Raw genomic sequence first — 46,534 nt, 5'->3', positions numbered from 1 at the left:
CCGCTTGCCGCCCGCTTCGCTACCTGCTGTACGAGCAATTAGCAGGATAATCACGTTTCAGATTATAAAGTCAGCCAGGCTTTTCCTGGCACACCAGAGACGCACATGCGCACTGTCTTCCACCAATGCCCTTCTATGCCCGTCGGAACGATATGACAGCGAAATCTACCGCGCTTGCCCTTAACTGTTTTAATCTTGGGTAGTTTGTTAAAGCTTCCTTGTTTTTCTGAACCCACTTGTTTCCCTCCTTCGTTCTCATACTGCTGGTTCCTTGCGACCGCCGAGAATGCGCGAAAGCTCCTGCTCGATATCGTAAAGCCCGAAGAAGCCCACATTCGCTTCGGACTCGAATCCCACCAACACGTCCACCTCGCTATGCGAGCTGAAATCCTCGCGCAGTACCGAGCCGAAGAATGAGGTTTTCTGATTCGATTGCCGCGGCAGAACTCGGCAAGCGCTTCTTGCGGGACCTTTAATTGGACCTCAAGTTGCCCCCATTGTTTTTCAACACCCCCCGAGTGGCAAGTCTGGGGTCAGACGATTGCGGATTGAAAAGAGGAAGGATTGATCCACGAAAGCACTATGGGACGCGGGATCCGGCGGTCATCGGGCACCCGTGTCCATTTCAGACTCGTGTATTCGAATCCTGCCGACTTCAACTATCCAAAGTCTTTTCTCTATTGCCAAGCGAGAAAGAGAATCGAGAAACTGGAAAATCAATTGTTCCAGCAGCGCGAGACTTGGATTTCGAGGAACTCGAATGACAACCACACCCGCGGTACCAGTTGGAGGGAAATGCGTCACATCAGAGAAATCCAGGTCCAGCGTGACGAGGCATCGCTCTTCGCGACAGCAAACCTCGTATAGACGTTGGTCTGCACAGCCTTGCAGCCCTTGGCTCCTGACCGTCTGTACATCATGTCCCGAAGCCATGAAGAGTTCCTGCGTTCGCGAACCGAAGTTCTCGTCGAGCTTAAATTTCATCATTTCGTCCCGGACGGGATTTCAATGTAACGTTCTCGTGACATCTCGGCTCCGTACGCAATGGCGGCGCGAATGTCTTCCTCTGTCAATTGCGGATATTCCTTGAGTATCTCTTCAACTTTCATTCCGTCTGCCAGGAAATCCAAAATAAGAGACACCCATATTCGTGTCCCGCGAATGCAAGGTTTGCCGAAGCAAACGTTCGAATCAATAGAAATGCGCTTCAAAAGGGGGTTCATAAAGATTCCCTTCTTTCATAGGACTATTCTATCCAGGCTCCTATCTTCTCAAGGGATAGCCTGAGGCCTTCCGTCTTCTGAGGACATTATAACGCCGTGATTGAATCATTTCAAACCTTACCGGCGCCCCCTCCTATTTCCCGATGCAGAACTCTCCGAAAATCCTGTCAAGCAATTCGTCGGTGACCACGGCGCCCACGATCTCGCCGAGCGAATCGAGCGCTTCGCGCACATCGAGCGCGACAAATTCAACAGAGAGCCTGTCCTTCTGCGCGCGCAATGCATTTTCAAGCCCTGCCCGCGCTGTTTCCAGAGCCGCCCGATGTCTCAGCCGCGTCACCAGTATCTCTTCGGGCGCGATGGCTGCTCCTTCCGTTACCTCGTCGAAGATCGCCTGCTCGAGTTCCTCGATGCCGTCCCCGGCGGTTGCCGACGTCCGAATTATGCGCCTGCCCGGCAGATGGGCGCCGAGCGGATCGAGATCGGCGTCGGGTTTCAGATCGGCCTTGTTGGCGACAACGATCACATGAGGCTTCTCCCGCAGCTTCGCGATAATCCGCTGGTCCTCGGCGGTTGGCGCGTTCGCCGAATCGATGACGAACAGCACCAGGTCGGCTTCATCGATCGCCTGCTCGCTGCGTTCAACCCCGAGCCGCTCGATTGTGCAGCCCGGCTCCCGGATGCCTGCTGTATCGCACAAGCGCAAAGCGATTCCCCGCAAGTTTACCGATTCAACGATGACATCGCGCGTGGTTCCGGGTTCCTCGGTCACGATCGCACGCGGCTCGGAAAGGATCGCGTTCAAAATGCTCGATTTCCCGACGTTCGGCTTGCCGACAATTACAGTCGATACTCCGTCGCGATACAGTACGCCACCACGCGCATTCTGCAAAAGCTCCTCTATCTCGAGTTTGATCTGCTGCAGGCGCGCCGAAAGGCTTCCTCCCTCGAGTTGAGGAACCTCGTCCTCCGGAAAATCGATTGTCGCCTCCAGATGCGCCAGGCAGTCGGCCAGCCTGTTGCGAAGTCCCAGAATCCGCTCGCTCAGTTTTCCGCGAAGCTGACTTGCGGCGGCCCGGAGTCCGGCTTCGGTCTTTGCGGAAATGAGATCGGCCACGGCTTCGGCCTGCGCCAGATCAATCCTTCCGCCTAAAAAGGCGCGCCGCGTAAATTCACCCGGTTCGGCAAGCCGTGCGCCGTTTTGCAGCGCCAGTTCCAGCGTGCGGCGAACGGCTATTATTCCGCCGTGACAATTTATTTCGACCACGTCTTCGGTCGTGTAGCTGTGCGGCGCGCGCATCACGCTCACGAGCACCTCATCCACCAGGGAGACGCCGTCGAGCACGCGCCCGACCACAAGCCGGCGATCAGGTTGATGGGCGAGCGGTCGCCCATCGCTCGTTGTGATCAGTCGGTCTGCGATCGCAACGGCCTGGGGACCGCTGAGCCTGACGATCCCGATGCCGCTGTGGCCCAGTGGCGTCGAGACGGCGCAAATTGTCTGATTGTCAATCATGTCTTTTCCAAAAAATGAGCCCCGGAACCGCTGTAATCGATCCCGGGGTATCGCATCAATAGATTTCCTGTAAGAAGCCGGTTTTCGGCGGCTCCGAGGAGAGCGTTATCGCTTCGGCTTGATCACGACATTTTTGAGCGGGCCTTCCCCGCGGCTCTGGGTATGTACCTCGTGGTCATCCTTCAGCGCCATGTGGACGAGGCGCCGCTCGCCCGCGGAAAGCGGTTCGGTCTCCATCTCGCGCCGTGAGCTTTTTGCCTTCGACGCGAGCCGGCGCGCCATGGACTCGATCATCTCTTTTCGGCGCTGCCGGTAGCCTTCGACATCGATGAGAACCGGTTTGGAGTTGTCTTCCCGCTTCGCGCAAATTCGGCTGACTATGTATTGCAGGCCCTCGAGATTCTTGCCGCGGCGTCCAATCAGAATGTTACTGTCCTCGCCTGCTTCAATCGAGAGAACGATCTTATCCTCGCTCGCCTTTTCCGTGATGCGGGCTGAAAAGCCCATATGATGGAGAAGCTCCTCGAGCACCTGTTTCGCCGAGCCCGGCGGAGCGGAAACGACCGATCGCTGTTCGACAATCGGGCGGGGAGGCAGAGTAGCGGTGACGGTCGCCCTTGGCGAGAAGTCAGGTGTTGCGGGCTGGGCGGGCGCAACGTCATCCGAGTCCACAAGGGTCGCCCTTACTTTCGCCTGCTTGCTGCCGATCATCCCGAATAGGCCTTTGCTGCCTTCGTCGATAACTTCCACCTGCACCTTATCACGTGTGGTATCAAGCACTTCAAGTGCTTTCCTGATCGCTTCTTCCGGGGTCTTTCCTTCAACTTCAATTGATATCATACGTGCTTCCTTTCTTTCAGGGCGCTGCTAAGCCGCCTTTTGAACGAAATACTGCTGCACCAGCCCGAGTACTGTCGAGACGAGAAAGTAGACGGTGAGTCCCGACGGCATGCTGTAGAACAGGAACCCGAAGATGACCGGCATGTACTGCATCATTTTTTGCTGCGCCTCGCTTTGGCCGCCTCCGGCCATTGGGGTCATCTTCTGCTGTATCACCATGGCCCCGATCACCAGCAGAGGGAGAAGGTTGAGCGAAAAATTGAATGGCTGCGTGATGGTGAACAGCCTGTCCGGCTCGGAGAGATCCACCATCCACAGGAACCGGGCGCCGCGAAGTTCGACCGCGTACCTGAGCGCCTGGAACAGCGCTATGAATATCGGCATCTGGAATGCGATCGGCAGGCAGCCCCCCATCGGATTGACTTTGTTCGTCCGATACAGTTCCATCATCTTCTTGTTCATTTCCTGCGGGTTCTTCTTGTACTTCTCCCTGATCTCATTCACCTTCGGCTGAAGCGACTGCATCGCTCGCATTGAGCGGTAGCTCTTCTGGTTAAGCGGGAACAACGCCAATCGAACCACGATTGTCAGCAGGATGATCGCGAGCCCGTAGCTTTGTACGGCTTTATTAAACCACAGCAATGCCGCCAGCAGCATCTTGGCAAAGATGTCGAAGAACCCGAAATTCAGTATCTGGCCGTATCCGGACCCGCAACTGTCGAGCACTTCCTTGAGCATCGGCCCTGCGCAGATGCGGACACTGTGGCCCGCCAGACCGTCTGGCTCAACCTGCAGCGGCTGCATATTCAAGCTGATCCCTACCAGTTCCTCCTTTTCCCCGAGCGGCTCGATCCGTGCGCTCACCACCGTGTCGGCAGGCTCAAGCGACGCAAAGAAGTACTTTCTTTTCAGCCCGATCCACTTCAGCTCCTCTGAAAACTCTTCCTCCTTTTTCAGTTTCCTTACCGTCTCCTGATCGAAATTCTTTCCCACCAAGTGCACCCCGACAAGCTCGTCGGATTTCGGCGTTTTCTCCGGACTTTCCAGGCCCGGCGCCCAGATCACCGAGTAGCTCGAACGCCCATTCCCAATCGAAAGCGCAGCCTGTCCGGTATTCTGGAAGACGGTATGCATGACGAACGAGTAATGCTGCGGTCCAAAAACGAATCCCTTGATCAGCCTCAGCTCCGGCGACAGCTGATGCGAGAAAACCAGGACGCTGCTTTCCTGCAGGCTTCGCGCCCGCTGCGCGAGCGCTTCGCCCGAACCCTGCGCCGGCAACTCATTGCTGAGCGCCGCTATGACCAACGACCGCAAATCGGGGTCATTCTGGCCCTTCGGCAGAGTTTCCTCGAGCAGTCGCCGCACCTCGGTCTCGCCGGAAGCGGAGCCAACACCTGCAGCGGCCTCAAGCGCCTGCTGCGCTACCTGCTGGAGCGCGGAATCGGTCGGCTCGTACAGGGCATGATTATAGAGGAACTTTTCCGAATCGACACCGAATTCAGGGGCATGGAACTCGAGAGCCAGCGGTTTCTGCAGACTCGTTGTTTGCGGGACCAGCTCAACTTTGCCGCCCCGTTTCGATTCGAATTCCGGGAGTTTCAACGAAACAAGATGGCCTCCCAGCGTGCTGAAGGTGGCCTCCAGGTTCGGCGTTTTCACTACGACGTCGCTCGCCTGACCAAGGAGGTCTGAGGACACTTCTTCCGTAACGGACTGATACTCGATTTGAGGATTTTGGGGCTCGGCGGGCTGGTCATAGACTCGCTCGATCGCCTGCTGGGGCGGGACCTCCCGCGCCGGAGGCTTCGGCGCAAAAAACCGGCTCCACACGATCATGACAATCAGCGACAGCACGATCGCGATGAGCATATTTCGCTGTGTTTCTCTATCCAAAAATACTACTCCTTCTCCACAAGGTCCGGCCGCGGCAAGCGCTTAAGGCACGGGATCGATTCCACCTTCGCATAGGGGGTGACATCTGAGAAGCCTCCGAACAGTCAGATAAGAACCTTTCAGCGCGCCATACTTCCTGACAGCCTCGAGCGCATATTCGGAGCAGGACGGGTAAAAGCGGCAAGCAGGCGGGAGAAGCGGAGACACAAATGTCTGGTAGAGCTTTATAAGAAGAATGAGTAATAAACGCATCAAAAAGCTCCGCTCTTCCGGAGCAACTGAAAAAGCTGTTCGGCCAGCTCGTGGTGCGGAAGGTCAAGCGCGGGCGGTTTGATGATGATTATCAGGTCGTTTTTTTCCAGTATTCGGTGTTGGTTGAGCCTGACTATCTCTTTTAGTGCCCGTCGGATTTTATTACGCTTAACCGCCTTCCCCAACCGCTTGCCGGCTACGATGCCCAACTTTCCCCTGCGGCCCTCTGCCGGACAGGCATAAATTGTCAAATACCTGCTTGCTTCCCTGTGCCCGGCGCGGTATATCTTCTGGAATTCGTGTTGCTTGTGTAACCGTCGAGCTCTCGGAAAGCCATATTCGATCATTTCGGGCCGCGGCGTCAGCCGCTGACGGTCAATCTCGCACGGCCTTTGCGCCTTCTGCTGCTGAGAACTCTTCGCCCTCCTTTGGTTTCCATTCGGGCGCGAAATCCATGCGTTCGTTTTCTCTTAAGGCCTGATGGCTGGTATGTCCGCTTCACAAGTCAATCCTATTCTCTATGTTCGTGGTTTCATGATCAGACGCCGCCGTTCGTAAAACAAAGTGCTATTTCAACATATTATACTGTAGGAAAGAGAAACATGTCAAGCTGTCGAGCCCGCGCGGTTTTCGGAAAATGCGATCTCTTGCTTTTTCATGGACCGCTTCGAGTGGCTGCCGGAAAGCGCCCGCCGAGCTTGCGATGTATTCAATTTCGCTCCAGAAGACCTGCTCCCAACAAGTATTCGGCTATCGCTTCGGCCAAAACTCTGTTCCCCTCGGGATTCAAATGGAAATCGAGCGGCGCCAGATGCAAAACCGAATTCTGCCCGCGCTGCTTGAAAGCCTGCGTCAGGTCAAAAAACGGCACCGACAGCTTGTCGCATTCTTCTCTGAAAAGGTCCGCAACATACGAATCCTCTCTCGATCCATATATCTGTTCATAAGAAGGGAAAGAGATGAAAACGAGCCGGGCGCCTTGCTGATTGCATAGGTCGGCCATTATCCTGAGAATCGACACGTAATTCGAAATCGCACGCTTCACCTGGGCCGATTCCGGCTCGGCTAGGACAAGATTATCGACCGGCCCCCACCGCTCAACAAAGATATCGACGTTCTTTTGGAAATCGTCTCCTCCCGGAATCTCATAGCGGTCGCTCTTGTCGATGCTTTCCTGCTCTCTTTCATGTGTCCGGTAAAACCTGCTCATGCTCCGCAGATATGCGTCATAACCCCATTCGCCCGCAGCTGTTTTCGTTATGCACCAATCGGCTATCCTCTTGCGCAGCGGCTGCTCGGGCGAATAAGAAAGCAACTGATCCAGAGACAGTTCCTTGATATCGGAGATATCATTCGGCACAAATAACAGCAACACCAGGTCCGGCTTGAGCGGCAGGACGACCTCGCGAAGGATGAAGTATTCCTTGTCGATGGAACTTCCTCCATGCGCTGCATTTATGACTTCCACATTTCCCTGTCTCTCTCGAAAGATTTGCTGGAGAAGATACGGATACGTAGCGTCGTTATCCACAAAAAAACCATCCGTCATCGAATCGCCCACGGCCGCAATTCGGACGGCGCCCTCAGGTTTTGCGAACGAAATCTCGTCACCGCGAAATCCGAGGGAATTGCTCTTTACGGTATAGGGAATGACGCCCCATGTCATCTCCATCGTCTGATTTGGCGGATATAAGGCCTGACTGCTCGTAGTAATGAAGTCGAATCGCCCGCGAGGAAGCCGCAGAAAAAGCCGCAGCACGCCTTCAAACGACAAAATGAGCAGCGTCGTGATCAGAAGCACTTGAAGCGAGGAGAAAAGAAGGGCTTTATCAAATCGAACGTTGAGGAAAGAAAGCTTCATTCATCACTCTTTGCGGTACCAATTATTAATATAGGGATATCGGTTTAAAAGAAAGCCGATGCGCCCGAAAGCAAAAGCAATCGATAACCGTCTCACTTGCGAATATATAGGAGTATCGGGATTCTTGTCAAGGAATGGCTGCCGTTCTTCATCCGTCAGCCGAAGTTTTCTCTTCTTGTGCAATAGAGTAGAACCCTTGAGACTGCTTGATATTTTTGACGTGTTGGTATATCTTATTTCCAAGTTCTTGAATCAGAGGCGGCCCTCCGGGAGAAAACATAATGCGCACTTTTTTTTGGTTCGTAACCATTCTGTTATTCTTCGTTTCCCCTTTATCCTGCGGCGGTTCCACATCGCAGAAGGTGGTCAAGATCGGGGCGATTGTTCCGTTGACCGGTCCGGCGGCGGCGCCAGGAAACGAAATGAATAATGCCGTCATTCTGGCCGCCGAAGAATGGAATTCCGCGGATAAAATGGGCGGATACAAAATCGTTGTGGACAGTAAAGATGACGCCTCAGACCCGAAACAGGCCGTCTCAGCGGCACATGCCCTGATGTCGGACCCGCTGGTGTTCGGCGTGGTCGCTCATTTGAACAGCGGCTGCTTCTTGCCCGCTTCGAAAATCTACCACAGCACGGGGGTCGTTGCCATAAGCGGGGCGACAACGAACCCGCAGATCACACTCCAGGGATTTCCGGAAATATTCCGCATATGCAGCACCGATCTCGTACAGGGAGAGATAACCGGCCGCTGCATCAGGGACCTGGGGTACAGCCGGGTCGCCGTTATCCATGACAAGACGCAATACGGCATGGGATTGGCCGAGGTCGTCCGGGATACCGCTGCCAAACTGGGGTTGCAGGTTGTAAGCTTCGACGGCATCGACGTCGGCGAGAAGGATTTCCGGGCGCTGCTGACCAAGATAAAAGATCAGAGGCCGGACGTTGTTTATTTCGGCGGCATGTACGATGAGGCGGGCCTGATCGTTGCCCAGATGCGCGCCCTGCAAATGGACCAGCAGTTCATCAGCGACGACGGCGTGTTCGGACAGGACTTCATCGATGCGGGCGGCGCCGAGACCGAAGGCGCAATCATCAGCATGGTCGGCGCTCCTCTGACGGAACTGTCGCAAGCCGATGATTTTATGCGGAAATACGAGCAGCGCTTCGGCACGAAAATCCAGAATTACGGCCCGTATGCGTATGATGTTGCAAACATCCTGTTGAGCGCTCTCGCGCGCGTCATCGAGCGCAACGGCCGTCCCGACAAGGCCCTCCTTCTCGAAGAGGTGCGCAAAACCGAGCACGACGGCGTTATCGGTCGCACATCCTTTGACGAGAAGGGCGACACTCGTAATCAGCTCATTACCCTCTATCGTGTTACCGAAGGCAAATTCGTCCCTTTCAAGACTATGAGCCTCAACGAGTAGCATGAGCCCAACCGCTTTTTTTCAGCAACTCGTGAACGGGCTGACCCTCGGCGGCATGTATGCCCTTGTCGCCCTCGGCTATACGATGGTGTACGGGGTCATCCAGCTTATCAACTTTGCGCACGGCGAAGTCTTCATGCTGGGCGCATTCCTGGGTTTGACAATCCTGCATCTGGCGGCGCGGATCGGGGTCGGCAGCTCCGCCATCGCGCTCGGGTTGGCGTTTGTCGGCTCGATGGCAATCACCGGTTTCGCCGGCATCGCAATCGAGAGAATCGCGTACCGGCCGCTGCGCCACTCGCCGCGGATCACCCTGCTCCTGTCCGCGGTGGGAATGTCGATCTTCCTGCAGAACATGGTCATGCTCTTGTATAGCCGCGACATGCAGCCGTTCCCTCGCAGCGTGCACGGCGGCTTCGATATCGCGGGAGTCATCATCGATAACATACAGGTGCTCATTTTGGCGGCAAGCCTAGCGTTGATGGTGGGCCTCGATCTGCTGGTGCAAAGGACGCGGCTTGGCCAGGCCATGCGCGCGATTGCGCAAGACCTCGAGGGATCCCTGATGATGGGTATCGACGCCAACCAGGTGATCCGCCTGACGTTCCTGATCGGATCGGCGCTCGCGGCCGCGGGCGGAATCATGAATGGCCTGTATTACGGCGGCATCAAGTTCGACATGGGCTTCATTATCGGGATCAAGGCCTTCGCCGCCGCGGTCCTAGGCGGAATCGGCAGCCTGCGCGGAGCGATGCTCGGCGGATTGATCCTCGGACTGAGCGAGACATTGCTTGTGGCGGCCCTTTCCTCTCTGGGAGTGCCCGAAGCCTTCGATTATAAAGACGTTATTGCGTTTGCGCTGCTGATCGCGGTGCTCATCTTCAAGCCGTCGGGCCTGCTGGGCGAGCGGGTTGCTGAAAAAGTGTAGATCATGTTCAAAAGACTTGGGGCCATAGCGCCGGTTGCCGGCGCATTCCTATTGATAGTAGTCGGACTCTCGATCCGGCCCCCGCTGATTTTCGCCGTTTTCCTCATCGCCACTGTCGCCGCCGTTTATTTTGTCTCGCGCCGCGGATTGACTTCCCGCCTCAGGGAGATTATCACCGAAAACGCGCGCACGTATCATTTGACCATCCTGACGTGCTGCGTCGCTTATCCCATCGTCTTCACGCTTCTGGGAAATGTGTATTGGATTCATGTCGCCGTGCTGGTCGGCATCTACGTCTGCCTGGCGCTCGGACTCAATATCACGGTCGGGTCGGCCGGGCTCCTTGACCTCGGATACGTCGCATTCTACGCGATCGGAGCTTACGTGTCGGCCATCTTTTTCCGCAATTATCCCGATGCCCGCTGGATGTTCTGGGTCATCCTGCCGTCTGCGGGTCTTCTTGCCGGATTGTTCGGACTGCTGCTCGGAAGCCCCACGCTCAGGCTGCGCGGCGATTATCTCGCCATTGTGACTCTCGGCTTCGGGCAGATCGTGCGGATCATCCTGAACAACTGGGAGTCGGTCACAAACGGGCCGAAGGGGATCTCCGATATCCCGTCTCCCGCGTTCGGGCCGTATTCATTCGATATGGGAATCGCGCTGGGGCCCCTCTATTTGCCGCGGGTCGCAACGTTCTATTACCTCATCCTGCTTCTCGCGATCGGAATCGCCGTCGCCGCCCATCGACTTAACCATTCGCGCATCGGGCGCGCATGGATCGCCATTCGCGAGGACGAACTCGCCGCCGCAAGCTCGGGCATCAACGTGACCGCCCTCAAACTGCTCGGATTCGGCATCGGCGCCAGTTTCGCGGGGATGGCGGGCGTCATCTACTCCAGCCTCATGACCTTCGTCGATCCGATGAGTTTCACTTTCATGGAGTCGGCCATGATCGTCTGCATGGTGGTGCTCGGCGGGATGGGCAGCATTCCCGGCGTGATCGTCGGCGCGGCCGTTCTCGTCGTTCTGCCGGAAAAGCTGCGCGAATTTCAGCAGATACGCATGCTGCTGTTCGGCGCGGCATTGATCGCAATGATGATCTTCCGCCCCGAGGGACTCATCCCGAGCAGGCGGCGCAAACAGGAGCTACTGGAAACCGAAAATGAACCGGAACGTGCCGCTGCTGCAAGTCTGTCGCTTAAGTAAATGGTTCGGCGGGCTGAAGGCGCTCGATCAGATCGACTTGCACGTCGAGCCGAACGAGATTCTCAGCATCATCGGGCCGAACGGATCGGGCAAGACAACGCTGTTCAACCTCGTCTCCGGCATCTATCAGCCCGACGAAGGCGATATCCTGTTCAATCCGTCCGGCCGGGCGCCTGCAAATATCAAGAAGATGAAACCGCACCGGGTGACAGCTGTCGGCATCGCCCGCACGTTTCAGAATATCCGCCTCTTCGCAAACATGTCCGTGATCGAGAACGTCATGGTCGGAATGCACTGCCGCACGCGCTCCGGTCCGCTCGATGCCGTATTGCAAACGAAACGGGCGCGCGCGGAAGAACAAAACGTTGTCGAGGAGGCGAAGCGGTTGCTGGCGGTCTTCCGGTCGCAGCTCGCGCCGGTGATGAACGAGCCGGCAAAAGCGATCCCTTATGCATATCAAAAACGCCTCGAGGTGGTGCGGGCGCTCGCCAGCCGGCCCAAACTGGTGCTGCTCGATGAGCCTTCAGCGGGAATGAATCCGCACGAGCGCAGGGAGTTCATCGACGACTTGAAGCGCCTGCGCGATATGGGATACACGCTGATGGTGATCGAGCACGACATGATGATGGTAAAGGGACTGTCCGACCGGGTGATCGCGTTCGACTACGGCCGCAAAATCGCCGAAGGCTCATTCGAAGAGGTTCGCGCCAACGAACTGGTAATCGAGGCGTACCTCGGGAAAAAACATGTCTCTGCTTGAATTGAAACAAGTGACTGCGTCATACGGGCTCACCCGAATCCTGCACGATGTGTCCCTGCGCGTCGAAGCCGGCGAGATCGTCTGCCTTCTCGGCAGTAACGGCGCCGGCAAAAGCACCACCATGAAGACGATCCTCGGGCTGGTGCCGCCGCAGACCGGCTCCATCACGTTTCAGCAGGAGCGGATTGACGGATTGCCTTCATCGCAGGTGGTCGCGCGGGGGATATCCACGGTTCCCGAAGGCCGGCGCATTTTCCCGAAGCTCTCGGTCGAGGAGAACCTGCAGATCGGGGGTTTCAGCCGAAAGCAGGCCCTCGCCAAACTGCGCCCCGAGCTCGAACGAGTCTATGAGATTTTCCCGCGACTGAAGGAGCGGCGGCGGCAGTCGGGCGGAACGCTGAGCGGCGGCGAACAACAGATGCTGGCGATCGGGCGCGCGCTGATGACCCGGCCGAAGCTGTTGCTGATGGACGAGCCGTCGATGGGGCTTTCGCCCGTCCTGGTGGACCAGATATTCGAGATCATCCAGTCGATCAATCGAAGCGGCGCCTCGATCCTGCTCGTCGAGCAGAACGCGCAGATGGCGCTCTCGATAGCCGCGCGCGGCTACGTCATGCAGACCGGCCAGATCGTTTCCTCCGGCACCGGCTCGGACCTCCTCAACAGCGAAGAAATCCGTTCCGCCTATTTGGGCGGGTAGATAGAAGGAAGCTCCGACCACGAACCCGAACGAATCAATCAGGAACCGCCTCTCCTTGCCTGTCACGCGCACTCGCGTGGTCAGGCGCCTCGCCTGATGCATGCCGACGAAGAGAGATAGACGCCGTCCCGGACTTGATCCGGGATCGCGCAAACTTTTGCCGCAAAAGACACATCCACAGGAGCAAACAGAGGAAACGGAGGTTTTTCATTTTTCCAAACGCGCCCAAATGTAACCGCGTCGAAGGAGAATAAGAAGAATGACCGGGTAAATCAGGAGAATGGCCATAAGAAATGCTGCAATTAAAATTCCAAGCAGAGGCTGAGCCACGTCTGGCTCCTGCAATGCGCCCAGTGAGGATTGCACGAGGGAAAATATGCTTGTGATGATTGTACCAATAGCAGCAAAACCCGATAGAATGCGCCCCCATCGCATAAAAGAAAGAAGTCCTAATCCGCCGATAATGAACATTATCGAAAAGGCAGACCTCCACGTGAAGGGCGACAAATGAAAATCGAGCGGCTGTCGCGGCGGAAATAATTTTATGATCATGAACGGCAACATTTGCAGAGAGATCAGTCCGAGACCGTAGAGGATGTTCAGCATCCCGAGAACGGCCGTCGTGCGTGCCTTGCCTTCTCGCGACGGTTTTGGTTCTCCGGGTAATGTCAAACTAAGTCCTCCTTGATCTCAGAAGGAAAAAGAGGTTGGGGGACAGATTTCCTCATAATCAAGATGAAGCATTTTCCGCAGAATCTATTCTTTCCTTTTCCACTCAGAGTGAAGAAGTTGCCTGCGCAAGTGAAGCGATTGTCGCACGTTCCACAGTTCCTCCCTTTCAGCCCCCTGGTGCAGGAGGCTGAGGCAAGAACGGCGAGCGAAAGATGGAAAGATACGAATGTTCAGAGAGTAGATGACGGCGGTAAGGGAGATGCTATCCACCGTCCGAAATATCCCCCCGCAGCAACGCAGGCAAATAAGAATAGAGCTTTGATGTATGGTAGAGATTTGACGGGTGCCATGAGATTCCAGCTTATTCCTTCAATAGTGAAAGGAACCCAGAAGAAGAGAAATCCAAGGAGGAGCCACAGTAATGTGAGTCTGGTCTTCTTGAAACCAATCCAGCATCCTCCAAAAAAAGATGATACGGCCAGGCCCATTATGAAGACTTGCCTTCCTATTTCCCGATTTGTGCCAAGTTCTATGGTGGCGGCGGCAGTGAAGAAGGGCAGGAGAAACAGGACTTGAATCGGCAGATAACCCATTACAGTAACTACAGACTGGCGAATTGAAGAATGTTTTTCTTTCCGCAGCGTCTTCCAGAGCGGCCAGCCCGCTAAAAGTGCCAACACGTCCAGGATGTTGCGGACGAGAAGCTGAAATGGGTCGACATTCCCGCCGGCCGGATGCCACCTGAATTCCTCAAGAATCCTTGGGAGGAGCAGCAGCCCAAACAACAGCCAGGAGAGCCAGAAGATGGCTGTTGGGTCGCTGTGTGCAAACTCAAAAGCTTTTTGTAGACGTCTGCGCCACCAAAGAAAATGATCAGGTTTCAGATTCCGCTTTCAAACCAGGAAGAAGGAATTATCCGTCTCCTTTGTTTGCTCCCATAATATTCTTTTTATTCTTTTTCAGTCTGTATAAAACAAGTTTCTCTAATTTGCACCTTTACGGCCGGCGAGCTGACGCGATGCATCAATCTTCGGGGAGTTTCGGCAAGTCGGAAAGGGGCTTCGTGAATTTTGCCAGGTCAAAAGGCCGCTGGTCTTTCATAACGTAATAAATCTCAGTTGCGACGGCGACTCCAATGAGCTGCTTCGCTTCCTCTTCGGAAAGGCCCTCACCCAAAAGCCTGTCATACGTTTGCCGAGTTTCGGGCGGGTCCAGGTCTCTCAGTTGGTTTTCAACGACCTCCATAATGGCCGCATTCAAGTATTTGTTGCCGCGCATGATTGGTTTCTCCTTGAAAAGCTTTTGCAGGCGGCCGCATTTGGATGAGCAGTCTATGCTATCCCGTGACGGGGCCGGAGGTCAAGCAGAAAGAATCGGAAATCTTCCGTCTCCTCCGTTTGCTCCTGTGAATGTCCTTTCTTCTTTTTCGGTTTGTAAATAACCAGGGTAATCCGCCAATGACTCCTTTTTTCATTCGTGCGCTTCGGCTTTGGTTTGGTCATTCGTGATAAACAATGTTCTGGCCGCAAAGAACTCCTTGCCGCGGTGCTTGAAGAATTCTTTCCGCGACTGCTATAGTAGCGGTCAAAGATTAACGTGATTCCATGCGGTGAATAGAATGGTCAACAGAATTCTATCCGCGATAGTTGCGCTAATCTATCTCATTGCGGCCTATCGGCTCGGAGGCGCTGGCGGTGTCATCCGCTGCATTGCCTTTCTTGTGCTCCCGCTTGCCTGCATATGGTTCAGCAAAGAAATGGAATCATACACCGGAATCATGCGACTGCAGAGCGTTGACACTGAATCGCCGGGATGCCTTGTTATCGCTTGCGGCTGGCTGCTCATGCTTCTGCCGCTGATCGTCGGCCTGATTTGGCATTTCCAGGGAAACTGACGATAAGAAAGAGCCCTTAAATGAGAAGAAAAATCGTCTTCATAGTCGCAGCAACATTCCTGGTTGTCGTCGCGGTTGGCGGGACATGGGCCGCGCGTCTGATCCGTAGAAGCCTGCCGCAGACCAGTGGCGAGATTGTACTCCCCGGCCTCGAGCACGGCGTCGAAGTCAGCCGCGACAGCTACGGCATACCTCATATACAGGCCCAATCGGAGAATGATCTCTATTACGCGCTCGGGTTCGTGAACGCGCAGGACAGGCTCTGGCAACTGGATATCTTCCGGCGCCTCTCGCAGGGACGCCTCGCCGAGATATTCGGGCCCGAGCTGATCCCGGTCGACCACAGGCACCGGGTGCTCGGCTTTCAGCGGCTGGCGGAAAAAATTTGGGCAAACGCGGGCGAAGAGTCGAAGACGATCTGCCGCGCCTATGTCAACGGCATAAATGACTATATAGAAAGATACCCTGACCGCCTGCCGTTTGAGTTTCTGCTGTTGAGATACAAGCCTGAATTGTGGTCGCCCGAGAACGTGTACGGCGTGCTCATGTGGCAGCAGTGGATGGTCACATTCAATTGGGAGTCCGAGCTCGCGATGGCCGGCCTCGTGCATGACATGGGGGCCGATGCGGCGCTCGAGCTGATCGAGACCCACAGGGAGCGCGGCCCCAGCATCATCCCGGAAACTGAGAAACAGTACGACATCGTGCCTGCTCGCATAGACAAGACAATCATTCCGCCGGAGTTTGATTATAGTCTTATCAAGTTCGAGGACAAGGAAGCGACGCCGATACAAACGGCGGCGCACATGGGATTATTCACGGACAGAAGCCAGGTATTCGCGAGCAACGCATGGGCAGTGAGCGGACAAAGGAGCCGCTCCGGCAAACCGATGCTGGCCAATGACCCTCACATCCCGCATACCTTGCCGTCGATATGGTATATGGCGCGCCTGTCGGCTCCCGGCATCGAGGCGGCAGGCATCATGACAAGTGGCGTTCCAATGATTGTGATGGGTCACAACCGCCGCATCGCCTGGGGCGACACGACCACCGGCGCCGACACGCAGGACCTCTTCATCGAGAAGCTGAATCCTGAAAACCCGAACGAATACTACAACGACGGCTCGTATCAGCCGTTCGACATCATCAAGGAGACCATCCACTATCGGGAAAATGGCGAACAGAAAGCAGTGGAAAAGCAGATTCGGCTCAGCATCCGCGGCCCGATCATCAATGAGATCTCGGACCCGCCGGTTCAAGCCGGCATGCCGCTCTCGCTTCATTGGGCGGGGTACGAAGTTTCCGACTCGCTCATCACTTCGCGCCTGATGCTCAAGGCGGCGAATTGGGATGATTTCCACGAGGCCCTGCGATACACGGCCACACCGGTGTGGAATTGGGTGTACGCGGATGCGAACGGCAATATCGGGTATCAGCTTGCCGGCATGATTCCGATCAGAAGAAAGGGCCGCGGGATGCTGCCGGCGCCGGGCTGGCTGAACGAATACGAGTGGGCAGGCTACATCCCCTACGACGAGATGCCGCGCCTCCTCAACCCATCGAGCGGATATATCGTCACCGCGAACAACCGGGTGACTCCGGACGATTACCCGTATCTCATCTCGACGCGTTACGCCAATCCATACCGGGCAGAGCGAATAGAGGAGCTCATCCTCGCGCAGGAGAAACTCTCTGGGGAAGATATGCAGCGCATCCAGATGGACGTCTACTCGAAACAGGCGGCGCACGTGCGGGACATCTTCGTGGAGGCGTGCGAGAGGTATCCAACGGACGATCCGGACTTCAAGCAGGCGGTGGATCTTTTGAAGAAATGGGACCTGATGGCCGACCGTGACAGCGCCGGCGCCGCGGTTTTCTTTGAGAGTTATGCGACGCTTGCGAGAGAGATCATCGATGGCAGAATGAAGCCCGGCCAGTGGAGGCGGATTTATCGGTCAGTAGCGGACCTCGACGACATGTTGGGGAATATCGCGCTCGCGATATGGTTTGATGATCCCTCGACAGAAAGTGTGGAGTCGCAGGACCAGGTGATTGCCGAATGCGCGGGCGAAGCAGTAAAATCATTGAGGCGCTTCTATCGCCGCCCCCCCGACGGGTGGAAATGGGGACAACTTCACACGCTCACCTTCTCGCATCCGCTGGGGCGCTCCGGAATTGCGGCGAAGCTGCTGAACCTCGGCCCGTATCAGTTGGGCGGCGAAAATTATTCTGTCAACCCGGGCAACTATTACTTCGATCTGGACCAAAAGCCCTATCCGGTAATCGCCGGCCCGTCAATGAGAACAGTCATGGACTTCGGAGACGTGGACGCGGCGCGAATGGTCATCACGCTCGGCCAGTCCGAAAATCGGTTCAGCCGCCACTATGCGGATCAATTGCCGCTCTGGCTCAAGGGAGAATCGCTTCCTCTGTGGAAAAACGCAGAGGAGACGGGAGAGTGTGAAGACAAACTGGTGCTGATACCATTAGTACCGACGGCTGCCCCGTAAGGGCGGGTTTGAAACCCGCCCCTACAAAGCCACAGACAACAGTGGATTGCAATTATGAATCTATTCAGCAGCCGACTTGGGGCCAAGCGAAGGGGACTGGCTCCATTTAGGGAATTATCTCAAGTGCCTCGTTGAGCGCAGCGAAATCCCGCGCCTCGCGGGATAGAATGGTGCCTGTCCCCGAAGCACAACCCCCCAGCATAGAGGAACAGACATGGACATAACGATTTTCGGAGCGGGCGCGCTCGGAAGCATATGCGGCGCGTATCTGACGCGGGCCGGCCGAAACGTCACCCTCGTTGAGCCGTTCAAGGAGCACCGCGAGCGCATCAGGAAAGGCGCCCTCATCGACGGCGTGCGCGGCGAGATGATCGTCCCGCTCAATGCGGTCGAGGCAAAGGACCTGTCGGGCCCTCTCGATCTCGTGCTGCTGACAGTCAAGACTCCCTACACGATGAATGCGCTGAACGACATCAAGCCGTATGTCGGGCCGGACACGCTGATTGTGACGCTGCTGAACGGAATCAGCGAGGATACCATCGCGTCGGTTTTCGGTCCCGAGCGAGTTTTGGGATGCGTCGTCGGCTGGGGAGCGACCAACGCCGGTCCCGGCCATCTGACGCAGACCTCGGAAGGCAAGTTCACGCTCGGCGAGCTTGACGGCAGGATTACCGAGCGGCTGAAGAGCGTGAAAGGTGTGCTCGACGATATCGTCGAGACGCTGCTGACCGATAATCTGTACGGCCACCGCTGGTCGAAGCTCAGCATTAACTGCCTGATAGCCGGCTGCGGCACGCTCGGGCAGACCGTCGGTGAGGCGCTCGCGCCCGAGCGCAACAAGAAAGTTTTCGCCCGTCTCGTCGCCGAAGTCATTAGAACCGCCGAAGCCTGCGGAGTGAACGTCGAGAAATTCGAGGGCGTGGTCGATCCCACCATCTTTACCGCAACCGATGAGGAAAGCATCGAGCGCTCGATGCAGATACTCGACATGATGGCCGCCGTCGCCGGCAATATCTATCCCGGCCCGCTGCAGGACATCGAAAAAGGCCTCAAGACCGAGGTCGATTATATCACCGGCTATTGCGTCGACCGCGCGCTCGAAAAACGCGTTTCCGTCCCAATCAACGCGAAGGTCCGCGAGATCATCAAGCAAATGGAGACGGGCGAGGTCATCCCTTCTCCGGACAATATCGCCATCCTCGAATCAGCCGCTGGCTAAAGGCGCTTATCGCCCCGTGGAATTCGAGAGCTTCTTCGTCGCTTTGCTCCTCAGAATGACAATTCTGAGAGAGGTTTGATGCGCGAGTGTTGAGGAAGAGGCCCTTTGATAACGGCCCCGCTTGCCCCTCCAACTGCTTTCTGCTTGATGACGGCAAGATATTGAATCCGTCTGACGCGTGTGGTATTCTTTAAGAAAGAACACTCTATCGGGAAGGAACAGGAGTTAAATTTGACGCTAAAGGCCGGCATGTATGACGGACGAACTTCCAAGGTTGAATAAAAAGAAGGTGACGGTCACAGCCCTGAATGATATTGAGGAAGAAAAGAAGTACTGGCTGTCAAGAGGACCGCTGGAACGCCTTCGCGCTGTCGAGATAAGCCGAAGAATGGTCTATGGGAAAGATCGAGTTACATCCAGACTTCAAAGACTTTTTGAGACTGCTGAACTCCAACGCCGTTGAGTATCTGATCGTCGGCGGCTATGCGGTTGGATACCATGGCTACCCCCAGCCACGGGCTATCTCGATATGACCGGCCGTCGCCGGAACTTTCGTCCTTCCCGACGCACCCGTCTAAAGATTGAAGATATTGTTGCTTTCTGATAATATTGCGCCAGCAATAGGAGCAGCATCTTGTCCTTTGATGCAAGCGGTTCTTTACTTACGAAGTAATTGCTCTTGGCCGTCTTCAGGCGCATCCTTGTAGGAATTGCTGCTGAAGAGTTCGAACAGGAGGGTACGGCATGGATTTGGTGCGAATCATCATCGCTATTTTGCTTCCGCCCCTTGGAGTGTTCCTGCAGGTTGGATTCGGCATGCACTTCTGGATCAACATCCTCCTCACCCTGATGGGGTACATTCCCGGCATTGTCCATGCCATATGGGTAATAGCAAAAAAATGACGCGGGCTGACTGAAACGATTTCGGCGCAGGCCGCGGCGCCCCGGCGGCACAGGAGACCCGATAAAGCCGAGATGTCTCATACCGAATCGAACGCCGGCCGAGGGCGTTGCGATACGAGCAGCACGCTGCCTTGCGACTCTGGCGGCGGGTCCCACCTGACAGAAGGGAGATTCCTTCATGAATACGCTCGCCTCCTTTGTGAAATCTTCGCGAACTGCAAAATCCATTATCGTGATACTCTCGCTCGTCTCCCTGTATGCGCTCTTCGGATTTTTCATTGCACCGTTAATTGTGAAGTCGGTCCTCACTTCAAACATCAAGAAGACCCTAGGGAGAGACGCGTATCTCGAGCGGCTCCGGCTGAATCCGTTTGCCTTGTCGCTGACCGCGAACGGCTTCAAGCTTTACGACCTCGATGGAGAGCAGTTCACCGGCTTCGGCGAGCTCTATGTCAATTTCCAGACATCTTCTCTTTTCCGAAGGGCGTTTACGTTTGCTGAAATCCGTCTGATTGCACCCGATACGCGCGTAAGGGTTTTTCCTGACGGAACCCTCAACTTTTCAGATCTCCTCAAGCCTTCCGACCAGCCGGAGCCCCCATCGGACGAACAGGGCGAGCTGCCGCAGGTGCTGATCTTCCGGCTCTCGGTCGATGAGGGCCGTATCGCCTTTCTGGACCTCTCGCGCCCGACGCCATTCGAGAGAACCTTTTTCCCGATCCAGATTTCACTCGAGAACTTCAGTACGCAGAAAGACAGTGACAGCCCGTATGCATTCACCGCAAGCACTCATGAGCGCGAAGCCTTCAGATGGGAGGGCAACTTGTCCGTCAATCCCGTGCGGTCCCAGGGCAATTTCTATCTGAACGCGATCCAGGCGCCGAAACTCTGGGAATACTTCCAGGACCGGGTGAATTTCGATATAACCGACGGCGAGATCAGCGTCGCCGGCCAATACGACGCGCAACTCGGCGGAGGCGAATCCCGGATCAAGTTGCTCAATGGCCGGGCTACGCTCAAGAACTTCAAGCTTGCGGAAAGAGGCGCCGCCGATCCGCTCACTTCGATATCCGCGTTCGCTGCGACGGGCATCGAGATCGATGTCTTGGAAAAACAGGTGACCGTCTCTTCCGTCAAATCCACGGACGGCCGCTTCGTGACGTGGCTCACGCCCGAGGGAACGTTCAACTATCTCGACCTGATCATGAAGGAGTCGGCTTCCGCAAAGGCAGATAAAGCCGCGCCGAAGGCCGAACAAGCCGCCGCGGACGATTGGGTGGTAACCATCAACGAGACCACGCTGTACAAGTACGCCGTTTCATTTGAGGACCGCACACACAAAAAACCCGTGCGCATAAACCTGGATTCCATCGAGGCGTTGCTGAAGAACATCAGCACCCGCAAGGGAACGCGCATAGATATGGCGCTCGACCTCAAGATAAACGAGACGGGAACGATGGCAGGGGAGGGACAGGCCGGCATTGATCCCCTGTTCGCCGATCTTGCGCTCAAATTTTCAAAGATATCTCTGAATCCATTCAACTCTTATGTCGCATCCGCGGCCAATCTCAGCATCCTGGACGGCGCATTGAATCTGGAAGGCGCAGCCAAATATCGCGCGCTCGGCGATAACGGGCCGATGATCCGCTATGTTGGTGGTATCTCTCTGGACAACTTCAAGGCAGTGAGCCAGGTGTACGCGGACGACTTTCTAAACTGGCAATCGCTTGCATTCAAAGATTTCTCCCTCGATCTCAAACCCGACAGCCTGAAGATTTCGGAGGTCGTCGCCACAAAACCCAACACTAGAGTGATAATTTGGCCGGACGGCTCATTGAACCTCACGAGCATGTTTTCCCGCAAGACTGAAGGGAAACCCGCCGGCGATCAGCCGGGCCCAGACCGGCAACCGATGCCGATCGCGATCAAGAAGATCAGCATCAATGGCGGGGCCGCCGGGTTTTCGGACCTCTCGCTCACGCCGAATTTTTCAATCGGCATTCGTGACCTGAAGGGGACAGTCAGCGGGCTCTCGTCAAAGGCTCTTGCGCGCGCCGACGTTTCGCTCGAGGGCAAGGTCGACGCTTACGCGCCCGTCAGCATCCAGGGCCAGATCAATCCGTTGAGCGAAGACGTATACACCGACCTGATGCTGCTGTTCAAGAATATCGAGCTCACCAGCTTCACGCCCTATTCAGGCAAGTTCGCGGGCTACGCCATCGAGAAGGGCAAATTATCACTGGACCTGAAATACAAAGTCTCGCAGAACGTCCTTATCGGCGAGAACAAGATCGTTCTGGACCAGCTCACTCTGGGCGAACGGGTGGAGAGCCCGAGTGCGATAAAGCTGCCGATCGGTCTGGCCATCGCATTGCTCAAGGACTCCAATGGCGTTATCGATCTGGACATTTCCATTCGTGGAGACCTCAACGACCCGCAGTTCAGCTATGGGCATATCATTTTTCAGGCCGTGATGAATATCCTTGCGAAGGCGGTTACCTCTCCGTTTGCAATGATTGGAGCGCTCGTCGGGGGGAGCGGCGAAGAACTGAGTTTCATCGAGTTTCAATTCGGAAGCCCGGAGCTTGGCCCCGTCCAGATCGAAAAGCTCGATACCCTCGCGGCGGCGCTCTCAAAGCGCCCCATGCTTCGGCTTGAGATCAAAGGAAAGGCGGATACGGAACACGACCGCATGGTGCTGGCTGATCAAAAATTATCGAACCAACTGAAAAATACCAAGCTGCAAGAGGACGGAGAGCGAAAACATCCTGACGGCGTCGAGGGAATTGTGCTTTCCAACGAAGATTACAGCCGCCTTGTCCTTCAGACCTATATCGAAACGTTCGGCGAGAACCCCAGAACTCTGCTCGAGGCGCCGCAGGAATCAGCCGCCGACGCTGGAGGCCTTTCCCCACAGACACCGGAGCAAACGCGCGGAGCCGGAGAAAGGATTCTGAATGCCGGGCAGGGGCTGGTCGACAACGTGCAAGGCTTGCTCGGCCTGAGATCGAAAACATCCATCGAGAGCAGGGCAGTGGTCCGGGAAATGGGAAAATCATCGGGATCGCTCGACACATTGGTTGAAAGAGCGCGCCATCGACTGATCGAGAACACGCCGGTCGAGGAAATCGAGCTTCGCCTTCTCGCGCAAGAGCGGGCGAATCGAATCAAGGGATACCTGATCGACCGGCACGGCGTCTCCAACGACAGGCTTTACCTGCTCGATCCGGAGCTGGGGCCGGTATCCGACGGCGCCGCGTTGCGCGCCGATCTCACGCTTGGCGGATGAACATCGAAGCTACACTAAAGAAGATCAATCCGCTGCTCTTTGGTTCATTTGCGATTGGCTGCACGGGCGTCTTAGGTGCGAATTCATGTAAATCCACTGCTTCTGGTAGATCGGCCACAATCTTGAAACCTATCCTGCCTTTTTTCCTCCCGAATTTGCCCACGGCCTCAACCACATCCCCGGCCATCGCGCTTCAGGCTGAGCGTCTCGAAGTCGCGTTTGCCAACCTCGAGTTTTGACCGATCCGCATAATCCCTTCTTGCGTTAAGTCTGCGGTGCAGACCGTTCCTCTCTATGAAGTTGTATCGAATGGGTATTGCCGGTCGGTCGATCTGGACAGGGAATTTTCCCGACACTCACTCCGCCGAAATTCGCTGTCCAGTGCGATGCCCGGCCACACCGATCATGATTTTTGGCATCTCGGAATGGCGCAACACCTTGAATAGTGAACTTTTCCCGCCGCCGATTTTTTACAAAGTCCCCACCAGAAACCCTGCTCCCAATACCGGAAAGGCCTAAAAGGCCTTTACAGATATCAAATTGAATGCCAAAATTGTTCGAAGGGAAAGGTAGAGCTTCATATCTCCAGACGCTCGCGTCCCTCGTTAACCGGAACATGCTCGAATGAAATGGGAGGAACCAATGACCACTACTGCGGTTAAAGGACTCGAAGGCGTCGTCGTTGCCGATTCTCAGATCTGTTACATAGATGGAAACAGGGGGATACTCGCCTATCGGGGCTATCCCATAAATGAGCTGGCCGACGGCGCCAGCTTCGAAGAAATCGTTTACCTTCTATGGTACGGTAAGCTGCCGAACCGGGACGAGCTGGAGGCCTTCCAAAAGCAGCTTGCGGCCGAGCGGGACCTGCCTCAGCCGATTATCGATTTTATCACCGCGGCGCCGGTCGACGCACATCCGATGGACATCCTGCGCACGGCCGTGAGCGCACTGGCGCTGCACGATCCCGAGACCGAAGACGCCTCGCGCGAGGCGAACCTGCGGAAGGCGGCGCGCCTCGTGGCCAAGACGCCGACCATCATTGCCGCCTTCAATCGCGTTCGGAACGGCCTGCCGATCGTCTCCCCGCTCAAAGACAAGAGCCTTGCTGAAAATTTCCTCTATATGCTGGCAGGGCAAGAGATGATGCAGGTGCTCAACCGCGTGCTCGACGTGTGCCTGGTGCTGCATGCCGATCATGACCTGAATGCATCCACCTTCGCCGCGCGCGTGACCGTCAGCACGCTCGCCGATATCTACAGCGGGGCCACCTCCGCGATTGGAACCTTGAAAGGGCCGCTCCATGGCGGCGCTAACATGCGCGTCATGCAGATGCTGCTCGAAATCGGCAGCCTCGAAAAAGTCGACGAGTACATCCAGACTCTCCTCGAAAAAAAGGGCAGAGTCATGGGCATCGGCCACAGGGTCTACAAGACGATGGACCCGCGTGCGAAAATCCTGAAGGCCTACTCCAAATGGATGAGCGAACACGGGTGCGGCCCGCTCTGGTACAGCATGCTCACCAGGATCGAAGATATCATGCGCCACGAGAAAGGAATGGACCCTAACGTCGATTTCTATTCGGCATCTGTCTATTACTGTATGGGCATCCCGCTCGATCTATACACCGCCATCTTCGCGATGAGCCGCATGGCAGGCTGGACCGCTCACATCCTCGAACAGCAGGCAGATAACCGGCTGATTCGGCCCATCTCCAATTACAAGGGGCGCATGAACGAGAAACTCATCCCGCTCCAGAATCGATAGCGGCGGCGGAAGCGCGACCAATTGGCGGCCGCAGTAATCCATACCTCCGTAGTGGCGGGTTTCAAACCCGCCCCTACAACACAATCATCAGGAACAGATTCGTTTTTTTCTCGCCATATCTTTCCGCCTCTGCGCCTTTGCGGTTAGACAGAGAAGACCCTTCAGGCTTTTTCCCGTCCCTTGCGTGAATAGAAGCGGGACTCGCCTTCATACCTGCAACATCCAGATTGTAAAGGGGTTACATGAGCGCCAGGCGCCGAATCTTTGCTTGCCCGTCGTCTTTGCCATGGGGTATAATGAGGACAGAGAAAGATATTCGCGAGTTTTTATCATGAAAATATCAGCCCAAATAGACGAAAAAATCAGGAATTTCCCCGACCAGCCCGGCGTATACCTGATGAAAAACGAGCGGGGCAAAGTGATCTACGTCGGCAAGGCGAAGAGCCTGCGTAAGCGCGTTCGCTCGTACTTCCAGAAGGGCGACGATGGGCGCGTGTGGTCGCCGTTCCTGGCGGCGCACGTGGCCGATGTCGACGTCATCGTCACCGACACCGAGAAGGAAGCCATCATCCTGGAAGACAGCGCGATCAAGGAACACAGGCCGAAGTACAACCTCCGGCTGAAGGACGACAAGAGTTTTCTCCGGCTCAAGCTTACGCTGCAGGATGAGTATCCGCGCCTCCTGATAACGCGCACGGTCAAGCGCGACGGCGCAATGTACTTCGGCCCCTATTCATCGGCCTACGCCGCCCGCGAGACGTACCGGGTCATCAATAACTACTTCGGGCTGCGCAAATGCTCTAACGAGACGTTCGGGCGGCGCCAGCGCCCGTGCATCTATCACGGCATGAACAAATGCATGGGACCGTGCTGCGGCAAGGTCGACAAGAAAACCTACGCCCAGCTTGTGCAGAATGTGATCGCGTTCCTGCAGGGAAAGAACCAGGAGCTGCTCGAGACGCTTCAGACTCGTATGCAGGAGGCGTCGGATGCCCTGCAGTTCGAGGTGGCCGCCCGCTACCGAGATCAGATCCAGGCGGTCGAGAAAACGATCGAGCGCCAGAAGGTTGCCGCATCCGACCGGATCGACCGTGACTTCTTCGGCGTCCACCGCGAGACCGGAAGCCTCACTGAGACCGGCAGTCTCACTGAGACCGGCAGTCTCGGCGTCGTTGTGCTGGCGGTGCGAGGCGGGAAGATCGTCGGCAGCATGCCATATCATTTTTCGGAAATCAAGGCGCCGTTCGAGGAGGCGCTCGGCTCGATGCTCACCCAATTCTATTCGGGCGGGCACACCGTGCCCAAGGAAGTCGTGCTCCCGGTCGAGCCCGAGAACAGCGAAGCCATCGAGCAGTGGCTCTCCGAAAAGAAGGGCGAGCGCGTATCGGTGATAGTCCCGCAGCGCGGCGATAAGAAGCACCTGTTGAACATGGCGCAGATGAACGCGAAAACGGTGTATGAAGAACACCAGCGGGCGGAGATGGCCTCCGTCGATGTGCTCGAGAAACTCCAGCAGGCGCTTTCGCTGCACAAGCGACCGGAGCGCATCGAGGCGTTCGATATCTCGAATATCTCCGGGCGGCTTGCGGTCGGCTCGATGGTCGTCTTCGAGGACGGCAAACCGAAGAAGTCCGACTATCGCCGCTACAAGGTGCGCACGGTCGAGGGCGCCGACGATTACGCAATGATGCGCGAAGTGCTCACGCGCCGCCTGTCCCGCGCGATCGAAGAGGGCCCGATGCCTTCGCTCATCGTGGTCGACGGCGGCAAGGGCCAGCTGAACGTCGCTCTCAGCGTCCTCGACGATTTGCAGATCATCGAGCAGGACGCAATCGGCATCGCCAAGGAGCGCATCCTCTATCGCCGCAATGCCGGGGTCGCTACCAAGGAGGCCGACAAGATATATATTCCCCACCGCAAAGACGCCATCATTTTGCGGCCGGGCTCGCCCGCTCTGCGCCTGGTGCAGCATATCCGCGATGAGGCGCACCGGTTCGCAATCTCGTACCACAAAAAAATCCGCGCGCGCGCGCATACCCGCTCGATCCTCGATGAGGTCAGAGGGATCGGGCCGCGGCGGCGGACCCTGCTCCTCAATCATTTCGGCAGCGTCCGCAAAACCGCTGAGGCGTCCGAAGAAGAAATCGCCGCGGCGGCAGGGATTCCGCTCCGGCTTGCCCGAGAAGTAAAGCTCGTGCTTTCCGCCACACAGAGCGCCGCCGCAGGCTCCGATCAATGACCACCGGCACCGTGTCTGTCCCAACGGCGGCACCCTCTCTGAGAAGGAAGATCTTCTCGCTCGCGTGGCCGGTCATCCTCAACAATCTCCTGCTCACATTCGTCTGGATTGCCGACATGATCATGGTGGGAAGGCTGGGATCGGCGGCTGTGGCGGCCGTGGGCGTGAGCGGGCAGATGTTCAACATGGTGATGGCGCTGACGCTTGCCGTCACAACTGGCACAATCGCGCTGGTCGCGCGCCACATTGGCGCGCAGGAGAAGGAACGCGCCGACGCGGTTCTCGGGCACTCGCTGCTGCTGTCAACTGTTTTTGCCGCCGTTGTCACCGTCCCGACATTTGTCGGAAGCGCCTCGTTGTTCCGATTGTTCGGAGCCGATCCGGTCGTAACGGCGGTCGGCGTTCCGTATCTCCGAGTTGTCGTTTCGGGAACGCTTTTCCTCGTGGTCGCGCTTGTCTTCGCGGCGGCTCTTCGGGGGGCCGGCGACACCAAGACACCGCTTTTCGTGAGCGTCGGCGCGAATGTGGTGAATGTGATCCTCAATTACGGGCTGATCTTCGGGAAACTCGGAATGCCGGAGTTGGGGGTGCTCGGAGCGGGAATCGCTTCCATCATAGCGTTCACGCTCGAGGCCGCCGCTTTCGTTTACCTCTCCCTCACGGGAAAACTGATGCTTTCCCTCCCGCGGAAGCTCCTCGTGATGGAGCGCGATCTGATGGCCAGAATCCTCCGGATCGGGTCGCCCTCGGCGGTTGAGCACGGCCTCATCCAACTCGGTTACCTGTGGTACATGACGATAATCACCGGCTATGGCACCGGTCCGCTCGCCGCATACATGATCGGCGTCAATATCATGTCGCTCTCGTTCATGCCGGGCTTCGGTTTCTCGGTGGCGGCCTCGGCGCTTGTCGGGCAGTCGCTCGGCGCGAAGGAGCCTTCCGCCGCGGCCTCACAGGGATGGGAATGCACTCGTCTCGCGGTGTGGGTGATGGCGGCAATCGGGATCATTCTGTTCGTGGCGGCGAAGCCGACTGCTCTGATTTACGTGAATGAGGCCGGTGTGGTCGATTATACGGCACTGTTCGTCCGCGTGCTCGCGCTGTGCCAGCCCGCGATGGCGATCCATTTCGCGCTCTCGGGCGCGCTGATCGGCGCCGCCGACACGCGCTGGCCGTTGTATTCCTCGTTTATCGGGATGTTTCTGATCCGCCTGCCGCTGGCGTTCTTAGCGGCGCACGTGCTCGGCCTCAGCATCACCTGGGTGTGGCTGATCATCCTCGCCGACCACTACATAAAGGCGTTCGTGCTGTTTCTGCGATTCCTCTCCGGCAGATGGAAATCGGTGAAGGTGTAGCGGCGCGGGCGGGTCTTAAACCCGCGCCTGCGCAGATTCGTCTTGGAACGGTTGTGATGGCAGGTGATAGGAGGGGAAGTATCTTCAGAACGATCCTATCGTTTCTACTTGCCAGAGATTTTGATTGCAGACCGGCTGGGATATGAACCTGAATATCTGGTTACAATGTAGGGGCAGGTTTCAAACCTGCCCTTAATTTGATGGATGTGCGGCAACTGTACGATTCTATGATTGGGCGGGTTTCAAACCCGCCCCTACAGAAAACGGGGGGGCTGCATGAATGACCACCGGCATCAATTCCGGCGCCGGCCGATTCGTCTTCCTGAATATGATTACACACAGGCCGGCGCCTACTTCATCACCCTTTGCACCTACAAGAGGAAGTTTCTTTTTGGCAATGTTGTGGACAGCGAGATGCGATTGAATCAGGCTGGCCAATTGGTTCTTGCAGAATGGCTTGCCTTGCCTCGCCACTACCCGCACGTGAGTTTGGATGTCTTCGTTGTGATGCCGAATCACGTTCACGGCATCGTCATACTACTGCATCCACAAGATGTTCGGACAACTGCGGGCGCGGGTTCGATATCGATCCGGATGCATGGCCTGTCCGAGATCGTGAGGGCATTAAAAACATTTTCCGCCCGCCGTATTAATGCTTCACGGAGCACATCCGGCACCCCTCTCTGGCAGCGCGGTTACTATGAGCACATTATACGCACAGAAGAATCACTGAACCGCATTCGGGAGTATGTCGTGAATAATCCTATCCAATGGGAATATGACCGAGAAAACCCGTTTGCGGCAGACCCGAAACCTAATACAGGAGCACCTTCGAAAACTGGCCCTGCGGACGAACCGTGGCGTGTCTGAAAGGTTCGCCCGAATTTGATGGATGTGCGTGCGACAACTGCACGGTTCGATGTTTGGGCGGGGTTGAAACCCGCGCCTGCAGTCGAAGGTGGAGGCCCTACTTCGGAACCGGATTCATTCTTGATGTGGTTTCCCTGGCCAGAATCGCGGCGCCCAGTGCGCCCACAATCTGGGGTTCGGCGGGAATATTGAATTTCTGGCCGAGCAATTCCTCGAGCGCGCGGACGACTCCCAGGTTCTTCGCGACGCCGCCGGTCATCGTCACCTCGGGCGCAATCCCGACGCGCTGCGCAAGCGCGCGCGTCCGCTCGGCCACGGCGCGGCACAGCCCCGCCACGATATCCTCGACCGGCTCGCCGCGCGCAACCAGCGAGACGACCTCGCTCTCGGCAAAGACGGTGCACATCGAGCTTATGCTCAGCTTGTTGTTGGCGCGGGAGGCAAGCCTGCCCATATCATCCAGATCGATCTCGAGAGCGCGCGCCATCACCTCGAAAAAACGGCCCGTACCGGCCGCGCATTTATCGTTCATCGCGAAATCCAGCACCTGCCCGTTCGGGCCCACCTTGATGCTTTTTGAATCCTGGCCGCCTATGTCGAGAATCAGCCGCGTGTTCGGGAAAAGGAACGCGGCGCCCTTTGCATGACAACTGATCTCGGTGATGCTCTTGATGCGGCCGTCCACCTGCTCCCGGCCATACCCGGTGGAGATAAGGCCCGAAATATCCTGTTTCTTGAGGCCTGCCCCCTCCAGTACCGCGGCGTAAGCCGCCTCGATCGCGCCGCGGCTGCGAGCGCCGGTCAGGACTATGGCGAAAGAAACTACATTGGCCGACTCGTCAATGATCACGGCGTCGCATGTGAGTGAACCTATGTCGATTCCAGCATAAAATGTCACTGTCTGTCCTCTGCTCTGCCGGCAGGCGCCCGCCCTGCTCCATCGCTTCTGCATTGCGCAGTGCAAAGACAGCGATGGGCGCATGCCCTTCCTCTTTGAACTAACTGACTGTTTCTCTTGGCATTATAGAGGATTTATCTGCAGAGGGCAAGCCGGAATATGGCTATGCAAATTTTGCGCTTGAGATTTCGCGCCGCCTTTGTTATTATTCTGCTTGCCCTATGGCAGGGGCTTTCAAAGCGGGTGAATCATGGGGAAAGGGTTTACAAAACTCCCGTGACAATGGTTTCTTCAGCCTCCGGAGCGGGTGGGCCGGGTTTTTTCCGCTTTAACTGACGTGGCGGAATATGTTATCACCTCTTTATATCCACTGGTTTTATTCCATAGTCTTCGCGACCTCGGCCCTTCATCTTGATCCTCCGGCGTGAGGAAGTCTTCCCGCCGCCTTGCAGCATCAGGATTACAAATGCAGCACACTGGAAACTCCTCTTTCCACAGGATGTTGATAAGTCTGTGGAAAAGTCCGACTTTTTGTTGATAAGTCTTGGAGAATCCGCACTGATCCGAGTAATTCAGCGAATAAAGAGCCTTTTTCGACTTCCGTTCCGTGTGGATAATTTTTGCATTGCAGAGGGGGGATTTCTCCATGAGTATCAATCTCTGGGATCAGATACGCCAGGTACTGCGCCAGCGGATAGACCCGCGGACATTCGAGGCTTGGCTGACATGGACCCGGTTCCATTCATATGAGAAAGGGCACCTCGCGGTTCTCGTGCCCAATGAGTTTACCGGGAACTGGATCGCCGAGCGATATTCGGAACTGATCAAATCGATTGGAGACTCCTTAAGTCCCGAATTTCACGGTGTCACATTCCGGCAGAACGACGTGCTTCAGGAAGAGATGACCTGCGAAATCCGGTCGGAGGACCCGGCCGAACCGCAGTCCCGCATTTCCTCGTTTCCTCATCTGAATTCAAAATATACATTCGAGGAATTCGTAATCGGGCCTTCCAACAGATTCGCCCACGCCGCCGCGAAGGCGGTGTGCGAGACGCCCGCCCGCGCATACAATCCGCTCTTTATCTACGGTGGAGCGGGGCTCGGGAAGACGCACCTGATGCAGGCGATCGGGCACGAGGTTCTGCGGCAGGAAAAGCTGAAGGTGCTGTATATAACTTCCGAGGAATTCACCAACGAGTTGATCTCGGCGATCCAGCAGCGCTCGCAGATAAGTTTCAGAAACAAGTACCGGACAGTTGACGTCCTGCTGATCGACGATATCCATTTTCTCGCCGGCAAGGATGCGACGCAGGAGGAGTTCTTCCACACGTTCAATACGCTGCACGACGCATTCAAACAGATCGTCCTGTCGTCGGACCGGCCCCCAAAAGACATCCCGACGCTCGAGGAGCGGCTGGTGAGCAGATTCGAATGGGGGCTGGTGACGGATATTCAGGCGCCCGATCTCGAAACCCGCATCGCGATCCTGCAGAAAAAATCCGAGAAGAACCATTTAAAATGTCCGTCGGACATGCTGTTCTTCATTGCGAACCTGGTGAAGGCCAATATCCGGGAACTCGAGGGCACGTTCAATCGCGTCATCGGCTATGCCCGCGCCCATAATTGTCCGCTCTCGATCGAGACAGCGCAACTGGCGCTGAAGGACGTACTCGAACAGGCCGAAGGAAAACAGATCACGGTCGAGTTCATCCAGAAGACATCCGCGTCGTATTATAACGTCAAGCTTTCGGATCTCGTTTCGCCGAAACGATCGAAAACGATTGCGCTCGCACGCCAGGTGGGCATGTATCTCGCACGCGAGCTGACTGAGGCCTCGCTGATCGACATCGGCGATTCGTTTGGAGGCCGCGACCACTCGACGGTTTTGCACGCGTGCAAGAAAGTCCGCGAGATGATGAAAACGAATTCGCGGTTCGCCACCGACGTGGAGTCGATCAACAAACAGCTTCGCACGTAGACGATTTCTCCCACGCTCTTCATATTTGCGGTTCATGTATGCCAAAAGAACAAGAGGATAATCTCCCGAAAAATCTGTTGACGCGATGTTGGTACTTTGTGGTAAACTGTTGACGAATTCTTGATAAAGTCGATCGTTCCCACTATAATGTTGATCTTGTTGATAATTGGAGCGTGAGTTTCAGCAGGTTGTCGACACCGGTTCGTGCCGCAGCGATGGGGAAAACAAGAGCTTTCCACAGATTTCGCCTTACTACTCCTGCGGCGACTGCCTTTTATTATCTCATAGTATGAAGAGCATAAGAAGAAAGTTTGACTCGTTCGGAGCTTGCTTGGGGAGAGGCGGGAGGATTGTATGAAACTGGCCATTGCAAGAGATCAACTGCGAGATGCGATCGGAAACGTTCAGAGTGTTGTCTCGACTCGAAGCACATTGCCGATGCTGCAGTACGTCCTGATGAGCGCGAAAAACAACAGCCTTAAACTGGTGGCAACCGATCTCGAAGTCGGCATCGAATGCGTTATCGAATGTGATGAGATGAAGCAGGAAGGAACAGTGACGCTTCCCGCAAAGAAACTGCATGAGGTAGTGAATATCCTGCCGCAGGGAACGATCGCTATGACCGCTTCCGACAGTAATGCAGTTACGCTCACCTCCGGAGTCGTTCGCTATAAGCTCATGGGGATGCCGCCCGATGACTTTCCGAAATCTCCGGACGTGAAACGGGATAAATCTTTTGTCCTGCCGCAGGCTCTCCTGAAAGAGATGTTGAAAAAGGTGAGTTTCTCCATCTCGATCGATCCGAACAGGATAAACATCACCGGCCTGCTCCTTGCGCTGACGCAGAGTCAGTTGAGACTGGTTTCCACCGATGGAAGACGCCTTTCCTACGCGCGGCATACCCTGGAGAATCCTCCCGACGGCGACAGTTCATACATTATCCCGCGGAAAACCGTGCTCGAACTGGAGCGGCTGTTAAGCGATGAAGGCGATGTCACTATCTATCTCTCCGATAACCAGATCGCGTTTGAATTCGGCAACCTGCTGGTCATCTCGAATTTGATCGACGCCGTTTTCCCGAATTACGAGCAGGTTGTCCCGCGCGGATATGAGCGCAAGGTGATCGCCGAAAAGGAACTCTTTGGGGTTGCGACAAAGCGGGCGCAGGTGCTTACCACCGACCGCTATAATTTGGTCAAGTTCGAGATATCCCCCGGCAAAATGGTTGTGACAACGAATTCGCCGGAGGTCGGCGAGGCAAAAGATGAGTTCGACGTCGAATACCAGGGAGAGACCATTAGCATTGGGTTCAATCCCCAATTCGTGCTCGACGTGCTGAAGATAGTCGACGAGGAAAAAGTCACTCTCGAGTTGAAAGACGCGCAGAGTTCCGGACTGATCAAACCGCTTGACAACGACAACTACATGTATGTCGTGATGCCCGTAAGGCTATGAAGACGAATAAACGCTCGCGCGCCGATTGTGGAATAGAACCAGTCGATGAGGTTCTGCGCCGGCTCTTCACCGGCGGCAGTTTTGCCCGGCGCGCAAAGGTTGCCGAGTTGCAAACCTGCTGGAGCGAAATTGTCGGAAAGGACGCCGCCCTCCATTGCGCTCCCGCAAAAATAACCGACGGCAAACTCTACATACACGTGGACAGTCCCGTCTGGCGCCAGCAGATCGATCTTGTCAAGGAGCAACTTGTTCAGAAAGTCGGTCAGCGATACAGAGAGATCCCCATCGCCAAAATCATCTGCAAGATCAATCCTGCCGTTTCACTTGCAAGAGAATGAAACAACTCTTTCGCGGCAACGCTCTTCCCTGTTCAAAGCGACGCTGATCAGACAACCTGTGAGTGTCCTTTCTTTTGCCGCCCGTTTGTTGTTTTATATGCAAAATCAACTCCTAATAATATAATACTTACGCTGCCGTCACACATCGACAAGGGGGCCACAGGCCAAGCACACTATATATTGTATTTGAACCGCAGAACTATAAGCATATATGGTATAAATTCCCCAAGAAAAGCCTTTACTTTTGCACCTGTTTTATGGTATTATTAAATAGCATCGTTGCAGCAAAAACCCCCCGTAAAATAGGAGCAAAATGACGGACGAACGGAAAGCGTATACCGCAGAAAAAATTCAGGTCCTCGAGGGATTGGCCGCGGTGCGAAAGCGGCCGGCGATGTATATCGGGAGCACCGGCGAGCGCGGTCTGCATCATCTCGTTCACGAGGTTGTCGACAACAGCATTGACGAAGCCATGGCCGGCTTCTGCTCGACAATAGAAGTCATCGTTCATATCGACAACAGCGTGACGGTGACCGACGACGGCCGCGGCGTTCCCGTCGATTTACATCCGAAACTGAAGAAGCCCGCCCTCGAGGTGGTCATGACTATTCTTCACGCCGGTGGAAAATTCGACGGCAAGTCGTACAAGATATCGGGGGGCCTCCATGGGGTTGGCGTTTCGGTTGTCAACGCGCTTTCGGAATGGATGGAAGTTGAGGTCTACCGCGACGGCGGCATCTTCTTCCAGCGATATGAGCGGGGCGTGCCGGCACAGCCGATGGAAAACATCGGCAAGACCAAGAAGAGCGGCACCAAAGTTACGTTCAAGCCGGACAAGGAAATATTCGAGGAAATCGAGTTTCGCAGCGAGTTGCTGATCAACCGTCTGCGCGAGCTGGCATTCCTCAACCGCGGCCTGCAGATCAAATTTGTCGATGAACGCTCGAGTGACGAGCCGGTGCTTTTCATTTACAAGGACGGCATCAAGGAGTTCATCGAGCATCTCAACCGCAACAAGACCACGCTCCACAAGGTCTGCTACTGCGAGCGGGAGCGCGACACCATCTATATCGAGCTCGCGTTCCAGTACAACGACGGCTATGCCGAGAACATCTTCAGTTTTGCCAACAACATCAACACCATCGAAGGCGGCACCCACCTCATCGGATTCAAATCGGCGCTGACCCGCAGCGTGAATGAATATGCCCGGAAAAACAACCTCACGAAAAACTCAAAGTTCTCGATATCCGGCGACGACGTGCGCGAAGGACTCGCCGCCGTCGTCTCCGTCAAATTGAGCAACCCCCAGTTCGAAGGCCAGACGAAAACCAAGCTGGGCAACAGCGAGGTCAAAGGGATAGTCGAGTCGCTGGTGAACGAGGCGCTCACCGAGTTCTTCGAGGAAAATCCGCCGGCGGCGCGCAAGATCATCGACAAGGCGTTCGGGGCCGCTCTCGCGCGCGAGGCTGCGCGAAAGGCGCGCGATCTGACCCGCCGAAAGGGCGTTCTCGATTCCGGAGATCTGCCCGGCAAACTCGCCGACTGCTCCGAGCGCGATCCCGGGCTGTGCGAGATTTACATCGTCGAGGGCGATTCGGCCGGCGGCTCGGCCAAGCAGGGCCGCGACAGGCGCTTCCAGGCGATTCTCCCGATCAAGGGAAAGATTCTCAACGTCGAGAAGGCCCGCATCGACAAGATGCTGAACAACGAGGAAATCCGCACCCTGTTCAGCGCCATCGGCTGCGGCGTTGGCGCCGACGAGTTCAGGCCGGATAACGCGCGCTACCATAAGATCATCATCATGACCGACGCGGACGTGGACGGCTCTCACATCAGAACGCTGTTGCTCACCTTTTTTTACCGGCAAATGGAGGACCTCATCAAGCGGGGATACATCTACATCGCTCAGCCGCCCCTCTTCAAGATAAAAAAGGGGAAAACCGAGCGCTATATCCGCACCAACAGGGAGATGGAAGATTTTCTGATCGACGAGGGCATAAAAGGACTCACCATCTCGCGCAACGGCGGCGAAAGCGTCCTCAACAACTCCACCCTCAAGGAGGTTGCCGAAATCCTTCGCGATCTCGAAAAACTGGCCGGCGCGATGGAACGCAAGGGCATTACCTTTTATGAGTACCTGCGCAACCGCCAGCCCGACACCGGCCGGCTGCCGATGTACATGATTGAAGTTGAGGGAGTGAGGGAATTCCTCTTTTCGGAAAAGGATTACGCGAAATTCCGAGAGAAGATCGAGGACCAGAAACAGGGAACGCTCCCGTTCAACGGAGAGGTCGGCCGCAAGGAGGCGCAACCCGACGAGGACGAGACCCCGGTCATAGAATTTGCCGAATCGAGAGAAATAGAGGGATTATTCAAGAAACTCCACCGGTACGGGATTACCCCCGAGAATCTCGTCGCACCCGATGATCCTGCGGCTCCCGTCTGCTTCATCGTGCGAAAGGACGAACAGGAGATCCCCGTCCGGTCGGCATTGGAGATCCTGTTCACCATCAAGAACATCGCCCGCCAGGGACTGACCATCCAGCGGTACAAGGGGCTCGGCGAAATGAATCCGGAGCAGCTCTGGGAGACCACGATGAACCCGGAGACCCGCACCATCCTGCAGGTGAAACTCGAGGATGCTCTCGTGGCGGAAGAGGTTTTCAACGATCTGATGGGCGAGAAAGTCGAGCCGCGCCGCGAGTTCATTGAAGCGCATGCGCTGGATGTGAGAAATCTGGACATCTGATGTGCGCCCGCCTCACGAGCTGATGGAAACATAAGGAATGTACACGCAGAACGAAAAGATATTTCCGGTAAATCTCGAATCCGAGATGAAGAAGTCGTTCATCGACTACGCGATGAGCGTCATCGTCGCCCGGGCTCTGCCCGACGCGCGCGACGGCCTCAAGCCGGTTCACCGCCGCATCCTGTACGCCATGAACGAGCTCGGCCTTACATCTCGCCGGGCCTACCGCAAATGCGCGCGCATCGTCGGCGACACGATGGGTAAATATCACCCGCACGGCGACAGCCCCATCTACGACGCGCTCGTGCGCATGGCGCAGGATTTCAACATGCGGTATCCGCTGGTTGATGGCCAGGGCAACTTCGGCTCGATCGACGGCGACAACGCGGCCGCCATGCGATACACCGAGGCCCGGCTCGCGGCGCTCGCCGAGGAGATGCTGGCCGACATCGACAAGGAGACCGTCAACTTCCAGCCGAATTTCGACGAGTCGCTCCAGGAGCCGGTGGTCCTGCCGTCGGCGCTCCCGAACCTCCTGGTCAACGGCTCTTCCGGGATCGCGGTCGGCATGGCCACCAATATTCCGCCGCACAATCTCGGCGAGATCATCGACGCGTTGTGCCTGCTGATCGATAATCCACAGGCGCAGCTTTCAGACCTGCTGCAGGTGGTGAAGGGGCCCGATTTCCCGACCGGCGGCGTCATCCTCGGTACGAGAGGGATCCACGACGCCTACCGCACCGGCCGCGGCAAGCTGGTCATCCGCGCGCAGGCCGCGATCGAGAAGCCCTCGAGCGCCAGCGGAAAAGAGAAGATCGTCGTCAACGAGATTCCGTACCAGGTCAACAAGAGCAAGCTGATCGAGAGCATCGCCGCGCTCGCCCAGCAGAAGAAGATCGAGGGCATCTCCGATATCCGCGATGAGAGCGACAAGGAAGGCATGCGCATCGTCATCGACGTCAAGCGCGGCGAAGTGGCCGAGGTCATCCTCAACCAGCTCTACAAGCACACCGCCCTGCAGAGCAGCTTCGGCATCATCATGCTCGCCTTGGTCGAGAACCGCCCGCGCGTGCTCGGACTCAGACGCATGCTGCAGGAATACCTCGATCACCGCATTGAGATCGTCACCCGGCGCACCCGGTTCGACCTGAGAAAAGCGGAGGAGCGCGCCCACATCCTCGAGGGCCTCAAGATCGCGCTCGACCACATCGACGAGGTCATCAACACCATCCGCCAGTCGCATACGCCCGAACAGGCGCGAAACTCCCTGGTGGTGCAGTTCGGCCTGACCGACAAGCAGGCGCAGGCGATCCTCGACATGAGGCTGCAGCGGCTCACCGGCCTCGAGCGCCAGAAAATCGACGCCGAATACGAGGACCTTCTGAAAACCATCGCGAACCTGCGCTCGATCCTCGAGAGCCCGCGCGTATTGATGGGCGTCATCCGCGCCGAGTTCGAGGAAATCAAGAAAAAGTATTCCGATCCCCGCCGCACCCATATCCTCGACGAGGAGACCGAATTCAAGGTCGAGGACTTCATCGCGCAGGAGGACATGGTCATCACCATCTCGCACGCCGGCTACATCAAGCGCCTGCCGGTGAGCACGTACCGCAAACAGCACCGCGGCGGCGTCGGCGTGACCGGCATGGAGACGAAGGAAGAGGATTTCGTCGAGCACATCTTTATCGCGTCCACGCATGAATACATCCTCTTCTTCACCGACCGCGGACGCGTCCACTGGCTGAAGGTGCACGAGATCCCGCGCGCCGGCCGCTACTCGAAAGGACGCGCGATCATCAACATCCTCCATCTCGCGGACGGCGAGAGCGTCACCGCCTTCCTCAGCGTGAAATCCTTCGAGGAAAGCCGCTATATCATGATGGCGACCGAAAAGGGCGTCGTCAAGAAGACCGAGCTCGAGGCCTTCAGCAACCCGCGCGCCGGCGGCATCATCGCCATTACGCTCGATGACGGCGACCGGCTCACCCACGTCAAGCTCACCGGCGGAGAAGACGAGATCCTGCTCGGGACCGAGCAGGGACTTGCCATCCGGTTCAACGAGCGGCAGGTGCGCCCGATGGGCAGGACCGCGAGGGGAGTCATCGGTATCCGCATGGAGGAGGGCGACCGCCTCGTCGGCATGGAAAAGGTCATCCCCGACGCCACAATTCTGGTGGTGACCGAAAACGGATACGGCAAGCGCACCGACTTCGACGAGTACCGCTCGCAACACCGCGGCGGCAAAGGCATTATCAGTATCAAGACGTCCGCCCGCAACGGCAAGTGCATCGGCATGCGCACCGTTCGCGAGAACGAGGAGGTCGTTTGCGTCTCATCCCGGGGGATGGTCGTCCGCACGCCCGTCAGCGATATCTCCGTTATCGGGCGAAACACGCAGGGCGTCCGCGTCATCCGATTGCAGGAGGACGATTCGTTTGTCGCCGTCGCCGTCGTCATGCCGAAAGAGAAAGAGGACGCTCTCGCCGATGAGGCCGCCGCGAATCTGCCCGAATCGGAGTCGCCGGGAGCCGACGAAGCCGATTTCGAGGAAAACGGCGAGCCGCAGGCTGAATGATTCCGCTCCGTAAGCTGTCCTCATTTCTCATTTTCCTCAAGAAGGACCTCGCCCCATCGCTTGCCCCGTCGCCTGCCCGGTGCTAAGATTGGGAAAGTGAACCGTGCAATCAGAAAGGATGATGAGACATGTTCGGATTTGACAGCGTGCGGCATTGCCAAACGTGCGGATGCACTCCCTGCAAGAAATGCGGCGGAGAGATCAAGAACGGCGTCTGCGTAGGCTGCGGCAAACCCGCTAAACAGTGCACCTGTAAATAGGCCACATTCGGGAGAGAGTTTAAGAAGCCCCCTCGAGAAAGAGGGGCTTTTTCTTTTTCTCGGTTGACCTCTTTCGCCCCCCGCCGTATAATAACCCGTCAAAAACCGGGAGCGATCCGCTCCCGAATGCGAAGGGGACTGGCTCAATTTGATGGAGTCCCAAGCGTCGCGGACCGTCGACCATCCAGCGGTCGCGATGGTGCCCGTCCCCGAAACCCAAATTGGCATTGTCAGCACAGGAGGCACACCTCGTGAAAATCTGGATCGAGAATCAGGATGAGATACGCGAGATATTGGAGCGCGCGCTCGTCGGCAGACTCGGAGTGATCGCCGGCGGAGAGCCGTACATCGTTCCGCTCAATTACGTCTATGCCGGCGGCCGCATCTACTTCCACACCGGGCTCGAGGGCCGCAAATTCGAAGGGATCGGCGGCGACCGCCCGGCTTGTTTCGAGGTCGACGAGCTGCTCGAGATCGTGCCCAATGAGCAGGCATGCCTCTATACCGCATATTACCGCAGCGTCATCATCATGGGGAAAACGCGGTTGCTCGAGGACGAGAACGAGAAGATGCGCGCGCTCGAGTTTCTGCTGAAGAAATATACCGGCGCCGTGCCCGTTGAGCCGCCGCCGGTGCATGCCCTCGCGATCGTGAACGTCTGCGAGATCACGCCCGACCGCATCACCGCGAAAGCGAATCTTCCCGCCACCGAGCCCGGTTGATTTGCGAAGCATGGATTAGAAAGGCAGTCCGCGGACCTCAATCTGTAACGAGGCAGTCTGCAGAAAAAACCTTCTTATCCGCAGCTTGCGGAGATTTTCACAGATTTTTTTGTAATTCACGGATTCAAGAAGAAACCTTTTAAACAGGAGGGAACATAGACAACGGAGGAAAAAGATGTTCTTTGTGCTCTGTTTGCTCTTGCCTCCTGTTGAGGAATCTTTTTCTTCTGTTTCTGGTCTATTTCTATCGGACCCGCGCGACGCGGAATTATCTCATATTTCGTTTTTCAAGATTATCTTGGACAAGAGTGGTTGCTTGCGCCGCCGCGGTTACGAAATGCCTGAACACAAAATCGCTGTAACCGCCTGAACCAGGATCACGCCCCCTCGTTTTTTCCGGAAAGAAAAACGAAATGCGAGACCGACGGCGGCAGGTCTGCCGTATGAAATGAGCGCGCATGCTCGAAGGCCGCGCGGTCGGCCACCGTCAGCCGCTCGTGCTGGCGCAGGTGCTCGGTCCAGGATTCAACCACGTAGAACTCGATGAACCGTTCCGGATCGGTGGTGTCGCGGCCGAGCCCCCACCGGAGCGCGCCGTCGCGCCGGCGGATTCGCCGCAGCCGCTGCATCGCGCCGACGAATTCGCGCTGCCGCGCCGGGTCGATCCGGTACTCGATGGTGACAAGGACCGCGCCCCGCCCGGTCTCCACGCCGCCGCCCACCAGCGTCGGGGTCGGCCAGTCCATCGCCGGCTCGAGCCCCTCCGTTTGCCGGCGCGAAAGGCTGAACTGCATCGTCGCCACAAGCCCCAGGATCGTGCCGGCGCCGGCGATCACCAGCGACGCCGAGAGGCTTATTGCCTCGGCCACCGCGCCCCAGAGCGCGCTGCCACCCGCCAGGCCACCGAAAAAGATCAGCAGGTACACCGACAGCGCCCGCCCCCGCACCCATACCGGCACCGCCGCCTGCACGCTCGCATTGAATGTTGAGAGCAGCGCGAGCCAGGCGACGCCGCCGGCGAACATCGCCGCGCACAGCACCCAGAACACGCGAACGCCGGCGAAAGTGAACAGCATGCCCGCAAACAGGAGCGCCGAGAACGCGAGGAGCGCGTCCACGTTCATCCGCCGCCTCATCGCCGGCATCAGAAACGCGCCTGCGACGGAGCCCGCCCCCAGGAAGCCGAGCAGAACCCCATAGGCCGTCGGTCCCCGTTCGAGTTCGAACCGGGTGATCACCGGCAGCAGCGCCCGAATCGAGCTCCCGAACCCGATAAACGCCACCGCCCGAAGAAATATCGCCTGCAGCGCCGGCGCGTGCCGCACGTAGCGGATGCCGGTCCGGATCGCCCCAAAAACGCGCTCGGCCGGAAGCACGCTGCGGGTTGCGGGCTTGCGCCAGAGGAACAGCACGATCACGACGGCGAGAAACGATGCGGCATTGATCAGGAAAACCGCACCCGGACCCGATGCCGCAATGACGATCCCCCCCAGCGTCGGGCCGACCGCGCGCGCGACATTGAAGCCCGCGCTGTTGAGCGAGACCGCAGCGGTCAGGTCCGACCTCGGCACCACATCGAGCACGATCGCCTGCCAGGCGGGCGCATTGAGCGCGGCGCCGATCCCGAGCGAAAAGGTGAGCAGCAGCAGGAGCCAGGCGTCGGTGATGGAATAAACCGTCAGAAACCCGAGCACCGCGGCCGCCAGCATCATCCAGCACTGGGCGAAAAGCAGCAGCCGGCGCCGGTCGATGATGTCGGCCAGCGCGCCCGCCGGCAGCGCGAGCAGAAACATCGGCAGCGTGTTCGCCGCCTGCACCAGTGCCACCATCACCGGCGAGGGCGCGAGCGAGGTCATCAGCCAGGCGGCGCCGACGGCCTGCATCCACGTGCCGACATTCGAGACGACCGAGGCGAGCCACAGCGAGCGGAATACCGGATGGCGCAACGGGCTCAATGCAGACGCCTCAATCGACTGCACAGACGGGGCTGTTTCCAAAGTGCGTTCCTGTCCGTTTACGCTTTTAGAAGCTCGTCGTTCAAATTGGCCGATTTCCTCTCCAATGATAGTGAAAAAGGTCCGCCTTTGCAACTGCCTTGACATGAAACTTTTTACGCTGAAAAATAGTCATAAATTACAGGTTTCAAGTCCGGAACCTGGACTCCTCCCGATAGCCTCCACCTGATTTCGGAACTATAGTTGAATAAGAAGAGGAATTGAGCGAATCGTTCCTGTCCGAAATGGATTTTCCAGCTCCGATGGATTCCTCAATAAGATAAAGCATCTGATCAAGGACATTCAACCGCAGAGACGCAAAGACTCAAAAAGGAAACCTGTTTTCTGCACCCTTTGCGCCTTTGGGGTTGAGAGAAGAGTTTTTCTCGGGCGGCAATTGGAGCAAACGATGAATCATGAACGATTGCAACAGATTCTGAAGCTGATTTCCGGCAACGACTTCGGCCAGACAGCCGGCGGAGGCATCGCGGCCGAGCCGTCCGACACCGAACTGCTCGACGCGTATTCACGGGCGGTCATCTCGGTCGTCGATAACGTGGGGCCGGCCGTCGTCCGCATCTCGGGCGGTCATCGACCCCCGGGTCAACCCCAGCCGGAACAGATGGGCGCGGGCTCGGGCGTCGTCATCGCGCCCGACGGCTACATCCTCACCAACGACCACGTCGTGCACCAGATCAAAAGCCTGTCGGCCACGTTCGCCGACGGCGACCAGCTGGACGCCACGATCGCGGGGACCGATCCCGCAACCGATCTTGCCGTTATCCGGGTGAACGCGTCCGACCTGCCGTACGCCGGCTTCGGCGATTCCACTCAATTGCGCGTAGGTCAGTTGGTTATAGCGATCGGCAACCCGTTCGGATTCCAATCGACCGTCTCGACCGGGGTTGTGAGCGCGCTCGGCCGCGCCCTGAGGAGCCGCGAGGGAAGGCTGATCGAGAATATCATTCAGCACACCGCGCCGCTCAATCCCGGCAACTCCGGCGGACCGCTCGTCGATTCGCGCGGGCGGGTGGTGGGCATCAACACCGCCATCATCTATCTGGCGCAGGGGATCGGGTTCTCGATCCCCTCGAGCACCGCAAAATGGGTGGTCTCGCAGCTGCTGATGCACGGGCGGGTTCGGAGAGGATTTTTGGGAATTTCGGCGACTCAGAGGCCGCTTGACAGGCGAATCGCGCGGCATCATCAGCTCAAAAACGATCAAGTGATTGAGGTTGTCACAGTAGATCCTCTGGGACCAGCCTCACAGGCCGGAATAAGCGTAGGAGACCTGATCGTTTCCATCGATCAGCACCTGATCACCAGCGTCGATGACATCCACCGGTTCCTGTCCGAATGGCCGATCGGGCAGCCGGTTGCGGTCTCGCTCATCCGCCGCACCGAGCTTCTGCGGCTCACGGTCGTGCCGGCCGAGGCGAAAACCGCCGGATGACGCGGAGGAGGAGCGACCATGGCCTCGCTTGTTATCAGGGAGCCCGAGAGCATTTACCGGGCCGAAGGCCAGATCGAGCGCGGAACGTTTCGCGGGCGCTGGCATTTCTCATTCGATGGATACCGGGATCCGGAAAACGAGCGGTTCGATACCCTGCGGGTGTTCAACGACGACACGCTCTCGCCGGGCGCGGTGTGGCCGCTTCATCCGCACCGGGACAACGAGGTCGTCACCTACTGCGCCGAGGGCGAGTTCCGCCACGCCGACGAACGCGGGAAGGGGGGTATCCTCGAAAAGGGATGGGTGCAGCACACCACCGTCGGGCGCGGCATGATGCACTCCGAGATCAACAACCTGCCTGACCGGCCGATGCGTTTCATCCAGATGTGGTTCATTCCCCGCGCACGCGGCCTCGAGCCGGCGGTCGAGCAGAAGCCGGTCGATCGCGACGAGCGGACAAACCGCCTCCTTGTTTTGGTTTCCGGCAGAAATCCCGATGCGCTGCCGCTGGCCTCCGATGCGGAGGTACTCTCGTGTTTCCTGCAGGAAAATCAATCGGTTCGACACCCGGTGCCGCACGCCCGCGGGGCCTACCTGTACGTTCTCGAGGGCGGACCGGTCCGCGTGAACGGTCGAATTGTTCCCACGCTCGGGGCGGTCAGGGCGGAGGGTGAGCTGGGGATTGAGATGACGGCCGAAAAAGACGCCGAGCTGCTGCTGGCGGATGTTTCGCTGGGTCCCGCTTGAGGCGCCGCGCCAAGGGATGATCGCGCGGATCCATCCAGTGAAACAAGCGCGTGATCGAACGAAGGGGCTGCTAATTGGTCAGAAGTTGGGCCGGCTCGTCGGCCGGCGCCGTGGCTATCGGAGCATGTGTCTGCGCCGGCGGGCGCTCGGGCATCCGCTGTGGCCGCGGCGCACTCACCAGACGGACCGCCTCGGGCGCGAGGGCGCGGGCGAGCGCGAGGTTGCCCCGCGGGCTGTAATGCTCGAAGCAGTCGATAAAGAGGCTTTCCTCGAGCAATCCGCTCACGTCGACACATCCGCCGCCCTCCGAGGACACGGCCGCAGCCACCATTTGGGTGGATGTACGGAACGCCGCTTCGTCAAATGGTTTGCGGCTTCTGAGCTCGTCCATGTGGATCGGCGTGATATAGAACAGGGTCCTGAGTCCGCTCTCGGCGTACGCCTGAGCAAGGGCGCGGAGCGTGTCGACCTGCGGATTCTGCGGCGAGATTTCGGGCGGATAGAACTCGAGGAGCTTCCGGTCGCTGAACCCCGCCATGAACTCCGCCACGGAGGGAAGCTGCAGGTTCTCCAGATCGGGCGTCTGTCGAATGCCTAAGCGGTCCCGGCTCCATACGCGCAGGCCTTCGAGGTACAGCAGGGGATGGCGCGCGATGTGCATGAGGTGCGCGCGCCCGGAGATGTTCTCGCGGGCAAACAGCCGCCTGCTTGCGGGCCGGTCCCGCTCGGAAAGCGGCACGAGGCGGCTCAATTCACGGAAGGCATATATGGGGTCCTGCTCCCACGAGCTCGGGCCGAGGTTGCGCCAGTTGATCGGGATTATCACCAGATCGGGCTCGTATTCGAGCGCATGGAACAGCAGACAGAAATAGTGGAAGAAGCGGGCCCCGTCGAAGGACCAGTCCAGTACGGAAACGGTTCCAAGCTGCGGGTGCGACCGTGAAAGCTCGCTCTCGAGGAGCGCCGGAGTGCGCGGAGTCCCCTTCTCCGCCCACGGCGGCTGAGCCACGGATGAATCGCCGAGAAAAATGATCAGCCGATCGCTTTTCCGCCGCGCGGCCCGCGCCTCCTTCGCGTCCCGGAACACCACCGCATACGGTTTTACCTTGGCCGATTCGGTCAGGATCGCGTCCCCGCCGAGCGCACAGAGGGCGGCTCCCGTCGGGATGATCAGAAAGAGCGTGTACCACCGTGCAAGTCGCCGGAGCCGCATCGATACAATTCCCTTTTTCCGTACAAGGATTTCAGATAGATGATACCATTATAGCATTCGCCTTCGGCTGGCACAATCGGGCGCAGCAGCCGGCCGGCCGCGCCGCCGCTCCCCGTCTCGCGGAGAAAATACTTGCAATTTCCACCGGATTTCTTTACCATTCTGTTTAGTCTGTGACACCCGCGGCGCCGTTCCGGCGCGAGCGCAGGGAGCCGGGCGGAAGCGCTCTGCCCGCCGCCTGATGAATCCCGGATTAATGGAAAATCGGAGGCATTCGTGCTGATACAACAATTCGAAGTCACCCCGTTCATGGCCAACTGCTTTGTGCTCGGCTGCGAGCAGACGCGCGAGGCGGTCATCATCGACGCCGGCGAATTCACCCCCGAGATCGAAGCATTTCTGCGCAACAGGGAGCTGAAGGCCAGATACATCATCCTCACCCACTCGCACGTCGACCATGCCGGCGACGTCGGCCGTTTCAAGGAGGCGACCGGCGCCCAGATCGTGCTGCACGAAGACGAAGAGCCGCTCTATGCGAACCTGGCGGCGCAGGCGCGCATCTTCGGGTTCATGATCGATTCGCCTCCGCCCGCCGACCGGCTCGTAAAGCACGGCGACGAGCTCGCGTTCGGCGCCGATCACCGCCTCGGCATCATCCACTGCCCCGGCCACTCGCCCGGCGGGATATCCGTCCTCTGGGACGGCGTCGTTTTCGTGGGCGACACCCTCTTCGCCGGCTCGATCGGGCGCACCGATCTTCCCGGCGGCAGCTACCGGACCCTCATCAACGTGATCAAGACCCGCCTGCTCCCGCTCGGCGGC

The 46,534-nt window shown here is 57.3% G+C and carries 42 protein-coding genes and 1 pseudogene; 25 read left to right on the top strand and 18 right to left on the bottom strand.

The features are described from left to right. Positions 1–255: 255 nt before the first annotated feature. The 10 genes from C4520_13180 to C4520_13135 form a co-directional block, all read right to left on the bottom strand. Positions 256–477: a hypothetical protein gene (locus C4520_13180; protein RJP19396.1), complete on the bottom strand. Its 222-nt coding sequence runs from the start codon at positions 475–477 to the stop codon at positions 256–258. A gap of 126 nt (positions 478–603) precedes the next feature. After that, positions 604–984 carry a hypothetical protein gene (locus C4520_13175; protein ID RJP19395.1) on the bottom strand — a complete coding sequence of 127 codons (381 nt, stop codon included), beginning with the start codon at positions 982–984 and terminating at the stop codon, positions 604–606. Continuing rightward, entirely contained in the window at positions 984–1,229 is a 246-nt protein-coding gene (locus C4520_13170; protein ID RJP19394.1) for a DUF433 domain-containing protein, read from the bottom strand. Before C4520_13170 ends, C4520_13175 begins: the two co-directional genes overlap by 1 nt. A gap of 127 nt (positions 1,230–1,356) precedes the next feature. Then, positions 1,357–2,739 carry a tRNA uridine-5-carboxymethylaminomethyl(34) synthesis GTPase MnmE gene (mnmE, locus tag C4520_13165; GenBank protein RJP19393.1) on the bottom strand — a complete coding sequence of 461 codons (1,383 nt, stop codon included), beginning with the start codon at positions 2,737–2,739 and terminating at the stop codon, positions 1,357–1,359. A 105-nt stretch (positions 2,740–2,844) separates the two neighbouring features. Next, on the bottom strand, positions 2,845–3,579 hold the full coding sequence (locus tag C4520_13160) for a protein jag (GenBank protein RJP19392.1): 735 nt from the start codon (positions 3,577–3,579) through the stop codon (positions 2,845–2,847). A 27-nt stretch (positions 3,580–3,606) separates the two neighbouring features. Then, the gene (locus C4520_13155) at positions 3,607–5,451 is read right to left on the bottom strand and encodes a membrane protein insertase YidC (protein ID RJP19391.1); all 1,845 of its coding nucleotides are present in this window, start codon (positions 5,449–5,451) and stop codon (positions 3,607–3,609) included. Between the two features lie 66 nt (positions 5,452–5,517). Beyond that, positions 5,518–5,730, bottom strand: a complete 213-nt coding sequence (gene yidD / locus C4520_13150; protein RJP19390.1) for a membrane protein insertion efficiency factor YidD — start codon at positions 5,728–5,730, stop codon at positions 5,518–5,520. Beyond that, a complete protein-coding gene (gene rnpA, locus C4520_13145) occupies positions 5,727–6,074 on the bottom strand; it encodes a ribonuclease P protein component (GenBank protein ID RJP19389.1) in 348 nt (115 codons plus the stop codon). Before rnpA ends, yidD begins: the two co-directional genes overlap by 4 nt. Positions 6,075–6,088: 14 nt before the next feature. Continuing rightward, the gene (locus tag C4520_13140) at positions 6,089–6,229 is read right to left on the bottom strand and encodes a 50S ribosomal protein L34 (GenBank protein RJP19388.1); all 141 of its coding nucleotides are present in this window, start codon (positions 6,227–6,229) and stop codon (positions 6,089–6,091) included. A gap of 207 nt (positions 6,230–6,436) precedes the next feature. After that, positions 6,437–7,588, bottom strand: coding sequence for an SGNH/GDSL hydrolase family protein (locus tag C4520_13135; GenBank protein ID RJP19387.1), 1,152 nt, complete (start codon positions 7,586–7,588; stop codon positions 6,437–6,439). Between the two features lie 281 nt (positions 7,589–7,869). Here C4520_13135 and C4520_13130 point away from each other — a divergent pair, with 281 nt between their 5' ends. From C4520_13130 to C4520_13110, 5 genes are read left to right on the top strand one after another with little or no spacing between them, the layout of a single operon-like run. Then, on the top strand, positions 7,870–9,018 hold the full coding sequence (locus C4520_13130) for a branched-chain amino acid ABC transporter substrate-binding protein (GenBank protein RJP19386.1): 1,149 nt from the start codon (positions 7,870–7,872) through the stop codon (positions 9,016–9,018). A 1-nt stretch (position 9,019) separates the two neighbouring features. Continuing rightward, the gene (locus C4520_13125) at positions 9,020–9,946 is read left to right on the top strand and encodes a branched-chain amino acid ABC transporter permease (GenBank protein ID RJP19385.1); all 927 of its coding nucleotides are present in this window, start codon (positions 9,020–9,022) and stop codon (positions 9,944–9,946) included. Positions 9,947–9,949: 3 nt separating this feature from the next. Further along, positions 9,950–11,152: a branched-chain amino acid ABC transporter permease gene (locus C4520_13120; protein ID RJP19384.1), complete on the top strand. Its 1,203-nt coding sequence runs from the start codon at positions 9,950–9,952 to the stop codon at positions 11,150–11,152. Beyond that, the gene (locus tag C4520_13115; protein ID RJP19397.1) at positions 11,121–11,912 is read left to right on the top strand and encodes an ABC transporter ATP-binding protein; all 792 of its coding nucleotides are present in this window, start codon (positions 11,121–11,123) and stop codon (positions 11,910–11,912) included. Before C4520_13120 ends, C4520_13115 begins: the two co-directional genes overlap by 32 nt. After that, the gene (locus C4520_13110) at positions 11,899–12,612 is read left to right on the top strand and encodes an ABC transporter ATP-binding protein (GenBank protein ID RJP19383.1); all 714 of its coding nucleotides are present in this window, start codon (positions 11,899–11,901) and stop codon (positions 12,610–12,612) included. Before C4520_13115 ends, C4520_13110 begins: the two co-directional genes overlap by 14 nt. A gap of 207 nt (positions 12,613–12,819) precedes the next feature. Here C4520_13110 and C4520_13105 read toward each other — a convergent pair whose 3' ends face one another. After that, the gene (locus C4520_13105) at positions 12,820–13,284 is read right to left on the bottom strand and encodes a hypothetical protein (protein RJP19382.1); all 465 of its coding nucleotides are present in this window, start codon (positions 13,282–13,284) and stop codon (positions 12,820–12,822) included. Positions 13,285–13,347: 63 nt separating this feature from the next. Here C4520_13105 and C4520_13100 point away from each other — a divergent pair, with 63 nt between their 5' ends. Further along, positions 13,348–13,860, top strand: coding sequence for a hypothetical protein (locus C4520_13100; protein ID RJP19381.1), 513 nt, complete (start codon positions 13,348–13,350; stop codon positions 13,858–13,860). A gap of 447 nt (positions 13,861–14,307) precedes the next feature. Here the strand turns inward: C4520_13100 and C4520_13095 are convergent, their stop codons facing one another. Beyond that, positions 14,308–14,562 carry a hypothetical protein gene (locus C4520_13095; GenBank protein RJP19380.1) on the bottom strand — a complete coding sequence of 85 codons (255 nt, stop codon included), beginning with the start codon at positions 14,560–14,562 and terminating at the stop codon, positions 14,308–14,310. 340 nt (positions 14,563–14,902) lie between these two features. Here C4520_13095 and C4520_13090 point away from each other — a divergent pair, with 340 nt between their 5' ends. The 5 genes from C4520_13090 to C4520_13070 all read left to right on the top strand — a co-directional run bounded on the left by C4520_13090 (position 14,903) and on the right by C4520_13070 (position 23,099). After that, positions 14,903–15,178 carry a hypothetical protein gene (locus C4520_13090; protein ID RJP19379.1) on the top strand — a complete coding sequence of 92 codons (276 nt, stop codon included), beginning with the start codon at positions 14,903–14,905 and terminating at the stop codon, positions 15,176–15,178. Positions 15,179–15,198: 20 nt separating this feature from the next. Next, entirely contained in the window at positions 15,199–17,688 is a 2,490-nt protein-coding gene (locus tag C4520_13085; protein ID RJP19378.1) for a penicillin acylase family protein, read from the top strand. A gap of 214 nt (positions 17,689–17,902) precedes the next feature. Then, positions 17,903–18,907, top strand: coding sequence for a ketopantoate reductase family protein (locus tag C4520_13080; protein RJP19377.1), 1,005 nt, complete (start codon positions 17,903–17,905; stop codon positions 18,905–18,907). Between the two features lie 744 nt (positions 18,908–19,651). Next, the gene (locus C4520_13075; GenBank protein ID RJP19376.1) at positions 19,652–19,810 is read left to right on the top strand and encodes a YqaE/Pmp3 family membrane protein; all 159 of its coding nucleotides are present in this window, start codon (positions 19,652–19,654) and stop codon (positions 19,808–19,810) included. A 178-nt stretch (positions 19,811–19,988) separates the two neighbouring features. Next, entirely contained in the window at positions 19,989–23,099 is a 3,111-nt protein-coding gene (locus tag C4520_13070; GenBank protein ID RJP19375.1) for a DUF748 domain-containing protein, read from the top strand. Here C4520_13070 and C4520_13065 read toward each other — a convergent pair. Then, positions 23,083–23,286: a hypothetical protein gene (locus C4520_13065; GenBank protein RJP19374.1), complete on the bottom strand. Its 204-nt coding sequence runs from the start codon at positions 23,284–23,286 to the stop codon at positions 23,083–23,085. The genes C4520_13070 and C4520_13065 overlap by 17 nt on opposite strands. Positions 23,287–23,741: 455 nt before the next feature. Between C4520_13065 and C4520_13060 the strand changes: the two genes are divergently transcribed. From C4520_13060 to C4520_13045, 4 genes and pseudogenes are all read left to right on the top strand, one after another. Beyond that, on the top strand, positions 23,742–24,866 hold the full coding sequence (locus C4520_13060) for a citrate synthase (protein ID RJP19373.1): 1,125 nt from the start codon (positions 23,742–23,744) through the stop codon (positions 24,864–24,866). A 286-nt stretch (positions 24,867–25,152) separates the two neighbouring features. Beyond that, a complete protein-coding gene (gene uvrC / locus C4520_13055; protein RJP19372.1) occupies positions 25,153–27,105 on the top strand; it encodes an excinuclease ABC subunit UvrC in 1,953 nt (650 codons plus the stop codon). After that, on the top strand, positions 27,102–28,460 hold the full coding sequence (locus tag C4520_13050) for an MATE family efflux transporter (protein RJP19371.1): 1,359 nt from the start codon (positions 27,102–27,104) through the stop codon (positions 28,458–28,460). Before uvrC ends, C4520_13050 begins: the two co-directional genes overlap by 4 nt. Before the next feature lie 276 nt (positions 28,461–28,736). Further along, positions 28,737–29,255, top strand: a pseudogene (locus C4520_13045) (transposase). Between the two features lie 172 nt (positions 29,256–29,427). Here C4520_13045 and C4520_13040 read toward each other — a convergent pair. Beyond that, positions 29,428–30,282 (bottom strand): 2-hydroxyglutaryl-CoA dehydratase, encoded by an 855-nt coding sequence (locus C4520_13040; protein RJP19370.1) that lies wholly within the window; start codon positions 30,280–30,282, stop codon positions 29,428–29,430. A gap of 237 nt (positions 30,283–30,519) precedes the next feature. Further along, positions 30,520–30,876: a hypothetical protein gene (locus C4520_13035; GenBank protein ID RJP19369.1), complete on the bottom strand. Its 357-nt coding sequence runs from the start codon at positions 30,874–30,876 to the stop codon at positions 30,520–30,522. Here C4520_13035 and dnaA point away from each other — a divergent pair. The 7 genes from dnaA (at position 30,875) to C4520_13000 (ending at position 40,675) form a co-directional block, all read left to right on the top strand. Further along, entirely contained in the window at positions 30,875–32,206 is a 1,332-nt protein-coding gene (dnaA, locus tag C4520_13030) for a chromosomal replication initiator protein DnaA (protein RJP19368.1), read from the top strand. The two genes, C4520_13035 and dnaA, sit on opposite strands and share 2 nt — an antisense overlap. A 354-nt stretch (positions 32,207–32,560) precedes the next feature. Then, positions 32,561–33,661: a DNA polymerase III subunit beta gene (locus C4520_13025; protein RJP19367.1), complete on the top strand. Its 1,101-nt coding sequence runs from the start codon at positions 32,561–32,563 to the stop codon at positions 33,659–33,661. After that, positions 33,658–33,999: a DUF721 domain-containing protein gene (locus C4520_13020; protein RJP19366.1), complete on the top strand. Its 342-nt coding sequence runs from the start codon at positions 33,658–33,660 to the stop codon at positions 33,997–33,999. The genes C4520_13025 and C4520_13020 overlap by 4 nt, the downstream gene beginning before the upstream one ends. A 313-nt stretch (positions 34,000–34,312) precedes the next feature. Continuing rightward, positions 34,313–36,748 carry a DNA topoisomerase (ATP-hydrolyzing) subunit B gene (gene gyrB, locus C4520_13015; protein RJP19365.1) on the top strand — a complete coding sequence of 812 codons (2,436 nt, stop codon included), beginning with the start codon at positions 34,313–34,315 and terminating at the stop codon, positions 36,746–36,748. 37 nt (positions 36,749–36,785) lie between these two features. Beyond that, positions 36,786–39,323, top strand: coding sequence for a DNA gyrase subunit A (gyrA, locus tag C4520_13010; GenBank protein ID RJP19364.1), 2,538 nt, complete (start codon positions 36,786–36,788; stop codon positions 39,321–39,323). A gap of 442 nt (positions 39,324–39,765) precedes the next feature. Next, positions 39,766–40,305 carry a pyridoxamine 5'-phosphate oxidase family protein gene (locus C4520_13005; protein ID RJP19363.1) on the top strand — a complete coding sequence of 180 codons (540 nt, stop codon included), beginning with the start codon at positions 39,766–39,768 and terminating at the stop codon, positions 40,303–40,305. 175 nt (positions 40,306–40,480) lie between these two features. Further along, a complete protein-coding gene (locus C4520_13000) occupies positions 40,481–40,675 on the top strand; it encodes a hypothetical protein (GenBank protein RJP19362.1) in 195 nt (64 codons plus the stop codon). A gap of 7 nt (positions 40,676–40,682) precedes the next feature. Here C4520_13000 and C4520_12995 read toward each other — a convergent pair whose 3' ends face one another. Further along, the gene (locus C4520_12995; protein RJP19361.1) at positions 40,683–42,407 is read right to left on the bottom strand and encodes an MFS transporter; all 1,725 of its coding nucleotides are present in this window, start codon (positions 42,405–42,407) and stop codon (positions 40,683–40,685) included. A 301-nt stretch (positions 42,408–42,708) separates the two neighbouring features. On the opposite strand from C4520_12995, the gene C4520_12990 reads away from it, so the two are divergent. Then, positions 42,709–43,752, top strand: coding sequence for a PDZ domain-containing protein (locus C4520_12990; GenBank protein RJP19360.1), 1,044 nt, complete (start codon positions 42,709–42,711; stop codon positions 43,750–43,752). An 18-nt stretch (positions 43,753–43,770) separates the two neighbouring features. After that, positions 43,771–44,499 carry a pirin family protein gene (locus C4520_12985; protein RJP19359.1) on the top strand — a complete coding sequence of 243 codons (729 nt, stop codon included), beginning with the start codon at positions 43,771–43,773 and terminating at the stop codon, positions 44,497–44,499. Positions 44,500–44,569: 70 nt separating this feature from the next. Here C4520_12985 and C4520_12980 read toward each other — a convergent pair whose 3' ends face one another. Further along, on the bottom strand, positions 44,570–45,712 hold the full coding sequence (locus tag C4520_12980; protein RJP19358.1) for a hypothetical protein: 1,143 nt from the start codon (positions 45,710–45,712) through the stop codon (positions 44,570–44,572). After that, a complete protein-coding gene (locus C4520_12975; protein ID RJP19357.1) occupies positions 45,670–45,873 on the bottom strand; it encodes a hypothetical protein in 204 nt (67 codons plus the stop codon). The genes C4520_12980 and C4520_12975 overlap by 43 nt, the downstream gene beginning before the upstream one ends. A 115-nt stretch (positions 45,874–45,988) precedes the next feature. Here C4520_12975 and C4520_12970 point away from each other — a divergent pair. After that, a partial coding sequence (locus C4520_12970) for an MBL fold metallo-hydrolase (protein RJP19356.1) occupies positions 45,989–46,534 on the top strand: 546 nt, incomplete at its 3' end.

The sequence above is a fragment of the Candidatus Abyssobacteria bacterium SURF_5 genome (assembly GCA_003598085.1).
Classification (GTDB): Bacteria; Abyssobacteria; SURF-5; order SURF-5; family SURF-5; genus SURF-5.
The sequence above is the reverse complement of the archived record's forward strand: the minus strand, read 5'-3'. Positions and strand labels throughout refer to the sequence as shown.

Excerpts from the sequence above, each read along its gene's own strand:
- C4520_13175 (RJP19395.1), bottom strand. The coding sequence starts at position 984 with ATGAAATTTAAGCTCGACGAGAACTTCGGTTCGCGAACGCAGGAACTC.
- mnmE (RJP19393.1), bottom strand. The coding sequence starts at position 2,739 with ATGATTGACAATCAGACAATTTGCGCCGTCTCGACGCCACTGGGCCAC.
- C4520_13160 (RJP19392.1), bottom strand. The coding sequence starts at position 3,579 with ATGATATCAATTGAAGTTGAAGGAAAGACCCCGGAAGAAGCGATCAGG.
- C4520_13155 (RJP19391.1), bottom strand. The coding sequence starts at position 5,451 with ATGCTCATCGCGATCGTGCTGTCGCTGATTGTCATGATCGTGTGGAGC.
- rnpA (RJP19389.1), bottom strand. The coding sequence starts at position 6,074 with ATGATCGAATATGGCTTTCCGAGAGCTCGACGGTTACACAAGCAACAC.
- C4520_13135 (RJP19387.1), bottom strand. The coding sequence starts at position 7,588 with ATGAAGCTTTCTTTCCTCAACGTTCGATTTGATAAAGCCCTTCTTTTC.
- C4520_13130 (RJP19386.1), top strand. The coding sequence starts at position 7,870 with ATGCGCACTTTTTTTTGGTTCGTAACCATTCTGTTATTCTTCGTTTCC.
- C4520_13125 (RJP19385.1), top strand. The coding sequence starts at position 9,020 with ATGAGCCCAACCGCTTTTTTTCAGCAACTCGTGAACGGGCTGACCCTC.
- C4520_13120 (RJP19384.1), top strand. The coding sequence starts at position 9,950 with ATGTTCAAAAGACTTGGGGCCATAGCGCCGGTTGCCGGCGCATTCCTA.
- C4520_13110 (RJP19383.1), top strand. The coding sequence starts at position 11,899 with ATGTCTCTGCTTGAATTGAAACAAGTGACTGCGTCATACGGGCTCACC.
- C4520_13100 (RJP19381.1), top strand. The coding sequence starts at position 13,348 with ATGAAGCATTTTCCGCAGAATCTATTCTTTCCTTTTCCACTCAGAGTG.
- C4520_13095 (RJP19380.1), bottom strand. The coding sequence starts at position 14,562 with ATGCGCGGCAACAAATACTTGAATGCGGCCATTATGGAGGTCGTTGAA.
- C4520_13090 (RJP19379.1), top strand. The coding sequence starts at position 14,903 with ATGGTCAACAGAATTCTATCCGCGATAGTTGCGCTAATCTATCTCATT.
- C4520_13085 (RJP19378.1), top strand. The coding sequence starts at position 15,199 with ATGAGAAGAAAAATCGTCTTCATAGTCGCAGCAACATTCCTGGTTGTC.
- C4520_13080 (RJP19377.1), top strand. The coding sequence starts at position 17,903 with ATGGACATAACGATTTTCGGAGCGGGCGCGCTCGGAAGCATATGCGGC.
- C4520_13075 (RJP19376.1), top strand. The coding sequence starts at position 19,652 with ATGGATTTGGTGCGAATCATCATCGCTATTTTGCTTCCGCCCCTTGGA.
- C4520_13070 (RJP19375.1), top strand. The coding sequence starts at position 19,989 with ATGAATACGCTCGCCTCCTTTGTGAAATCTTCGCGAACTGCAAAATCC.
- C4520_13065 (RJP19374.1), bottom strand. The coding sequence starts at position 23,286 with ATGGCCGGGGATGTGGTTGAGGCCGTGGGCAAATTCGGGAGGAAAAAA.
- C4520_13060 (RJP19373.1), top strand. The coding sequence starts at position 23,742 with ATGACCACTACTGCGGTTAAAGGACTCGAAGGCGTCGTCGTTGCCGAT.
- uvrC (RJP19372.1), top strand. The coding sequence starts at position 25,153 with ATGGGGTATAATGAGGACAGAGAAAGATATTCGCGAGTTTTTATCATG.
- C4520_13050 (RJP19371.1), top strand. The coding sequence starts at position 27,102 with ATGACCACCGGCACCGTGTCTGTCCCAACGGCGGCACCCTCTCTGAGA.
- C4520_13040 (RJP19370.1), bottom strand. The coding sequence starts at position 30,282 with ATGCAGAAGCGATGGAGCAGGGCGGGCGCCTGCCGGCAGAGCAGAGGA.
- dnaA (RJP19368.1), top strand. The coding sequence starts at position 30,875 with ATGAGTATCAATCTCTGGGATCAGATACGCCAGGTACTGCGCCAGCGG.
- C4520_13035 (RJP19369.1), bottom strand. The coding sequence starts at position 30,876 with ATGGAGAAATCCCCCCTCTGCAATGCAAAAATTATCCACACGGAACGG.
- C4520_13025 (RJP19367.1), top strand. The coding sequence starts at position 32,561 with ATGAAACTGGCCATTGCAAGAGATCAACTGCGAGATGCGATCGGAAAC.
- C4520_13020 (RJP19366.1), top strand. The coding sequence starts at position 33,658 with ATGAAGACGAATAAACGCTCGCGCGCCGATTGTGGAATAGAACCAGTC.
- gyrB (RJP19365.1), top strand. The coding sequence starts at position 34,313 with ATGACGGACGAACGGAAAGCGTATACCGCAGAAAAAATTCAGGTCCTC.
- gyrA (RJP19364.1), top strand. The coding sequence starts at position 36,786 with ATGTACACGCAGAACGAAAAGATATTTCCGGTAAATCTCGAATCCGAG.
- C4520_13000 (RJP19362.1), top strand. The coding sequence starts at position 40,481 with ATGTTCTTTGTGCTCTGTTTGCTCTTGCCTCCTGTTGAGGAATCTTTT.
- C4520_12995 (RJP19361.1), bottom strand. The coding sequence starts at position 42,407 with ATGTCAAGGCAGTTGCAAAGGCGGACCTTTTTCACTATCATTGGAGAG.
- C4520_12990 (RJP19360.1), top strand. The coding sequence starts at position 42,709 with ATGAATCATGAACGATTGCAACAGATTCTGAAGCTGATTTCCGGCAAC.
- C4520_12985 (RJP19359.1), top strand. The coding sequence starts at position 43,771 with ATGGCCTCGCTTGTTATCAGGGAGCCCGAGAGCATTTACCGGGCCGAA.
- C4520_12980 (RJP19358.1), bottom strand. The coding sequence starts at position 45,712 with ATGCGGCTCCGGCGACTTGCACGGTGGTACACGCTCTTTCTGATCATC.
- C4520_12975 (RJP19357.1), bottom strand. The coding sequence starts at position 45,873 with ATGGTAAAGAAATCCGGTGGAAATTGCAAGTATTTTCTCCGCGAGACG.